This window comes from Acidovorax sp. BLS4, from assembly GCF_032929295.1.
GTDB lineage: Bacteria > Pseudomonadota > Gammaproteobacteria > Burkholderiales > Burkholderiaceae_C > Paracidovorax.
Window position 1 is genome coordinate 3,643,357 of the sequence record NZ_CP136797.1, and the last position, 56,025, is coordinate 3,699,381.

General features: G+C 67.3%; 52 protein-coding genes and 1 riboswitch (1 of these 53 only partly in view). Of the genes, 17 read left to right on the forward strand and 35 right to left on the reverse strand.

Annotated features, from left to right (window positions below):
* On the reverse strand, window positions 1–330 hold the 5' portion of the coding sequence (locus R1Z03_RS16775) for a DUF2917 domain-containing protein (RefSeq protein WP_284429763.1). Its footprint begins 198 nt before the window's first position; 330 of the gene's 528 nt are visible here — the first part of the coding sequence; the start codon lies at window positions 328–330; the stop codon falls past the left edge of the window.
* A 118-nt stretch (window positions 331–448) separates the two neighbouring features.
* Here R1Z03_RS16775 and R1Z03_RS16780 point away from each other — a divergent pair, with 118 nt between their 5' ends.
* Window positions 449–1,441: a LysR substrate-binding domain-containing protein gene (locus R1Z03_RS16780; protein WP_317353028.1), complete on the forward strand. Its 993-nt coding sequence runs from the start codon at window positions 449–451 to the stop codon at window positions 1,439–1,441.
* Window positions 1,442–1,464: 23 nt separating this feature from the next.
* Here the strand turns inward: R1Z03_RS16780 and tyrS are convergent, their stop codons facing one another.
* On the reverse strand, window positions 1,465–2,700 hold the full coding sequence (gene tyrS, locus R1Z03_RS16785) for a tyrosine--tRNA ligase (RefSeq protein ID WP_284398336.1): 1,236 nt from the start codon (window positions 2,698–2,700) through the stop codon (window positions 1,465–1,467).
* A gap of 179 nt (window positions 2,701–2,879) precedes the next feature.
* On the opposite strand from tyrS, the gene R1Z03_RS16790 reads away from it, so the two are divergent.
* Together R1Z03_RS16790 and R1Z03_RS16795 are read left to right on the forward strand one after the other, a co-directional pair.
* Window positions 2,880–4,241 (forward strand): M23 family metallopeptidase, encoded by a 1,362-nt coding sequence (locus R1Z03_RS16790; protein WP_284398334.1) that lies wholly within the window; start codon window positions 2,880–2,882, stop codon window positions 4,239–4,241.
* A 22-nt stretch (window positions 4,242–4,263) separates the two neighbouring features.
* Window positions 4,264–5,373 carry an anhydro-N-acetylmuramic acid kinase gene (locus R1Z03_RS16795; RefSeq protein WP_317353034.1) on the forward strand — a complete coding sequence of 370 codons (1,110 nt, stop codon included), beginning with the start codon at window positions 4,264–4,266 and terminating at the stop codon, window positions 5,371–5,373.
* Window positions 5,374–5,377: 4 nt separating this feature from the next.
* Here R1Z03_RS16795 and mdtD read toward each other — a convergent pair whose 3' ends face one another.
* The 7 genes from mdtD to R1Z03_RS16830 all read right to left on the reverse strand — a co-directional run bounded on the left by mdtD (window position 5,378) and on the right by R1Z03_RS16830 (window position 11,575).
* Window positions 5,378–6,802, reverse strand: a complete 1,425-nt coding sequence (gene mdtD, locus R1Z03_RS16800; RefSeq protein WP_317353037.1) for a multidrug transporter subunit MdtD — start codon at window positions 6,800–6,802, stop codon at window positions 5,378–5,380.
* 95 nt (window positions 6,803–6,897) lie between these two features.
* On the reverse strand, window positions 6,898–7,263 hold the full coding sequence (gene erpA / locus R1Z03_RS16805) for an iron-sulfur cluster insertion protein ErpA (protein ID WP_008907234.1): 366 nt from the start codon (window positions 7,261–7,263) through the stop codon (window positions 6,898–6,900).
* A gap of 59 nt (window positions 7,264–7,322) precedes the next feature.
* On the reverse strand, window positions 7,323–7,721 hold the full coding sequence (locus R1Z03_RS16810; RefSeq protein WP_272565112.1) for a polymer-forming cytoskeletal protein: 399 nt from the start codon (window positions 7,719–7,721) through the stop codon (window positions 7,323–7,325).
* Between the two features lie 61 nt (window positions 7,722–7,782).
* A complete protein-coding gene (locus R1Z03_RS16815; protein WP_317353055.1) occupies window positions 7,783–8,496 on the reverse strand; it encodes a DUF6776 family protein in 714 nt (237 codons plus the stop codon).
* A gap of 165 nt (window positions 8,497–8,661) precedes the next feature.
* Complete coding sequence (gene rpsI, locus R1Z03_RS16820; RefSeq protein WP_092745279.1) at window positions 8,662–9,054, reverse strand: 30S ribosomal protein S9; 393 nt, start codon at window positions 9,052–9,054, stop codon at window positions 8,662–8,664.
* Window positions 9,055–9,065: 11 nt separating this feature from the next.
* Window positions 9,066–9,494 (reverse strand): 50S ribosomal protein L13, encoded by a 429-nt coding sequence (gene rplM, locus R1Z03_RS16825; protein WP_092745280.1) that lies wholly within the window; start codon window positions 9,492–9,494, stop codon window positions 9,066–9,068.
* Between the two features lie 161 nt (window positions 9,495–9,655).
* Entirely contained in the window at window positions 9,656–11,575 is a 1,920-nt protein-coding gene (locus R1Z03_RS16830) for a serine/threonine-protein kinase (RefSeq protein ID WP_317353059.1), read from the reverse strand.
* Window positions 11,576–11,824: 249 nt separating this feature from the next.
* Between R1Z03_RS16830 and R1Z03_RS16835 the strand changes: the two genes are divergently transcribed.
* Window positions 11,825–12,718 carry a 23S rRNA (adenine(2030)-N(6))-methyltransferase RlmJ gene (locus R1Z03_RS16835; protein ID WP_272565115.1) on the forward strand — a complete coding sequence of 298 codons (894 nt, stop codon included), beginning with the start codon at window positions 11,825–11,827 and terminating at the stop codon, window positions 12,716–12,718.
* A 10-nt stretch (window positions 12,719–12,728) separates the two neighbouring features.
* On the opposite strand, the gene R1Z03_RS16840 is transcribed toward R1Z03_RS16835, so the two are convergent.
* From R1Z03_RS16840 to ahcY, 5 genes are all read right to left on the reverse strand, one after another.
* Window positions 12,729–13,385: a septal ring lytic transglycosylase RlpA family protein gene (locus R1Z03_RS16840; protein ID WP_317353064.1), complete on the reverse strand. Its 657-nt coding sequence runs from the start codon at window positions 13,383–13,385 to the stop codon at window positions 12,729–12,731.
* A complete protein-coding gene (locus R1Z03_RS16845; protein ID WP_317353067.1) occupies window positions 13,351–13,953 on the reverse strand; it encodes a hypothetical protein in 603 nt (200 codons plus the stop codon). The genes R1Z03_RS16840 and R1Z03_RS16845 overlap by 35 nt, the downstream gene beginning before the upstream one ends.
* A gap of 50 nt (window positions 13,954–14,003) precedes the next feature.
* Window positions 14,004–14,846, reverse strand: coding sequence for a methylenetetrahydrofolate reductase [NAD(P)H] (gene metF / locus R1Z03_RS16850; RefSeq protein WP_317353070.1), 843 nt, complete (start codon window positions 14,844–14,846; stop codon window positions 14,004–14,006).
* Window positions 14,843–15,844: a TlyA family RNA methyltransferase gene (locus R1Z03_RS16855; protein ID WP_317353073.1), complete on the reverse strand. Its 1,002-nt coding sequence runs from the start codon at window positions 15,842–15,844 to the stop codon at window positions 14,843–14,845. The genes metF and R1Z03_RS16855 overlap by 4 nt, the downstream gene beginning before the upstream one ends.
* A gap of 135 nt (window positions 15,845–15,979) precedes the next feature.
* Window positions 15,980–17,410, reverse strand: a complete 1,431-nt coding sequence (gene ahcY, locus R1Z03_RS16860) for an adenosylhomocysteinase (protein ID WP_317353075.1) — start codon at window positions 17,408–17,410, stop codon at window positions 15,980–15,982.
* Between the two features lie 69 nt (window positions 17,411–17,479).
* Window positions 17,480–17,576: riboswitch (S-adenosyl-L-homocysteine riboswitch) on the reverse strand.
* A gap of 151 nt (window positions 17,577–17,727) precedes the next feature.
* Here ahcY and R1Z03_RS16865 point away from each other — a divergent pair.
* The 8 genes from R1Z03_RS16865 to R1Z03_RS16900 all read left to right on the forward strand — a co-directional run bounded on the left by R1Z03_RS16865 (window position 17,728) and on the right by R1Z03_RS16900 (window position 28,104).
* On the forward strand, window positions 17,728–18,765 hold the full coding sequence (locus R1Z03_RS16865; protein ID WP_317353078.1) for an acyltransferase: 1,038 nt from the start codon (window positions 17,728–17,730) through the stop codon (window positions 18,763–18,765).
* 189 nt (window positions 18,766–18,954) lie between these two features.
* Window positions 18,955–20,583, forward strand: a complete 1,629-nt coding sequence (locus R1Z03_RS16870; RefSeq protein ID WP_284429751.1) for a peptide chain release factor 3 — start codon at window positions 18,955–18,957, stop codon at window positions 20,581–20,583.
* Window positions 20,580–22,046, forward strand: a complete 1,467-nt coding sequence (locus R1Z03_RS16875) for a hypothetical protein (protein ID WP_317353082.1) — start codon at window positions 20,580–20,582, stop codon at window positions 22,044–22,046. Before R1Z03_RS16870 ends, R1Z03_RS16875 begins: the two co-directional genes overlap by 4 nt.
* Before the next feature lie 21 nt (window positions 22,047–22,067).
* On the forward strand, window positions 22,068–22,421 hold the full coding sequence (locus R1Z03_RS16880) for an EamA family transporter (RefSeq protein ID WP_272565124.1): 354 nt from the start codon (window positions 22,068–22,070) through the stop codon (window positions 22,419–22,421).
* Window positions 22,418–23,431, forward strand: coding sequence for a glycosyltransferase family 2 protein (locus R1Z03_RS16885; protein ID WP_317353087.1), 1,014 nt, complete (start codon window positions 22,418–22,420; stop codon window positions 23,429–23,431). The genes R1Z03_RS16880 and R1Z03_RS16885 overlap by 4 nt, the downstream gene beginning before the upstream one ends.
* A complete protein-coding gene (locus R1Z03_RS16890) occupies window positions 23,428–25,230 on the forward strand; it encodes a hypothetical protein (protein WP_317353090.1) in 1,803 nt (600 codons plus the stop codon). Before R1Z03_RS16885 ends, R1Z03_RS16890 begins: the two co-directional genes overlap by 4 nt.
* A gap of 87 nt (window positions 25,231–25,317) precedes the next feature.
* Window positions 25,318–27,162: a hypothetical protein gene (locus R1Z03_RS16895; RefSeq protein WP_317353092.1), complete on the forward strand. Its 1,845-nt coding sequence runs from the start codon at window positions 25,318–25,320 to the stop codon at window positions 27,160–27,162.
* A 114-nt stretch (window positions 27,163–27,276) separates the two neighbouring features.
* Window positions 27,277–28,104: an HAD-IIB family hydrolase gene (locus R1Z03_RS16900; protein WP_372588279.1), complete on the forward strand. Its 828-nt coding sequence runs from the start codon at window positions 27,277–27,279 to the stop codon at window positions 28,102–28,104.
* Between the two features lie 78 nt (window positions 28,105–28,182).
* On the opposite strand, the gene R1Z03_RS16905 is transcribed toward R1Z03_RS16900, so the two are convergent.
* Window positions 28,183–29,145 (reverse strand): tripartite tricarboxylate transporter substrate binding protein, encoded by a 963-nt coding sequence (locus R1Z03_RS16905; RefSeq protein WP_284404963.1) that lies wholly within the window; start codon window positions 29,143–29,145, stop codon window positions 28,183–28,185.
* A gap of 302 nt (window positions 29,146–29,447) precedes the next feature.
* Here R1Z03_RS16905 and R1Z03_RS16910 point away from each other — a divergent pair, with 302 nt between their 5' ends.
* Entirely contained in the window at window positions 29,448–31,943 is a 2,496-nt protein-coding gene (locus R1Z03_RS16910; RefSeq protein ID WP_317353097.1) for a glucose/quinate/shikimate family membrane-bound PQQ-dependent dehydrogenase, read from the forward strand.
* A 61-nt stretch (window positions 31,944–32,004) separates the two neighbouring features.
* On the opposite strand, the gene R1Z03_RS16915 is transcribed toward R1Z03_RS16910, so the two are convergent.
* The 7 genes from R1Z03_RS16915 to R1Z03_RS16945 form a co-directional block, all read right to left on the reverse strand.
* Window positions 32,005–32,412, reverse strand: a complete 408-nt coding sequence (locus R1Z03_RS16915; RefSeq protein ID WP_317360405.1) for a hypothetical protein — start codon at window positions 32,410–32,412, stop codon at window positions 32,005–32,007.
* Between the two features lie 295 nt (window positions 32,413–32,707).
* The gene (locus tag R1Z03_RS16920; RefSeq protein ID WP_092745297.1) at window positions 32,708–33,445 is read right to left on the reverse strand and encodes an amino acid ABC transporter ATP-binding protein; all 738 of its coding nucleotides are present in this window, start codon (window positions 33,443–33,445) and stop codon (window positions 32,708–32,710) included.
* Window positions 33,446–33,468: 23 nt separating this feature from the next.
* On the reverse strand, window positions 33,469–34,161 hold the full coding sequence (locus R1Z03_RS16925; RefSeq protein WP_272565133.1) for an amino acid ABC transporter permease: 693 nt from the start codon (window positions 34,159–34,161) through the stop codon (window positions 33,469–33,471).
* Between the two features lies 1 nt (window position 34,162).
* On the reverse strand, window positions 34,163–34,894 hold the full coding sequence (locus tag R1Z03_RS16930) for an amino acid ABC transporter permease (protein WP_272565134.1): 732 nt from the start codon (window positions 34,892–34,894) through the stop codon (window positions 34,163–34,165).
* 122 nt (window positions 34,895–35,016) lie between these two features.
* Window positions 35,017–35,919: an amino acid ABC transporter substrate-binding protein gene (locus tag R1Z03_RS16935; RefSeq protein WP_284429742.1), complete on the reverse strand. Its 903-nt coding sequence runs from the start codon at window positions 35,917–35,919 to the stop codon at window positions 35,017–35,019.
* A gap of 122 nt (window positions 35,920–36,041) precedes the next feature.
* Window positions 36,042–36,929, reverse strand: a complete 888-nt coding sequence (locus R1Z03_RS16940; RefSeq protein WP_317353104.1) for an amino acid ABC transporter substrate-binding protein — start codon at window positions 36,927–36,929, stop codon at window positions 36,042–36,044.
* Between the two features lie 185 nt (window positions 36,930–37,114).
* A complete protein-coding gene (locus R1Z03_RS16945) occupies window positions 37,115–38,053 on the reverse strand; it encodes a LysR substrate-binding domain-containing protein (protein ID WP_272565137.1) in 939 nt (312 codons plus the stop codon).
* A gap of 198 nt (window positions 38,054–38,251) precedes the next feature.
* On the opposite strand from R1Z03_RS16945, the gene R1Z03_RS16950 reads away from it, so the two are divergent.
* The 3 genes from R1Z03_RS16950 to R1Z03_RS16960 are packed head-to-tail and all read left to right on the forward strand — an operon-like array spanning window position 38,252 to window position 41,187.
* Window positions 38,252–38,809, forward strand: a complete 558-nt coding sequence (locus R1Z03_RS16950; protein WP_317353110.1) for a TRAP transporter small permease — start codon at window positions 38,252–38,254, stop codon at window positions 38,807–38,809.
* Window positions 38,806–40,104 carry a TRAP transporter large permease gene (locus tag R1Z03_RS16955; protein WP_317353112.1) on the forward strand — a complete coding sequence of 433 codons (1,299 nt, stop codon included), beginning with the start codon at window positions 38,806–38,808 and terminating at the stop codon, window positions 40,102–40,104. The genes R1Z03_RS16950 and R1Z03_RS16955 overlap by 4 nt, the downstream gene beginning before the upstream one ends.
* Window positions 40,105–40,155: 51 nt before the next feature.
* Complete coding sequence (locus R1Z03_RS16960; RefSeq protein ID WP_272565140.1) at window positions 40,156–41,187, forward strand: DctP family TRAP transporter solute-binding subunit; 1,032 nt, start codon at window positions 40,156–40,158, stop codon at window positions 41,185–41,187.
* A 58-nt stretch (window positions 41,188–41,245) separates the two neighbouring features.
* On the opposite strand, the gene R1Z03_RS16965 is transcribed toward R1Z03_RS16960, so the two are convergent.
* A complete protein-coding gene (locus R1Z03_RS16965; protein WP_317353117.1) occupies window positions 41,246–43,075 on the reverse strand; it encodes an ABC transporter ATP-binding protein/permease in 1,830 nt (609 codons plus the stop codon).
* Window positions 43,076–43,115: 40 nt separating this feature from the next.
* Here R1Z03_RS16965 and R1Z03_RS16970 point away from each other — a divergent pair, with 40 nt between their 5' ends.
* A complete protein-coding gene (locus R1Z03_RS16970; RefSeq protein WP_317353120.1) occupies window positions 43,116–43,553 on the forward strand; it encodes an acyl-CoA thioesterase in 438 nt (145 codons plus the stop codon).
* Window positions 43,554–43,669: 116 nt separating this feature from the next.
* On the opposite strand, the gene R1Z03_RS16975 is transcribed toward R1Z03_RS16970, so the two are convergent.
* The 12 genes from R1Z03_RS16975 to slmA all read right to left on the reverse strand — a co-directional run bounded on the left by R1Z03_RS16975 (window position 43,670) and on the right by slmA (window position 56,025).
* A complete protein-coding gene (locus R1Z03_RS16975; RefSeq protein WP_284429736.1) occupies window positions 43,670–44,254 on the reverse strand; it encodes a polymer-forming cytoskeletal protein in 585 nt (194 codons plus the stop codon).
* 150 nt (window positions 44,255–44,404) lie between these two features.
* Entirely contained in the window at window positions 44,405–44,893 is a 489-nt protein-coding gene (locus tag R1Z03_RS16980; protein ID WP_284398167.1) for a thioesterase family protein, read from the reverse strand.
* A gap of 18 nt (window positions 44,894–44,911) precedes the next feature.
* Complete coding sequence (locus R1Z03_RS16985) at window positions 44,912–45,808, reverse strand: tripartite tricarboxylate transporter substrate-binding protein (RefSeq protein WP_284429735.1); 897 nt, start codon at window positions 45,806–45,808, stop codon at window positions 44,912–44,914.
* A 264-nt stretch (window positions 45,809–46,072) separates the two neighbouring features.
* Window positions 46,073–46,852, reverse strand: a complete 780-nt coding sequence (locus R1Z03_RS16990; RefSeq protein ID WP_317353124.1) for an enoyl-CoA hydratase — start codon at window positions 46,850–46,852, stop codon at window positions 46,073–46,075.
* Between the two features lie 62 nt (window positions 46,853–46,914).
* The gene (locus R1Z03_RS16995) at window positions 46,915–47,742 is read right to left on the reverse strand and encodes a thioesterase family protein (RefSeq protein ID WP_317353127.1); all 828 of its coding nucleotides are present in this window, start codon (window positions 47,740–47,742) and stop codon (window positions 46,915–46,917) included.
* A 91-nt stretch (window positions 47,743–47,833) separates the two neighbouring features.
* Window positions 47,834–49,033 carry an acetyl-CoA C-acyltransferase gene (locus R1Z03_RS17000; RefSeq protein WP_317353130.1) on the reverse strand — a complete coding sequence of 400 codons (1,200 nt, stop codon included), beginning with the start codon at window positions 49,031–49,033 and terminating at the stop codon, window positions 47,834–47,836.
* Between the two features lie 49 nt (window positions 49,034–49,082).
* Complete coding sequence (locus R1Z03_RS17005; protein WP_317353132.1) at window positions 49,083–49,601, reverse strand: DUF4442 domain-containing protein; 519 nt, start codon at window positions 49,599–49,601, stop codon at window positions 49,083–49,085.
* A 19-nt stretch (window positions 49,602–49,620) separates the two neighbouring features.
* A complete protein-coding gene (locus R1Z03_RS17010; protein ID WP_317353135.1) occupies window positions 49,621–52,062 on the reverse strand; it encodes a 3-hydroxyacyl-CoA dehydrogenase/enoyl-CoA hydratase family protein in 2,442 nt (813 codons plus the stop codon).
* A 21-nt stretch (window positions 52,063–52,083) separates the two neighbouring features.
* A complete protein-coding gene (locus R1Z03_RS17015) occupies window positions 52,084–52,518 on the reverse strand; it encodes a DUF2147 domain-containing protein (protein WP_284429730.1) in 435 nt (144 codons plus the stop codon).
* 47 nt (window positions 52,519–52,565) lie between these two features.
* A complete protein-coding gene (locus tag R1Z03_RS17020; RefSeq protein WP_284429729.1) occupies window positions 52,566–54,371 on the reverse strand; it encodes an acyl-CoA dehydrogenase C-terminal domain-containing protein in 1,806 nt (601 codons plus the stop codon).
* A gap of 70 nt (window positions 54,372–54,441) precedes the next feature.
* Window positions 54,442–55,110: a TetR/AcrR family transcriptional regulator gene (locus tag R1Z03_RS17025; RefSeq protein WP_272569803.1), complete on the reverse strand. Its 669-nt coding sequence runs from the start codon at window positions 55,108–55,110 to the stop codon at window positions 54,442–54,444.
* Window positions 55,111–55,371: 261 nt separating this feature from the next.
* A complete protein-coding gene (gene slmA, locus R1Z03_RS17030; protein WP_317353145.1) occupies window positions 55,372–56,025 on the reverse strand; it encodes a nucleoid occlusion factor SlmA in 654 nt (217 codons plus the stop codon).

Sequence of the window (56,025 nt, forward strand, 5' to 3'; positions counted from 1 at the left end):
GACCGGATCCCAGCGAAATTGCACGCCTTCGGCCAGCGCGCCACCCGAAAGCGCGGCCCGACCGCCGTGCCACGGCTCGATGACGGCATGGACGCCGGGCTCGAGCACCTGCTCATCGCCTTCGCCGAGGAACCAGTCGCCGGGCAATGCGCCCTTGCCGCCTGTCACCGTGAGCCAGACACCGCCGCGCTCGATGCGCAGCCGCGACCGCTGGGTGGGATACAAACCCAAGGCGCGGCGTGGGGGCAAAATCCAGCAACCCGCCATGGTCCGGGCCGACGCAGCGCCCACCCGGGATTGTTGCGATTCCAGAACGGAAGGGTTTGACATGGAGTGCTCCTTGCATGAATTTCGGTGTTGACAGGACTGGATATTCGACTCACCACCCCCATCCGGTCCAATGAAAAGCCGGAGATAATTTGATTCCCAAGCCTCATCAATCCCAGCCATGAATCTGCCTGCCCCCATCACCCACTTGCGCACCCGGCCAGTGGCGGTCGGCCACTGGCGCGCCTTTCTCGCGGTGGCCCGCCACCTGAACTTCCGGGCGGCCGCGGAAGAGATGTCGCTCACCCAGTCGGCGGTCAGCCGCCAGATCCAGGCGCTGGAAGAAGAAGTGGGCGTGCCGCTGTTTCTGCGCCACACCCGGGCGGTGGAGCTGACCAGCGCCGGCGCGCAGTTGCAGCGGGCCGTCGCCCCGGCTCTTGAACGCATGGATGCCTGCGTGCGGCTGGTGCGGCAGACCGCGGGCCGCAAAAGCGTGGCCATCACCACCTGGGCCAGCTTCGCCTCGATGTGGCTCATTCCCCGCATGGAGGAGTTCCAGCGCGAAAACCCCGACATCGACATCCGCATCGACGCGAGCGATGTGGCCGTGGACCTGGAAACCGCCGACGTGGACCTGGCCCTGCGCTACAGCCTGCCCAGCGCCAACATGAGCGGCTCGCAGCGCCTGTTCGGCGAGCAGCTGGCCGTGGTGGCGAGCCCCTGGCTCATCAAGAGCAATCCGCCCATCCGCGGGCCCGCGGACGTGGCGCGCTTCACGCTCATCGAAGCGGGCGATGCGCACCGCACCATGCACCTTGAATGGCTCACCTGGCGCCGCTGGTTCGAACTCAACGGGCAGGAAAAGCTGCAGCCCAAGCGCTGGCTGTACTTCAACTACGCCCATCAGATCGTGCAGGCCACGCTCACCGGCCAGGGCCTGGCCCTGGCGCGCATGCCGCTCATCGCCGACGCGCTGGCGTCGGGCGATCTGGTGGAAGTGCTGCCGGGCTACCGGCTCGATTCACCGCTGGCGTACTGGCTGCTGGTGGGGCCGCGCAGCGGGCAGCGGCCGGAAATCCGGGCGTTCTGCGCCTGGCTCACCCTGCAGGCACAGGCCACGCGCGAGGCCATCGGCGACGTGCCTGACCCCGACCTGAGCGACAACCTGGACTGACGCGCGTGCGGCGCGTGCCGCGTTCAGGCGCTGAGAGTGACCCGCGCGAACTTGCGCTTGCCCACCTGGAGCACGTAAGTGCCCGCTTCCAGCTTGAGCCCCTTGTCGCTGACGACACCGCCGTCCACCCGCACGCCACCACCATCGATCAGGCGGCTGGCCTCGCTGCCGGAAGGCGCCAGATTGGCCTGGCGCAGCAACGCGCCGATGCCCAGCGGCGCCCCGGCCAGGGCCACCTCGGGAATCTCGTCGGGCACCCCGCCCTTGCTGCGGTTGATGAAGTCCGCCTCGGCCGCATCGGCGGCCGCCGCGCTGTGAAAGCGCGCGGTGATCTCCTTGGCGAGCATCACCTTGGCGTCCTTGGGGTTGCGGCCAGCCTCCACCTCGGCCTTGAGCGCGGCGATCTCGGCGAGGGACTTGAACGACAGCAGCGTGTACCAGTCCCACATCAGCGTGTCGGAGATGGACAGCACCTTGGCGAACATAGTGTTGGCGTCTTCCGCAATGCCGATGTAGTTGTTCTTGGATTTCGACATCTTGTCGACGCCGTCCAGACCCACCAGCAGCGGCATGGTGAGCACGCACTGCGGTTCCTGGCCGTACTCCTGCTGGAGATGGCGACCCATCAGCAGGTTGAACTTCTGGTCGGTACCGCCCAGTTCCAGGTCGCTCTTCAGTGCCACCGAGTCGTAGCCCTGCATGAGCGGGTAGAGGAATTCGTGCACGCTGATCGACTGCCCGGTCGAAAAGCGCTTGTGGAAATCGTCGCGCTCCATCATGCGCGCGACCGTGTACTTGGCAGCGAGCTGGATCATGCCGGTCGCGCCCAGCGGCTCGCTCCATTCGCTGTTGTAGCGGATCTCCGTTTTGGCCGGGTCCAGCACCATGCTGGCCTGGCGGTAGTAGGTCTCGGCATTGGCCTTGATCTGCTCGGGGGTGAGGGGCGGCCGGGTGCTGTTGCGGCCGGAGGGGTCGCCGATCAGGCTGGTGAAGTCGCCGATCAGGAAGATCACCTGATGTCCCAGGTCCTGCAGCTGGCGCATCTTGTTGAGCACCACGGTGTGGCCGATGTGGATGTCCGGCGCCGTCGGATCCAGCCCCAGCTTGATGCGCAGCGGCACGCCGGTCGCCTCGGAGCGCGCCAGCTTCTTCGTCCATTCGTCACGGGGCAGCAATTCGTCAGCGCCCCGAAGCGATACCTCAAGCGCCCGTCCTACACCATCGGTGATTGGGAATGTTGTAACAGCAGATTGATTCATAAGGGTTTTTTTGGGGGTTTCCGGGGCGCTCGTCGTTATACTCCGGCCCACATTTGCAGTGGCGGATTCTAGTGGTCCTGCCGGTTCGGACCCTTGCACCGAATGGCTGCAGCCTGACCTAAGCTCGTGCGTTCCGCCCCCACCCGGCCCGAACGCACCTCACCCTGGGGTAAGACACTTTGAACAATGGCTTGACATCCGCCAGCCTCGCACTGCTGGACCGGCTATCGCGCATCGCCCAGACCCATCCCAAACGCATCACCGCCGCCATCGCAACGCTGTTGCTGACGGGCGGCGGCGGCGCTTTCGCCGTCGCCTCCTTCGCGCCGGACCCCGCCGACCTGCCCCGCAGCACGGTCGAATACGCGGTGGATTCGCTGGCCAGCGACCAGTCCCTGCCAGCGCTGGTGGACATTCCCAACTATTCCCTCTACCGCTCGGACCAGACCCGCAGCAGCGACACCGCCGAGGCCATCCTGCAGCGCCTGGGTGTGGCGGACCCGGCGGCCGCCGCCTTCCTTCGCAGCGACGGCCAGGTGCGCCAGACCCTGCTGGGCCGCTCGGGCCGGTCCGTATCGGCAGAAACCACGGACGATCACCGCCTCATCAGCCTCACAGCGCGCTGGGTCCAGGACGACAGCGGCAATTTCCGCCGGCTGGTCGTGCAGCGCAAGGGCAACGAATTCACCTCGCGCGTCGAGACGGCGCCGCTCACCGTGGGCACGCGGCTGGCCGGCGGCATCATCCGCAGCTCGCTGTTCGCCGCGACCGACGCTTCCAACATTCCCGATGCCGTGGCGACGCAGATCGCCGAAGTGTTCGCCAGCAACATCGATTTCCACCGCGCCCTGCGCAAGGACGACCGGTTCTCGGTGGTCTACGAAACGCTCGAAGCCGATGGCGAGCCGCTGCGCAGCGGCCGCGTGCTGAGCGCGGAGTTCCACAACAACGGCAAGACGCATGACGCCGTCTGGTTCCAGGACACGCCCGCCTCCAAGGGCGCCTACTACACGCTGGACGGCGAGAGCATGCGCCGCGCCTACCTCACCTCGCCGGTGGAGTTCTCGCGCATCTCGAGCGGCTTCAAGATGCGCTTTCATCCCATCCTGCAAAAATGGCGCGCCCACCTGGGCACTGACTTCGCAGCGCCCACCGGCACGGCCGTGCGCACCGTGGGCGATGGCACGGTCGATTTCGCCGGGGTGCAGAACGGCTATGGCAATGTCATTTACGTCAAGCACCGCAACCAGCACGTCACCGTGTATGCCCACCTGAGCCGCATCGACGTGCGCAAGGGCCAGAGCGTGGAGCAGGGACAGACCATCGGCGCCGTCGGTGCAACGGGATGGGCCACCGGCCCCCACCTGCACTTCGAATTCCGCGTGGATGGCCAGCACCAGGACCCCATGGTGATCGCGCAGCAAAGCGAAGCTGCCACGCCGGTGTCCAGTGCCTCGCGCGCCGCCTTCAACCGCCTGGCATCGAACATGCGCATCCAGTTGTCGGCCGCCGCCCAGGTGCAGCAAGCCAGCGCCCAGTAAGCGCGTTGCGCGTTCCGGTCCCATGCCAGCGTTGTACATCGGACTCATGTCGGGCACCTCGCTCGATGGAGTCGATGGGGTGCTGGCAGATTTCTCCGAGCAAAAATGCAAGGTCGCGCAATATACATGCGCGCCTTTTGCTCCTGACTTAAGAGCAGCGCTGCTCGCGCTCAACACACCCGGTGCCGACGAACTGCACCGCGCTGCGCTGGCCGGAAACGCATTGGCGCGCGCCTATGCCGGCGTGGTGCACACGCTTTTGAGCCAGGCCGGCCTGCCACCCTCCGCCGTTCGCGCCATCGGCGCCCACGGGCAGACGGTGCGCCATCGCCCCCAGGCCTTCGACGGCACCGGATACACGCTGCAACTGGGCAATGCCGCCTTGCTGGCCGAATCGACGGGCATCGACGTGGTGGCCGACTTCCGCAGCCGCGACGTGGCGGCGGGCGGCCAGGGTGCGCCGCTGGTACCGGCGTTTCACCAGGGGGTGTTCGGCCAGTCCGGCCGGACAGTCTGCGTGTTGAACATCGGCGGCATCTCCAACCTCAGCGTGCTGGGTTCGCAGGGTGCGGTGCTGGGATTCGATTGCGGGCCAGGCAACGCACTGATGGACCACTGGTGCCAGCAGCATACGGGCCAGCCGTTCGACCGCGACGGCGCCTGGGCTTCCAGCGGGCAGGTCCTGCCCGCGCTGCTCGGTGCGTTGCGGTCCGAGCCGTATCTGTCGCAGCCACCACCCAAAAGCACAGGGCGTGACCTTTTCAACCCCGCCTGGCTGGAAGGGCACCTGCCGGCGTTCGCATCGGCCGCTCCGGCCGATGTCCAGGCCACCCTGACCGAATTCACGGCCAGCGTCTGCGCCGATGGCGTGCGCCGTTTCGGCGACGGCGGCAACCCGTTGATCGTGTGCGGCGGCGGCGCCCTCAACGGCCACCTCATGCACCGATTGCAGGCACTTCTGCCCGGTGTCGCCGTATCGGCCTCCGACGAGCACGGCATGCCGGCCCTGCAGGTGGAAGCCGCCGCCTTCGCATGGCTGGCCCACCGAGCCGTGGAGCGACAAAGCGGCAACCTCTCCAGCGTCACCGGCGCGGCGGGGCCGCGCATCCTGGGCGCAATATACCCCGCCTGACGGCTCAGACGTGCTCCGGCACGTCGGGCACGTCGTCCGCAGCCGCGCCGCGTTCGGAGTCGCGTGGAGACAACTGCCAGAAGATGCCTGCCGAGGCGATGGTCACCAGCCCCATGCAGGCGAAGGTGCCTTGGAAGGCCCACAGCGTCTGCTGCGCGCCCCCGCTCCCGAAGTGGCCCGTGAATGCCGAGAGCACCCCGCCCGCGGCGGCCACCCCCATGCCCATGGCCACCATCTGCACCATCGACAGCAGGCTGTTGCCGCTGCTGGCCATGCCCTGGTTCAAGTCCTTGAGCGTGACCGTGTTCATGGCCGTGAACTGAAGCGAATTCACCGCCCCGAAGATCGCCAGCTGCACGATGTGCCACCACAGCGGCTGCGAGGGGGTCGAGAGGGCAAAACTCGCCATCGTGATCCCCACCATCAGCGTGTTGCCCACCAGCACGCGGCGGTAGCCGAACCGCGTGATCAATGGCGTCGTGAAACGCTTCATCGACATGCCGGCCAACGCCACCGGCAGCATCATCAATCCGGCATGCAGGGGGGTGTAGCCCATCGTCACCTGCAGCATCAGGGGGATCAGGAAGGGCATGCACGAGCTGCCCAGGCGCGAAAACAGGTTGCCCAGCAGCCCGATGCGCAGCGTGGCCACCGAGAACAGCCGGGGCGAGAACAGCGGGTTCGGCTTGCGTGCCGCATGCAGCCAGTACGCCACCAGGCTCGCCAACCCGAAAATCAGCAGCACGAGCACACTCGCCTGCCGCAGCCCCAGGCTCGACAGTCCATCGAGCGCCAGAGACAGCGCCGCCATGCCGAAGGCCAGCATGAGATAGCCCGCCAGGTCGAAGCGGGCCACCGGGGCGCCGGGCACGGCCGGCATGTACCGCAGCGTCGCCAGGCACCCGATCAGGCCGACCGGCACATTGATCAGGAAGATCCAGTGCCACGATGCCACCTCCACCAGCCAGCCACCCAGCGTGGGGCCGATCAGCGGCCCGATGAGGCCGGGGATCGCCACGAAGCTCATGGCCTGCAGAAACTTCTCGCGCGGAAAGGTGCGCAGCACCACCAGCCGTCCCACCGGCAGCAGCAGCGCTCCGCCCAGGCCCTGCACCACCCGCGCCGCCACCAATTGGTCCAGCCGGCTCGACACAGCGCAAAGCACCGATCCCACGACGAACAGCACGATGGCGCTCAGATACACCCGCCGTGCGCCGAAGCGGTCGGCCACCCAGCCCGATGCTGGGATCAGCAGCGCCATGGACAGCGAATACGCCACCACGACCGATTGCATGCGCAGCGGACTTTCCCCCAGGCTGCTCGCCATGGTGGGCAGGGCCGTGTTGACGATGGTGGCGTCCAGCGTCTGCATGAAAAAGCCGACGGCCACCAGCCATAGCAGGATTTGAAGGGAGCGCTCTTGTTGCATGCCGTTCCGATCAACGGCGGTAATGGATTCCGCCGCACGTGCCCAGCAAAAAGCCGCCCGAAGGCGGCTTTTGAGTCAGGCGAAAAATCGCGCCATCAGGCGGAGAAACTCGATCCGCAGCCACAGGTGGTGGTCGCATTCGGGTTCTTGATGACGAACTGGGCGCCCTGCAAGTCTTCCTTGTAGTCGATTTCGGCACCGACCAGGTACTGGTAGCTCATGGCATCAATGAGCAGCGACACACCGTTCTTGGTCATGGTGGTGTCGTCTTCGTTCGTGATTTCATCGAACGTGAAACCGTACTGGAAGCCCGAGCATCCGCCGCCCTGGACGAACACACGCAATTTCAGGTCGGGGTTGCCTTCTTCGGCAATCAGGTCAGCCACCTTGGCCGCCGCGCTGTCGGTGAACAGAATCGGGGCGGGCATTTCGGTCTGGATGTTTTCGGCTACGGCGCTCATGGAGTGCTCCTTCGGGAGGGTTTGCCGTCGATGGTACTGCAACACCCCTCAAATGTGGGTCAGCTGGCGTTTGACGCCAACTTCAGTGTGGGTTTTTCCTCGACCAGCACGGTCGATGGGCTCATCTGTCCCGATATCGTGGCTCCTTGGTGCATTTCAAGCGATTTGTAGTGCACGTTTCCGGTGATGCGGGCCTTGGGCTGCAGCTCCAGCAGTTCCGCGGCATGCACCGGTCCGAGAACCGTGCCATTGACGATCACGTGGGCTGCATGCACCGCGCCTTCAACCCGGGCGGACTCCGATATCACCAGGATACTGGGCTGCTCGTCGCTGGCCCGCACGTCCCCCGCCACCTCGCCATCAATCCGCAGGCCCTCGGAAAACCGCACTTCGCCGTTGATGCGGGTGCCATGAGCGATCAGGCTCTTGATCGGGGGCTGCTTCTTGCGAGAGAACATGGAACACTCCAGTCGGTTGGCACGGGAGGGAATGGGCCCATTGCTGACGCCGCCACCGCCGCTATTCTTCGATGCTCAGGGTCTGGGTGGCACGCACCGCACTGCCCTCCAAGACCCGCGCGGTCACGGTTTTTACCACGGCATTGCCGGGCAACGGCCACAACCCTTCCACCCGGCGGTACTGCTGGAACTGAAGGGGTTGCCCATCCGCGGGAATCGCCTGTGTCCAGGGGCGTCCATCGCGCGTACCTGCCAGCATCAACTCCAGCCGCCCACGGAATTCGGGCGCGTTGCGCACCGGCTGAATCACCAGCACCTGCCAGCGCAACTGGCTGCCCCCCACCACGTCGGCTTGCAGTCCACGGATGCTGACCCCTTCGGTCTTGCCCGCCGGGATGAGCTTTTCGAAAAAGCCCAGGTCGTCCCGGAGGGCGCGGTTGTCCGCCTCCAGCTGGCGCATCTGGGCCATCAGGCGATCCATCGTGGTGCGCTCGGCGGTCAGCAGCGTGCCGGTAGAACTCGACGTGTCCTTTTGCAGCCGCTGCTCCTCGCGCAACTGGGCTACCTCTTTGCGCAAGCGCACCAGTTCTGCCCGGGAGCGGGAATCCAGCCCTGCGATGCTCTTGCCGAACTCGAAGGCCCAGAGCGCCAGCGCGGCGCACAGGCCGAAGAAAATGGCCAGCAGCACCCAGCGGACAGGCCATGGCATCGCGCTTCGGACCGACACCCGCGGCGCACTGATGGTCAAACGGCGACGTAGCAGCTTGAGTCGCATGTTTCCCTATTCAACAAATGGAGGAGCAGAAATGAAAAAACCGCCGGACAGGCGGTTTTTTGAAGCCGGAAAGCACCCGAGAGTGCTTTCGGCCGACTGACACGTCGCTCTTGCAGCCTTTGTAAAGGCCCAGCACGGCATGGCAGTCCTTTGCAGCGGCGAAGCTTAACGCTTGGAGAACTGCTTGGCGCGGCGTGCAGAACGCAGGCCGACCTTCTTCCGTTCGACTTCACGTGCATCGCGGGTCACGAAGCCGGCTTGGCTCAGTGCGGGCTTCAGCGTTGCGTCGTAGTCGATCAGGGCGCGGGTGATGCCGTGGCGGGTGGCACCGGCTTGGCCGGATTCACCGCCGCCGTGTACGTTGACCTGGATGTCGAAGGTTTCGACATGGTTGGTCAGCGCGAGCGGCTGCTTGGCGATCATGATCGAGGTTTCGCGGCCGAAATACTGCTGAATGTCTTTGCCATTCACAGTGATCTTGCCGGAACCCTTCTTGAGAAACACGCGGGCGACGCTGGACTTGCGACGGCCGGTGCCATTGTTCCATTCACCAATCATCTCAAGGCTCCTTAGATTTCCAGCGCCTTGGGCTGCTGGGCGGTGTGGGGATGCTCAGCACCGCCATACACCTTGAGTTTCTTGATCATCGCGTAGCCCAGGGGACCCTTGGGCAGCATGCCTTTGACCGCCTTTTCCAGCGCGCGGCCGGGGTGCTTGGCTTGCATGTCGCGGAAGTTCGTGGCCGTGATACCGCCGGGATAGCCCGAATGGCGGTAGTACACCTTGTCCAGGGACTTGGTGCCGGTGACCTTGAGTTGAGCGGCGTTGATGATGACGATGAAGTCACCGGTATCGACGTGAGGCGTGTAAATGGCCTTGTGTTTGCCGCGCAAACGGAGAGCAACTTCGCTGGCTACTCGTCCGAGGACCTTGTCGGTCGCGTCAATCACAAACCACTCGTGCACGACCTCAGCGGGCTTTGCGCTGAAAGTAGACATGAGTTTCTCTTTTCAAAGAACGGGGGTTTGTCGGTCCTTTTCCACGGTCGGTGCATCTCTGAAGGAAGCCTCTTAGGTGGTGTGAATGCTCCGCCGCGGGACCAAAAAAGCGCTGCGAAGCCCGCCATTATACGAAGCGGCGGGAAAATGCCAAGGCAGGGCTATTGGGACAGCATCGTGCGGCGGCGTTCTTCGGCTTCCAGCCGGCGGCGGTTCTCGACGCACAGCGGGTGGTTGGCCACCGCCGCGTTCTGGCATTGCTGGTGGATGCACATCGGTCGGGCGATGAATCCGGCGTTGGCGCACGCTTCGTCCGGCCCTGCCACGCGTGCGACCGCCGGTTTGGGCGTGGCGGCTGGAACCGGCGCAGGCTCGGGCGATGCAGGCGCTTCCGCAGCCACGGCCGCAGGCGTGGGCTCGGCCACCTTGCGAGGAACAGGCTTGGGCCGTGGTGCCGATGCAACGACGAATGCGGGCGCTGCGGCCACCGAGGCTGCGGATGCGGCCGGCAGAGCCGGTGCGGTGGCCGCTTCATCGACCACGGAGATCAATTCGGCGGGTGCAGAGGCCACCGGCGCTGGCGGCTCGGCCAGTTCCGTGATGATCTGGTCTTCTGGGGTGTACTTGGTGGGATGGGGCGTGTCGCGCGAGGCGTTCCACCACAGTCCGGCAGCGACCACAGCCACAGCCACTAGGCCGGCGCTCGCCCAAAGCAAGGGACGGTGGCGCACGCCAGCGACTGCCGATGCCGGTGCCTCCTCGCCCGCAGCCTGGCTGCGGCGGGTCTTCGGACGCCCCAGCCTTTCTGGATGCTGAGGACGGCGCTCCTCGAAAACCGTATCGCCACCTGTCACGGTATCTGCCACCTCTTGTCCTCCATCCATGAAAACCGTGTCCTGCCCATCGGACACCACGGTGTCGCCAGCCTCCTGCCGATCGATGTGCAACTGCGCACCCGTGTCCACCGTCGGCGCCTCCACCGCAGCGGCCAGAGGCGCAGGCAAGGGTACGCCCACCGCCGGCAGAGGCACGGAGGTGATGTCGATCATGGGCACCGCCACGCCCGTACCACGCCGGTCGGCCGGCTCCACCCAGATATCGCCCAGCTCGGCGCGAAAATCGAACTGGTCGATGCCCTCCGGCGGAGCGACCATGTCCATGGTGCGCAGGAATTCGTCGATGCTCTGGGGACGCTCATCCGGCCGCAGGGCCAACGCCTGCGAAATCGCGGCCACGAAGGGCGTGGAATATTCCACACCGAACTGTCGCCGCACGGTCTTGGCCACCCGTGAGAACGGCACCATTCGGTCGCGGATCGACCGCAGCGTGGCCGGCAGCGGCGTGTCGTTGCACAGGCTGCCATGCACCACGGCACCGAGGGCATACAGATCGCTCCAGGGCCCCTGGCGTAGATCGCTCTCGCCGTCGTTGTACTGCTCGATGGGCGCGTAATTGACCTTCAGGACCGCCGTGTGCTGGTGCCCGTGGTCGCTGATCGCATGGCGTGCAGCCCCTAGGTCCAGCAGCACGGGAGGGCCGCTGTCCTGCAGGAAGATGTTGTCGGGCGAAATGTCGCGGTGCAGCGTCTGGCCGTCGTGCAGCACGCGCAGCGCGCTCAGCACCGACCACAGCATCTTGCGCAGCCAGGCCTCGGGCGGCGGCGTGCGCATGTGCGCGCGGGCCTGCTTGAGCGTCATGCCCGTGTAGAGCGGCATGACCATATAGGCGGTGTGATTGGCTTCCCAGAAGCGAAAGACCTTCACCAGCGAGGGATGGTCGAACTGGGCAAGCAGCCTGGCCTCGCTCACGAACGAGGCCAGCCCCGCCTGGAAGGATTGCTCCTGGGTCGAAGACCGCACCCACAGCGACTGCCCCTGCGCGCGCGCCGCCAGCGCCGACGGCATGTATTCCTTGATGGCCACGAAGCGCAGGAGCGAATGGTCGAATGCCTTGTAGACCATGCCGAACCCGCCCACCCCCAGCAGCGAAAGCACCTCGAACTCTCCCAGACGCGTCCCGGCCGGCAGGGCGTCGACGTGGTGGACGTCGGTCGGGGGTTCGGTGCTGGTGATGGCGGACATGGTGACGGGTGGGCTTTCGGGCGGCAATGGTGCACCAGCAACGGCGCACCCGGCAACGGACAAGTGGATGGATTGCAACACATTGGCCGAAGCCGCCATCATGCAGCAAGCCCGCTCCCTGGCGGCAACAAGGCGCCCGGCGACTGCTCCAAGCCATCGCACCGGCAGCGCCCCGGCCCCCACTGCGCCATGACGAAGCGGGCACGATCACGCGGCACCGGGCGGTGCGTGGTTACCATTGGCCCCATCATGTTCAGTTACCGCCACGCCTTCCATGCGGGCAACCACGCCGATGTGCTCAAGCACACGGTGCTGATTGCCACTTTGCAACACCTTACGCAGAAAGACGCAGCGCTCACCGTGCTGGACACCCATGCCGGCGCCGGCCTGTTCCGCCTGGACGGCGACTACGCCGCCACGAGCGGAGAGGCGGGGGACGGCATCCTTCGCCTGGTACCGCCTGCCGTGCTCAAAGAGCCCCTGGCGCCCGCGCTGCAAGCCTATGTCGACATGGTCGGCGCCTTCAACCAGGGCAACGTGACGCGGGTCTATCCAGGCTCGCCCTTCATCACGCAGCGCCTGCTGCGCGACCGCGACAAGCTCAAGGTGTTCGAATTGCACCCGACCGACCTGCGCGCGCTGGCCGGCAACGTGGCCCAGCTGGAGGCCGGCCGCCAGGTGGCGGTGCTGCATGAGGACGGCTTCGAAGGCATCAAGAAATTCCTGCCCCCACCGGCCCGCCGCGCTCTCGTGCTGTGCGATCCCAGCTATGAAATCAAGAGCGATTACGGGCGCGTCCTGGACATGGCCGCAGACTCGCTCAAGCGCTTTGCGACAGGCACCTATGCCGTCTGGTACCCGATCATTCCCCGGCCCGAAGCCCATGACCTGCCGCGGCGGCTCAAGACGCTGGCCACCAAGGCCGGCAAGTCGTGGCTGCATGCCACGCTCACCGTGAAATCGAGCAAGGTGACGGGCGCCGCGGACGGACAGGCCCGCCGCCCGGGGCTGCCGGCCAGCGGCATGTTCCTGATCAATCCGCCGTTCACGCTGAAAGCGGCGCTCAAGCCCGCGCTGCCGCAGATGGCCGAGCTGCTGGCGCAGGACCACCACGCCTCGCACACGCTCGAGTCGGGCGGCTGAGCCCGCCCGCCTATTCGCCAGAGGCTGGCAGCGGGCTGGCCTGCGACAGGCCGGAAACCGAGGCATCAGGGCACTGCGCCGCGGCGTCTTCCGGCGCCTGGGAGACCACGACCGGCTTGGTGCCCAGCCCCAGCAACCCCAGCGCCCCGGCGGCGGCGCGGCTCACATCGATGATGCGGCCGGGCGAGTGGGGCCCGCGGTCGTTGATGCGCACCTGCACGGCGCGGCCGGTCACCAGGCTGCGCACGCACACGCGCGTGCCGAAGGGCAAGGTGCGGTGGGCAGCAGTGAATTCGTTCATGTCGAAGCGCTCCCCGCTGGCCGTGCGGCGGCGGTGGAACCGGGCCCCGTACCAGGAGGCCAAGCCTTCCTGCACGAACGCATCGGCGGCATCGCTCTCGGAGGACGCATCCGTGTCCGACGGTTTGGAGGGTGCCTCACCCGCGATGGCCGGCGGGGGCTTCACAGGGGCCGATGCGCGGGGCGGCTGGGCTGGCGCCGGCAGGGGAATCAATGGCTTTTGCGTCGCCGCAATGGTGTCGTCGCCAGGCGCGGGCGCCTTGACCGCGCAGGCCACCAGGGCGCACGACAGCAGCGCGCCAGACAACAGCGCACCGAGGCGGCGGGGCAGTTCAGCGCTGGCAGCGCGTTTCGTAGGCGTCTTCAAAACGCTTCAGGTCCTTTCTTTCGCCTTCGGTCAGGTCCGTGCGGGCCCGCTTGGCGGTGAGAATGCGGCGCGACTCCCGGCATTGCTCGGCGTGGCGCGTGGCCTCTTCGCGGGAGGCCTGGGCTGCCACGCGCAGTTGCTGCTCCTGCTCCTGCCGCTGCTTGCGCGCCTCGCTCTGCTCCCTGAAATAGCGGGAGGAAGCGTCGGATTCCTCGTCGTGGCAGTCGCGCTGGTACTCCCGGCGCATGCCAGCATAGGCGTCGGGCTGAATGCCGGAGGAGCCTCCGCGCAGCGTGTCGCTCAGGGAGCGGCAACGGGCGCTCATGTAGCGCTGGTACGCCGGCCCTTCGGGCACGGAGCGCACCGGGGGCTCATATCGCCACGCCGGAGGTGGTGCGACAGGCCCCGTGGCCGCCACCGACGTCGTCGTGCCGGAGGGACAGGGGCGCGACATCGTGAAGCTGTTGCCCGCTGCATCCCGGCAGACGTACCGCGTCTGGGCCCACGACGGGGCAGACGCCACGCAGCACAGGGTGGCGACCAACAGGGGAGCGAAGGCGGACGTCATGGATGGGCAGAAAAACGAAGGGGCGATATTAACGGAGTGGCCGCCGGCGTCTAAAGGCCCAGCCGGCGGCAGATCTCCAGCGTGGTGGCGCTCTGGTTCATCGTGTAGAAGTGCAGGCCCGGCACGCCACGGTCGCGCAGTTGCTCGCACAAGCCGGTGACCACGTCCAGGCCGAAGGCCTTGATGCTGGCCGTGTCGTCGCCAAAACCCTGCAGCCGCATGCGGATCCACCGTGGGATTTCGGCGCCGCAGGCGTCGGAGAAACGCATGAGCTGCGTGGAGCCCAGGATGGGCATGATGCCCGGCACCACGGGCACATCCAGCCCCAGCCGCCGCGTGTCGTCCACGAAGCGGAAGTAGGCGTCGGCATTGAAGAAGTACTGCGTGATGGCCGAGTGCGCGCCGGCTCGCACCTTGAGCGCGAAGGCCTGCAGATCGGCTTCGGGCGAACGGGCCTGGGGGTGCACTTCCGGGTAGGCGGCCACTTCCACGTGAAAGTCATCGCCCGTCTCCGCGCGGATGAAGGCCACCAGATCGCTGGCGTAGTGGAACTCGCCGCCCGCGCCGTAGCCGCTCGGCAGGTCGCCGCGCAGGGCCACCAGGCGCTTCACGCCCATGGCCTTGAGCGTGGCCAGCTGGCTGCGCACCGTCTCGCGCGTGGCGCCGATGCACGAGAAGTGCGAGGCCGCGCTCACGCCCTCCGCCAGAATCTCGCGCACGGTGGTGAAGGTGCCCTCCTGCGTCGAGCCGCCCGCACCGTAGGTGACGGAACAGAACTCGGGCCGCCGGGCATACAGCGCCTGCCGCACGGCACGCAGCTTTTCGGCCCCTTCGGGCGTCTTGGGGGGGAAAAATTCGAAACTGACGGGTAAGGGTGGATTGGAGGCAGTCATGCCGCCCTCCTTGCATGGACGAAGAATTCACGGTTGCCGTCGCCGCCATCGATGGAACTGTCCATCCAGGCGGCCACGGTCAGGCCCAGTTCCGCGCAGCAGCCGCGGATGCGCTGCTCGACCACGGCGTAGAGCGCCACATCGCGCACGATGCCGCCCTTGCCCACCTGGCCGGGCTGCAGTTCGAACTGCGGCTTGACCAGCATGAGCAGGTCGCCACCGGCCTTGAGCAGCGGCGCCACCGCCGGCAGGATGAGTGTGAGCGAGATGAACGACACGTCGCCCGTCACCAGATCGAACACCGGGGTGATGTCCACCTGCTCCAGCCCTGCCCGGCGCCGGCGCACGGTGGGCAGGGCGCACTCCGCGCGGGCCCGCGCCCGGGCCGAGCGCTCGGCCTTGAAGGCTTCGACGTCGTGTTCCTTGGCATCGTCGCTGTCGTCGTACTCGTCGTCGATCAGGCCGCCGTTGCGCATCCAGCCGTAGGGCGCTTCGGGCTGGGTCTCGTTGTCGTCGGGGTCTTGCTCGACCTGCTCGGACAGGGCGTCCTCGCAGGCTTCCTGCAGCGATGCGGCCGTCAGGGACCGGGCGTTGACGCCTTCCACGGCCACCACGCGCGGATCCTGGCGCAGGCGGTCGTGCAGTTGGCTGTGGCCCACGTCCACGCCGATCACCTGGGCCGCGCCGCGCTGCAGCAGGCAGTCGGTGAAGCCCCCGGTGCTCTGGCCCACGTCCAGGCAGCGCCAGCCCGCCACGTCCAGGCCCGTGGACACGAGCGCGCCTTCCAGCTTGAGGCCACCGCGCGAGAGGTAGCGCGCCTCGGATTGGTCGAGCAACTGCACTTCGGCGATGTCCGGAATCTCGTCACCGTTCTTGGCCACCTTGTGCCAGGGCAGGCTGGGTGCCAGCCGCCATTGCACGCCGGCCGCGATCAGGCGCTGCGCCTGCGACCGGGTCGCGGCGTGGCCCTTGTCCACCAGATACACGTCTGCGCGCATGCGCCCGTCCTTCTCAGAGTCAAAAAGGCCTCCAGCGCATATTCATCTAGCGCAGGAAGCTATTATTTTTATAGCAAACAGGGCAAACAGGCCGGAGTCACCGGCCGCCGCCCCAGGGCGCGAAGCCCCGCCCGATCAGTAGCGGTAGGTGTCGGGCTTGTAGGGGCCGCTCTTGCTCACGCCGATGTAGGCGGCCTGCGAGTCCGTCAGTTCGGTCAGCATGGCGCCGACCTTCTTCAGGTGCAGGCGCGCGACCTTCTCGTCCAGCAGCTTGGGCAGCACGTAGACCTTGCCGGCCTCGTAGGCATCGGGCTTGGTGAAGAGCTCGATCTGCGCGATGGTCTGGTTGGCGAACGACGACGACATCACGAAGCTCGGGTGGCCCGTGCCGCAGCCCAGGTTCACCAGGCGGCCCTTGGCCAGCAGGATGATCTTCTTGCCGTCCGGGAAGGTGATGTGGTCCACCTGGGGCTTGATCTCTTCCCATTCGTACTTCTCGATCGACGCGACGTCGATCTCGTTGTCGAAGTGGCCGATGTTGCAGACGATGGCCTGGTCCTTCATCTTCACCATGGTGTCGTGGGTGATGATGTCCTTGTTGCCCGTCGTCGTCACGAAGATGTCGGCCTTGTCGGCGGCGTAGTCCATGGTCACCACGCGATAGCCTTCCATGGCGGCCTGCAGGGCGTTGATGGGATCGATCTCGGTGACCCACACCTGGGCCGACAGCGCGCGCAGCGCCTGGGCGGAGCCCTTGCCCACGTCGCCGTAGCCGGCCACCACGGCGACCTTGCCGGCGATCATGACGTCGGTGGCGCGCTTGATGCCGTCCACCAGCGATTCGCGGCAGCCGTACAGGTTGTCGAACTTGGACTTGGTGACCGAGTCGTTCACGTTGATCGCGCGGAACAGCAGCGTGCCCTTGGCGGACATCTCATTCAGGCGGTGCACGCCGGTGGTGGTTTCTTCCGTCACGCCGATGATCTCGGCCGACTTGCGGGTGTACCAGGTCGCGTCTTCCGACAGTTTCTTGCGGATGGCGGCGAACAGGATGCGCTCTTCCTCGCTGGCACCGTTGCCGGCGACCAGGGAGGCATCCTTCTCGGCGCGCTGGCCCAGGTGCATCAGCAGCGTGGCATCGCCGCCGTCGTCCAGGATCATGTTGGGGCCTTCGCCCGCGCTGCCCTTGGGACCGAAGTCGAAAATGCGGTGGGTGTAGTCCCAGTAGTCTTCCAGCGACTCGCCCTTGATGGCGAACACCGGCGTGCCCGTGGCGGCGATGGCGGCAGCGGCGTGGTCCTGGGTGGAGAAGATGTTGCACGAAGCCCAGCGCACGTCGGCGCCCAGGGCTTTGAGCGTTTCGATCAGCACGGCGGTCTGGATCGTCATGTGCAGCGAGCCGGTGATGCGCGCGCCCTTGAGCGGCTGGCTGGCGGCGAACTCGTCGCGGATGGCCATCAGGCCGGGCATTTCGGTCTCGGCGATGCGGATTTCCTTGCGGCCCCACGCGGCAAGGGAAAGGTCGGCGATGGCCTGGTCGGCCTGGGGCTTGAGAACTGCGCTCATGGTTTTCTCCGGTAAAGAAGGTAAAAAACCACGCATCGGAGGGGAATGGCTCACTCACCGCACAAGAAGCGTGGGCGAGCGTCGTTGCAAAATGATGATCCGAGCCTCGCGTCCCTGCCGCACACCGGGCACCGGGGGTAAAGACGCTGCAACGCTCCTCGGAAAGCGGCGATTATAAGGACATCGCGCTTCGCGCCCATGCCAGCGCGCCGACCGTGGCACGCTACAGAGCAGAGACCGGCATGGATTCGAGGTGCCGGCCTGACAACAAGACAACCAGCGATACGCCCGCAAAGGGCCAGAAGAACCCAGAGACAATGTCCACACAGCACCGGGGCAACCTGTTCGATCTGATGCGCATCTGCGCGGCGAGCGCGGTGATCTTCAGCCACCACTTCCACATCACGCACACCGCGTCGCCCACCTGGCTGCATTCCGACATGGTGGGTGGCGTGGCGGTGATGACGTTCTTCACGATCAGCGGCTACCTCGTCACCCAGAGCTGGCTGCGCCAGCCCAAGGCGCTGGCGTTCCTGTCCAAGCGGTTCCTGCGGATCTGGCCCGGGGTGCTGTTCGCCGTGCTCACCAACGTCTTTCTGTTCGGAATCTTCTTCAACTCGATGCCGGCCGCGGACTTTCTGGCCCACCCCGATACGCTCGGCTACTTTCGCAACCTGCTGCTGATCAGGGACTACCCCTACCTGCCGGGCGTGTTCGAAAACAACCCGATCAAGCACCTGATGAACGGGCCCTTGTGGACCATCCCGATAGAAAGCCTGTGCTACCTGGTGCTGGCAGGCGCAGGGTTGCTAGGCGTGTTCCGGTCTCGCTGGCTCGCCGGCCTCGCCGCTGTGGCCTATCTCGCGTTCTTTCTCACCGCGCGCAATGCCGACCTGACCGGCGAGATGCAGCACTGGTTCGAATACCCCGCCTACTTCACCTATGGCGCGCTCATCGCCGTCTTCCGCGATGCATTCCAGGCCCGCTCCGGCCGGCTGCTGCTCCTGCTGACGCCGCTGGCCGCCATGCTGTTCTTCGGATTGCAGATGGAGCACACAGCGGGCCTGCTCCTGCTGCCGCCGCTGCTGATCCATATCGGCTCGCTGAACGTGCCCGCGCTGGCCTTCCTGCAGCGCGGCGGGGACCCGTCGTACGGCATCTATCTGTACGGCTGTCCGGTGCAGCAGTCGGTGTATGCGCTCTGGCCCGATCTGGCGTTCATTCCGAGCCTGCTGCTGTCGGTGGCGCTGGCCGCCGTGGCAGGCTATGCCTCCTGGCATCTGGTGGAATCGCCGGCGCTGCGGTTCAAGCGGTGGTTCCGGCGGGCGCCCGTGACGCCCCAAGCGGCTCCCTGACCCCTTCGAGGGGCCAAGGCGGCGGCCCTGGGGCCGGGCCGGGGCGGTCCCACCGAGGTCCGGCATGGGGGCCGCCATTAGAATACGGCCACTTTTCCGCGGGCGCCCTCCGCGGCGGCGCGCCAGCGCGCCGACCCTGGCGCCCGTACTTCGGCCCACCGCTGCGCCGCGCCCTCACCAAAAAACTCTGTGTCCTACGTCTCCGAAACACGGCGCCGCCGCACCTTCGCCATCATCTCCCACCCGGACGCGGGCAAGACAACGCTCACGGAAAAGCTGCTGCTCTTCTCGGGCGCGATCCAGATCGCGGGCGCGGTCAAGGGCCGCAAGGCCAGCCGCCACGCCACCAGCGACTGGATGGAGATTGAAAAGCAGCGCGGCATCTCGGTGGCCAGCTCGGTCATGCAGATGGCCTATCGCGACCACGTGGTGAACCTGCTGGACACGCCGGGCCACAAGGACTTCTCGGAAGACACCTACCGCGTGCTCACCGCCGTCGATTCGGCCCTGATGGTGATCGACGCGGCCAACGGCGTGGAGGCGCAGACGCGCCGGCTGATCGAGGTCTGCCGCCAGCGCGACACGCCCATCATCACCTTCGTGAACAAGATGGACCGCGAAGTGCGCGAACCGCTGGACATCCTGGACGAGGTCGAGCGCGAGCTGGGCATGCCTTGCGTGCCCATGACCTGGCCCGTGGGCCAGGGCAAGGGTTTCGGCGGCATCATCAACCTGCGCACGCAGGCCATGACGGTGTTCGAGTCGGGCAGCGAGCGCCGCCCGCAGGACTTCGAGACCATTCCCCTGTCGGACGCCGCCAACCTGCGCGCGCGTTTCGGCAGCGAATTCGACGCCGCCATCGAGAGCATGGAACTCGCCGTGGGCGCCTCGCCCACCTGGGACCACGAGGCCTTCCTCGCCGGCAAGCAGACGCCGGTGTTCTTCGGCTCCGGCGTGAACAACTTCGGGGTCATGGAAGTGCTGGATGCGCTGGTGGACCTGGCCCCCTCGCCGCGTCCCCGCCTGAGCAGCCTGCAGGTGAACAAGCAGCCGGTCGAGAAAACCGTGCAGCCCGAAGACCAGAATTTCTCGGGCGTGGTGTTCAAGGTGCAGGCCAACATGGACGCCAACCACCGCGACCGCATCGCCTTCGTGCGCGTGGCCTCGGGCCGGTACACGCCGGGCATGAAGCTCAAGGTGCAGCGCACCGCCAAGGAACTGCGCCCCACCAGCGTGGTGACCTTCATGTCGCAACGCCGCGAGGCGGTGGAAGAGGCCTATGCCGGCGACATCATCGGCTTCACCACCCATGGCGGCGTGCAGCTGGGCGACACCATCACCGACGGCGCCAGCCTGCAGTTCACCGGCCTGCCGTTCTTCGCGCCCGAACTGTTCATGACGGTCATCCTGAAGAACCCGCTGCGCACCAAGCAATTGCAGCAGGGCCTGGCCCAGCTCGGTGAGGAGGGCGCGATCCAGGTCTTCAAGCCCGACGCCGGCGGCGCCATGCTGCTCGGCGCGGTGGGCCAGCTGCAGTTCGAAGTGGTGCAGCACCGGCTCAAGACCGAATACGACGCCGACGTGCGGCTGGAGGGCTGCCAGTACACCGGCGCCCGCTGGATCACCGCCGACAGCCCGGCCGACCTGCGGGCGTTCACCGACGCCTACCCGCTGCGGCTCGCGCACGACGCGGCGGACACGCTGGCCTACCTGTGCACGTCGCCCTACGACGTGCGCCTGGCCCAGGAGCGGTTTCCCAAGATCCATTTCCACCCGTTGCGCGAGCACGCCGGCCTGGCGCTGCAGGCCGCCGGTTGAGCGCAGACCATCGCCCGGCCGTGGGAGCGACGCTGCCATCTCCGTCCATTGCCCGCGCGGTCCGCGCCCCGCGGGATGGCTGGCGGGCAGCCACCCCGTTCCTGGTGATCTGGAGCGCCCTGATGGCGCTGTACGGCACCTGGCTGATGGCCTTCTGGCCCGGCATCCTGGGGGAGGACTCGGTCTCCATCCTGCTGGAGGTGGAGCGCGGAGGCGACTTCCGCTCCGGCAAGACCGTCTTCTGGTACTACTTCGTGCGCCTGTTCTACGAGGGCACGCGGCGGGTGGAAGTGCCCGTGGCGGTGCTGCTGTGCCTGTGCGCGCGGATCTTCGCCCGCATGCTGGCGTGGTACTGGCGGCAGGGCCTGAGAAAGAGCTTCGCGGTGGTGCTGGTGCTGGTGTGCCTGGCACCGCACATGGTTTACTTCATGGGCACGCTGTACCCGGACGGCATCTTCGCCGTGGCGTCCTGCGGCCTGCTGTTCGAGCTGTGGCTGGCCGCCCGCCAGCGCACGATGGGCGCGGCCTCGCTGGCCATGGTGGCCGTGGCGCTGCCCTTCGCGGCCTTCGCCCGGCCGAACGGCATCGTCTTTCTGCTGCCGGCGGTCGCCGTGCTGCTGCTCCTGGACCGCCGCAGCCGCTGGACGCTGGCGGCGGTCATCGGCGCGGTGGGCGCGGCGATGTTCGCGGGCCACCAGCTGCATCCGTCCAGGACACAGGAAGCCGTCTATCCCATGGTGGTCTTCGAGACCGTAAACTTTCTCAAGCCCCGGGCCATGAACCGCCTGTGGGACCAGTACCCCCACATGAACGATCCCTGGGTGCTGGACCGGCCCAAGGTGTCGCCCGCCACGATCGAGATGCTCGGGCGCTACCGCCCCCTGCCGCAACTGCAGGCCTATGCAGACCCGGCGTACTGGGACATGCTCGTCTTCCATCCCGAAGGCCCGCAGATGCAAGGGCTGCCGCAGCCCGACCAGAAGGCCCTCGTGCGTGAATTCTTCACCTACAACCTCTGGCAGAACCTGCCCGACTTCATCGCCAGCCGGGTCAACGTCTTCCTGGCCGCCGCGCTCGCGCAGGGCGGCTTTCCCTCCGTGACCTACGCCACCTACGTGCTGCAGCGCACGCAGGGGGTGTCGGTCTTTCGCCAGTTCGACCTGCGCGGCGTGGAGCGCCGCTTCATCGCCCTGCAAAAGGCCAGCCATGCATGGCGGTGGCTGCTGTGGACCCCTTGGCTCGGCATGCTTTTGCTGGCGTGGGCCCTGTGCCGTGGCATCGCCCGGCGCGACCTGACCCTGCTGATCGTGGCGTTGCCCATGGCCGTGCAACTGGTGGCCATCTTCCTGCTGTCCACCGCGGGCGAATACCGTTATCTCCTGCCGTTTTTCACCCTGCCCCTGGCCCTGCTTCCCGCTTTCGCCTTGCGGCGCCCCACCCCGGCCCGCCCCGTGTCGGCATGACACGCCCCCTGCCTTCTCACCATGTCCCTTTTACTCACGTCCCTGACCCTGTTGTGCGTGCTCGGCATCTCGCTCGGGCAACTGCTGTTCAAGAAGGCCGCCATGATGCTGCCGGCCCAGCCGGTGCTGACCGACTGGATCTTCAACGGCTGGCTCATCGTGGCCCTGGCGCTCTACGGCGTGACCACGCTGCTGTGGATCTGGGTGCTGCGCAGCGCACCGCTGCACCTGGCCTATCCGTTCATGGGCCTGGCCTTCCTGATCGTGCCGGCGCTGGGGTGGCTGTTCCTCGATGAGCCGCTGCATCTGCAGACCTTCATCGGGGGGGCGCTGATCCTGGCAGGCATCGCCGTGGCGGGGAGGGCTTCGGCATGACGAAGCACACCATGAGCGTCGCGGTCGCCATCCCCTGCTACAAGGTCACCCAGCATGTGCTGGAGGTGATCCGCACGATTCCGGCCAGCGTGTCCCGCATCTACGCGGTGGACGACGCCTGCCCCGACGGCAGCGGCGCCTTCATCCAGCAGCACTGCACCGACCCGCGCGTGCAGGTGCTGTTCAACCCCGAGAACCAGGGCGTGGGCGGGGCCGTGGTCACGGCCTACCGCCAGGCCGTCGCGGACGGCATCGACATCGTGGTCAAGATCGACGGCGACGGCCAGATGAACCCCCGCCTGCTGCCGCTGTTCGTGCGCCCCATCCAGGACGGCCGGGCCGACTACACCAAGGGCAACCGCTTCTTCCGGCCCGAATCGGTGCGCGGCATGCCCGGGATGCGCCTGTTCGGCAATGCCGTGCTGTCGTTCATGACCAAGCTCAGCTGCGGCTACTGGTCCATCATGGACCCGACGAACGGCTACACCGCCATCCACACCAGCGTGCTGCGCGAGCTTCCGCTGGACAAGCTGGAGCGCCGCTATTTCTTCGAAACCGACATGCTGTTCCGCTTGAACACGCTGCGGGCGGTGGTGCGCGACGTGCCCATGGACGCCGTGTACGCGGACGAAGAATCGAACCTCAAGATCGGCAAGGTCCTGCCCGAATTCCTGAAAAAGCACGCCTCGCGCCTGGCCCGGCGCTACGTGTACAGCTACCTGGTGCGCGACTTCAACGTGGGCTCGATCTACAGCCTCTTCGGCATGCTTTTGCTGCTGGCCGGGGGCCTGTTCGGGGCGCTGCACTGGATCAACAGCGCCTACGGCACCCATCCGGCCACGAGCGGCACCGTGATGCTGGCGGCGCTGCCGGTCCTCATCGGCATCCAGTTCCTGGTGGCGTTCCTGCACTACGACGTGGGCAGCGTGCCCACGGAGCCCCTGAGCACCTACCTGCATCCGGACGACCTCGATGCCGCCGCCGATCCAGCCGGGAAGGCCGCGCCATGAGCGTCTCCCCGGGCCACATCGCTCCCAACGACAGCCACACCCTCGCACCGTCCGAGCGCGCCACACTGCACTGGATGCTGTGGGGACTGGTCGTGCCCCTCATCTTCTACGCGGCGCGCACGGTGGAAGTGCTCACGCGGGTGGAAATCCCGTTCGACTCGCTGCACACCTACCTGCCGCTGGCGCGCCAGTTGCTGGAGGACGCAGCGCAGCTGTTCAGCGATCCGAAGATGCTCAAGGTGGCGCCCGGCGCAGTCGTCTACATGGCGCTTTCGGGGGCGGACCCGGTGGCCGTGAAGGCGGCGAATCTCGCGATCTCGCTCGTGGCGCTGGTGCTCACGTTCGATGCCGCACGCAAGATCGGCGGCCGCGTGGCCGCCGCCGCCGCGGCCTGGCTGTTCGTGCTGCCCCACATGCTGGTGGAGGCCGGCGCGGTCCTCATGGGCGAAGCGCCCTTCGTGTTCCTGGTTGCCGTGTGGCTCTGGGCCACCACCTATGCGGTAGACACCACGGCCGGTACGCGCGCAGCGCGCTGGCGGATCGGCGCCGTGGTCCTGGCGGGCCTGGCCCTCGCCGCGGCCACCCTGACCCGCGGAACTTACATGTACTGGCTGCCGTTCGCCGTGGTGGCGTTCTTCGCCGCATCGCGCAAGCTGCAGGGCGCGCAACGAGGCGCGGCCGTGCGCATCGCGGCGGTGCACCTGATCGCCCTCGCGCTGGTGGGCGCCTACATGGCGCGGCAAAACGAGGAATTCGGCCGGCCCATTGTCGCCACGGGCACAGGCGCGGCGCTGTACTTCGGCAGCAACCCCGTGCTGTCCGGCTACGAGCCGCCGTACTTCGGACTGGTCCATGATGAGTCCACCATCACGGACGGCCAGGGGCACCTTTCGATCGAGGGCGACCGCCGCCTGATGGCCGTGGCCAAGACCATGCTGCGCGAAACGCCCTTCCCGGTGCTGGCGCAGATGTACGTGCAAAAGCTCGGTGCCGTGCTGTTCTTCAGCCGCGCGCACCTGGACCGCCATGTCATGAACGACCGGTCCTGGCGCGTGGTGCTGGTGATCCTGGCGTGCCTGGGTGCATGGGGCGGGCGCCGGCACCTGATGGTGTGGATGGCCACCGGCGCCGCGGCCTACCAGTGCGCGGTGCACGTGCCGGTGCTCTACAACCCGCGCTACAGCATCAGCGCGCTCGACATCCTGTTCGTGCTGCTGGCCGCACAAGGCGTGGCGATGCTGTGGCGCCAGCCACGCCGGGGCATGGCCCTGGGCGGCGCCCTGGCCACCATCGTGGCGGGCATCGGGCTGGGCTACTACCACCTGCGCGCCAGCGCGCCGCTCATGCCCGACCTGAGCCTCGGGCACCCCGTGCTGCTGCAGATGGCCGAGCCTGGCACGGTCCAGACCCAGGGGTGGGAGGGCGACCCGTTCGCGGCCGAGGTGCCCATGGCGTCCGGGAAAGCCCTGGTCGAGTGGCGCGCGAAGGCCTTCAAGATGGATGGCATCTCCATCCTGCGGCTGCCGCTGGAGCGCCTGGAAGGCCAGTGCCAGCGCCTGTGGGTGGGCTACACCCGGCCCGACGGTGCCGCACGCGCCAGCCTCGTGCGCCTGGACGGACTGAAGGCCGGACAGGACATCACCTGGGGCACGATGCCGCTGGTGATGCCCGGCCCGCCAGGGCGCCTGACGATGGAGTTCCACTGCAAGCCGGGCACCCGCATGCAGTTCGGCGATCTGGGCCTGTACGAGGCCAGCGAAGGACGTTTCTACCGGGAAAAAGCGCTCAGCCCGCCCTGAGGCTCCGCTTTTTCCCAGCCCCCACCGGGGCCCTTCTGCACGGCCGGACATGGCCTTGCAGTTCTTTTCCTTGACGGACACTCTGCCATGCGCTTTTTCAACGCTCACCGGATTCTGGCGGCGGCACTGTCCCTGCTGGGAGCCGCTGCGCACGCGGACACCGCCCCCCGCCCGGCGCGCGCGCCGTTCATCGTCGCCCCGACCATCGTCGGCACGATGGTGTGCGACGAGGCCGCCAACGATCCGCGGATCAAGACCTACGAAGCCGCCATCGATCTGTGCCGCGCGCGCAAGCGCACGGGCGCGGCAGCGATCAACCGCCTGCTCGACACGCTGGAGCCCGGCGGCCCGCGCGGTCAGGTGCAGATCGGCTTCACGTCCACGCTCCAGTTGCTGGCGCTGTACCGCAGGACCGCCACGGGCTGGGAGATCGACACGGCGCGGGTCGATGAATTCCTGCAGCTCGTCGCCGATGTGAAACGCCCCGTCGTGCTGTACCTGGCCGGGGACCATTTTGACTCCGCCGGCCCCCTGACCGACGAGCTGGAGAAAGACCCGCGCAACCTCATGCAACTGCCCGGGGGCAAGCCGCTGGAGCTGGGCTATTTCGGCTACCGCATCGCGCCCTACACGCTGGAGACGGATGCGAGCATTCCGGTCAACCGCTACCGCTACGAGGCCCTGCGCTACGTCGCCCGGCGCATCAAGGCCCTGCCTGCGGAGCAGCAGCAGCGCATCGTCGCCATCACGCTCGCGGGCGAACTGCACCACCTGTTCCCTGATTTCGAACACGGCATGGGCGAGTACCAGAACATCCGCACCACCGACTACAGCCCGGCCTCGGTGGCGGGCTTCCAGGCCTACCTGGCCAAGCAGTACGGCAGCATCGCGGCGCTGAACCGGCAGGCCGGGACGGCCTACGCCGCGTTCAACACCGTTCCCGCCCCGTCGCACGATGTGAGCCGCGAGCCGGCCAGCAGCCTGGGCGAGCACTACGACGCCTTTGCCGACGGCACCCTGCCGCTCTCCGGCTGGCTGTGGGACCCCGCAGGCCGCGTGACCGGCCTCGACCTGTACCTGGATGCGCGCTACATCGGCCCGGTGGCGCGCGGCTACAACCGGCTGGACGTGTACCGCGCGCTGGACGAGGTCACCACGCCGAACGTGGGCTTTCGCACCGACGTGGACTTCAGCGCCCTGCGCCCCGGCAAGCACATGGCGCAGATCGTGGCGCGCGTGGGCGGAGCGCGCTTCGAGGTGGCGCAGACCGAATTCACGGTGATGCCGCGCGACCGCCGCGTGGCACCGCCCAACCGCCGCCCGCCGGAGGTCTTCGGCATGAAGGCCGCGAGCGAGTTGCCCGGCGTGCGCTCGTGGCTCGACCTGCCCAAGCCGCAGCAGGGCGTGCTCTTCAATCCGCTGGCGCGGGACTGGAACCGTTACCGCGAGCAGCAGGTGGCGCGGCTGCTGGGCGAGTTCCACCGCATCCCCTCGAGCGAAGGGTTGCCGGCCGACAAGCTGTACTCCCACCAGATCGTGCCCAACGTGAACTCCTCCTGGAACCCGCAGCTCTTCGCGGCGGACCAGACCCTGCACGGCTCGCTGCCCTGGAAGCACGGCATCAACCTGTATGGCGGCGCCACCGACAGCGACTGGGTGCGTGGGTTCCTGGCCGAACGCAAGATCGCCGACTACGGCGTGCCCGAATTCAATCCACAGCAGTGGAAGCGCGACGGCGCCCACCTGGCGGCCATGCAGTCGCACTACGCCGGCGGCGCGCGGTTCATCAGCCCGTACTACTTTTCCGTCATTCCGAACCGGTTCAAGGGCAGCGCCGAAAACGGCGTGAACCGCATGGAGCTGGGCCCGGACAACACGAAGGACGGCTCCGACCGCTTCTACCGGGCCATCATCGAGTTCGCCAAGCGCTGAGGGCCTGGGGACGCCCCCGCGGGCGGCCCAGGCCCTGATCGCGCGTCCCCCTACTTTCCGGCCACGCCTTTCCCTGCCACCGCCATGCCTTCGCCCTCCCCCCTCCCCGCCACCTTGCAGCCTCTGGCCGCTTGGCAGCCGCCGGCCACCCTCGCCGGGGTGTTCACCGACATCGACGACACCCTCACCACCGATGGCGCCATCACTGCCGATGCGCTGGCCGCCATCGCGGACCTGAAAGCGGCGGGCCTGCATGTGATCCCGATCACCGGGCGCCCCGTGGGCTGGAGCGAGCCCTTCGCGGCCGCGTGGCCCGTGGGCGCCATCGTGGCGGAGAACGGCGCGGTGGCGCTGGTGGCGGAGCGGAACCAGAATGCCCTCGAGCGCAATGAAAACGCCGGCATCGTGCTATCGAAATGGTATCAACAGGATGCGCCGACGCGGGCGGCCAACTACGCGCGGATGCAGGCCGTGCTGGCGCAGATCGAGCGCGAGGTGCCGGGCGCGCGCCGCGCCACCGATTCCGCCGGGCGCGAGTGCGACATCGCCATCGACCACAGCGAGTTCGTGCACCTGCCGCAGGCCGCCATCGACCAGGTGGTGGACCGCCTGCACGCGGCGGGCATGCATGCCACGGTGAGCAGCATCCACGTCAACGGCTGGTTCGGGGCGCACAACAAGCTGGAGGGCGCCCGCTGGATCGTGCGCGAGCGCCTGGGGCGCGACCTGGACGCCGAGATCGACCGATGGGTCTACGTGGGCGACTCCACCAACGACCAGCTGATGTTCGAGCGCTTCGCCCACAGCGTGGGCGTGGCGAACGTGGCGCGCTTCGTGCCGCAGCTGCGCCACCGGCCGCGCTACGTCACCCGGGGCGAGCGCGGCGCGGGCTTTGCCGAGGTCGCGCAGGCCATTTTGGGTGCGATGGGCCGCATGCCCTAGAAAATATTGCCCTTGTAGCTATTATTTCATAGCAAATCGATCCATCGCAAGCGGCGCTCCATCCCGGTGCGCGAGGGATTACAGCGGCTTGCCCAGGCCCAGCTTTTCCACCAGTGCCTTCTCGCGCGTGAAGGTGTCCTGCGCGAACTGGCGGTAGCGCGCGCTGTCCATGTAGATCGGCACCATGTCGTATCGCGCCAGCGCGGTGCGGTAGGACTCCTGGTCCATCGCCTGCTTGAACGCATCGTGCAGGCGCTTGACCACGTCCGGCGGCGTGCCCTTGGGCGCGCCGATGCCGAAGGGCGAGTTCTGCACCACGTCGATGCCCAGCTCCTTGAGCGTGGGCGCATCGGGGAATTTCGCAAGGCGCTCGGCGCCCCAGGTGTTCAGCACGCGCAGCTTGCCCGCCTCGACCTGCGGCGCGAAGCCGGTGGAGTCGGCCGCGGCCATGATCTGCCCACCCAGGATGGACTGCATCAGGTCGGCGCTGCCCTTGTACGGCACGTGCAGCAGTTGCAGGCCCAGTTGCTGCGCGGCCAGCTCCATGGTGAGGTGCGGGCTGGTCAGCGTGCCGGTGGAGCCGTAGCTGAGTTTGCCGGGGTTGGCCTTGGCATAGGCCACGAAGTCCGCCCAGGTCTTGAACGGCGAGTCGGCCGGCACCACCACGCCGAAGGCGTAGCCCGTGACGTTCAGCACATAGGTGATGTCCTTGACCGGGTCCCAGTTGATCTTGGTGGTGTAGGGCATGCGGAACACGCCCAGCGGGATCTGCGCCACGGTGTAGCCGTCGGCCGCCGAGGACTGCAGCAGCTGCGCGGGCAGCGTGCCGCCGGCGCCGGGCTTGTTGTCCACGATGACCGGCTGGCCCAGCGCCTTGCCGGCGCTGTCGGCCAGCACGCGCATGGTGATGTCGGTGGGCCCGCCGGCCGGGAAGGCGATCACCAGCTTGATGGGCCGGGCGGGAAAGGATTGGGCACGGGCGGTGAGGGCGGGGGCGGCCAGGGCCGCGGCCCCGAGCTGCATGAGATGGCGGCGCTGCATGGTCGGTCGGTTCTCGCAAAGTAAGCAACCACCATTGCAGCGCAGGGCAGCCCCATCCCTGCAGGCCGGAAACCCTGAGGCCCTGTCGCGCACGCGTCATGCAAGGCTCCAAAGCACCGGTGCCGGGGCCCGGTGCGTTCGTCCTACATGGGGCGACGGGCGGAACCGACACGGCGGCGCGGGGTGCCCGCTTAACGTCACCCCCGGCGCACGCGACTTCCAGCGTGCCGCTTCCCAGCCCCAACCCCCGCACATCCGGCCGCAGGCCATGCCCGGGAACTGCCTATTCAAGAGGAATGGTCATGCCCAACCAACGCCACGCGCCTGTTTTCCTGGGGGTGCTTCTCGTCGTGATCGGCCTGGCCATCGGCGTCGGCGGGGTCTGGCTCATCGCCCTGGGCGGCTCGTGGTACTACCTGCCCGCGGGCCTGGCCACCCTGCTCGCCGGCTGGATGCTGGCCCAGCGCAACCCCGCCGCCCTGTGGGTTTATGCCGGGCTGGTGCTGGTGACGCTGCTGTGGTCACTGTGGGAGGCCGGGCTGGACTGGTGGCCGCTTGCTGCACGGGGCGACGTGTTCTTCGTGCTGGGGGTGCTGCTGCTCACGCCCTGGGTGTCCCGCGGCCTGGTCTCGCCATCGCAGCGCGGCCCGCGCCGCGCGCTGGGCGTGACGCTGGCGGCCTTTCTGGCCGTGGCCGTGGCCTCGTGGTTCCATGACGCGCACGACGTACCCGGCGCCTTCGCCGCGCATGCCGCCCCCACCCCCACCACGGCGGTGCCCGCCGCGGCTGGCAGCCCTGGCGACAACGGCACCATCCCGCCCGGCGAATGGCATGCCTACGGCCGCACCGGCGAGGGCCAGCGCTACTCCCCGCTGGGCCAGATCACCCCCGACAACGTGCGCGGCCTGGAGGTCGCCTGGCAGTACCGCACCGGCGACGTGCGCGGCGAGCCCGGCGATCCGCAGGAGACGACCTTCGAGGTCACGCCGCTGAAGGTCGGCAACCGCCTGTACCTGTGCACCCCGCACCAGTCGGTCATTGCGCTCGACGCGACCACCGGCGCGCAGGTCTGGCGCTACGACACCCAGGTGCAGGGCAAAGGCGAACTGGCGCTGCAGCACCTGACCTGCCGCGGCCTGTCGTACCAGCCGCCCGAGCCGGCCACCGCCGGCGCCGCGGCCGTTCCGACGGCCGCGCCAGCGCCCTCTTCCCCACCCGCAGCCAAGCCGGCCACACCCGTGCCGGCCTCGGCACCCGCCCTGCCCACGGCGTCCTGCGAAGGGCGTTTGTTCATGCCCACAGCCGATGGCCGGCTGCTCGCGCTGGACCCGCGCACCGGCGGCCTGTGCACCGACTTCGGCAACGGCACCGGGCAGATCGACCTGTGGACCGGCATGCCCAACCGCCGCCCCGGCGCCTACTACTCCACCTCGCCCGCCGTGGTCACGCGCGATCTCGTCATCATTGGCGGCACCGTGCTGGACAACGCCTCCACCAAGGAGCAGTCCGGCGTGATCCGCGCCTACGACGTGCACACCGGCGCGCTGGTGTGGAACTGGGATTCGGCCAAGCCCGAGGCCACCGCGCCCATCGGCCCCGGCGAGACCTACACCGCCAATTCGCCCAACAGCTGGTCGATCTCCAGCGTGGACGAAACCCTGGGCCTGGTCTACGTGCCCATGGGCAACCAGCCGCCCGACCAGTGGGGCGGCCGCCGCAGCCCCGAGGTGGAGCGCTATTCGTCCTCCGTCGTGGCGCTCGAACTGGCCACCGGCCGCGTGCGCTGGCACTTCCAGACCGTGCACCACGACCTGTGGGACTACGACGTGCCCGCGCAGCCCAGCCTGGTGGACCTGACCGTCAAGGGCGAGCGCGTGCCCGCGCTGGTGCAGCCCACCAAGCAGGGCGAGGTCTTCGTACTCGACCGTCGCACCGGCACCCCCATCCTGCCAGTCACCGAGGTGCCCGCCCCCCAGGGCGCCGCCGAGGGCGACCGCACCGCGCCCACGCAGCCCAAATCGGCCCTGTCATTCGACCCCGCACCGCTCACCGGCGCGGACATGTGGGGCGTGACCCTCTTTGACCAGCTCATGTGCCGCATCGCGTTCGAGAAGCTGCGCTTCGAAGGCCGCTTCACCCCGCCCTCCACCCGCGGCACCCTGGTCTATCCCGGCAACTTCGGCGTGTTCAACTGGGGCGGCGTGGCCGTGGACCCGCAGCGCGAGATGGCGTTCACCACGCCCACCTACCTGGCCTTCACCTCGCAGCTGATCCCGCGCACCGACGACACCACCTTGCTGGTCCAGCCCGGCGGCGCGCCGCCGCACGGCATGCTGCCCGCGCTGAACGAGAACGTGGGCGCGCCGTTCGCCGTGCGCCTGAAGCCCTTCGTCTCGGTGCTGGGCATTCCCTGCCAGGCGCCGCCCTGGGGCTACGTGGCCGGCGCGGACCTGACCACCGGCAAGATCGTCTGGAAGCACAAGAACGGCACCGTGCGCGACCTGGCTCCCGTGCCCGTGCCGTTCAAGATGGGCGTGCCCAACCTGGGCGGCCCGGTGACCACGGCCGGCGGCGTGGCCTTCCTGTCCGGCACGCTCGACTACTACGTGCGGGCCTACGACGTCTCCAATGGCAACGAGCTGTGGAAGAGCCGCCTGCCCGCAGGCGGCCAGGCCACCCCGATGACCTATACCGGGGCCGATGGCCGGCAGTACATCGTGGTGGCGGCGGGCGGGCACGGCTCGCTCGGCACGCGCACGGGGGACTGGCTGATCGCCTACGCCCTGCCGCGCACCTGACGAGGCTTTGAGACAAAAAGGCCTCCAGCGCAATCGATACTAGGGCATATCGCTATTATTTTTATAGCAAATTGCCCGGGTCCTTTGGGGGATGGACCGCCCCCTCAGGCACTCGCAGCGGCGGCGCATCGCAGCCGATGCCGGCCGCGATCCAGCGCCGGGCCAGCGCGCGCATCAGCCGCACGGCCCAGGCGCTGCGCCAGCCCGTGACCTCGCCGGGGTCCGCGACCATGCCGCAGACATAGCGGCCCGGTGCGGCATCGCCGCCAGCGCCTTCTTCGCGCCAGCGCAGCGCCGCACACGGGCCATGCCGGCGGCGCGACACCAGCATGCCCAGCGGGCAGGGCTCTGCCAGGCAGCACAGGCCGCAGCCGTTGCACGGCGCGCCTTGCGCCGGCTGCGGCGGGGCCGAGGGGTGCAGGTGCACGACCTGCCAATCCGGGCCATGCGCTCCCGCACGGGCATCCACTCCCCGACCCGCACCAGCGCCTGCACGCGCGCCGCCCGCGGCTGCATCGTCGGCCTGAACGTCATCGGGCAGTGGCATGGGCAATGGGAATCCAGGAAAGGCGGGCAACGCGCACGCAGGGGAAAAGGGAAGCGGACGGTCGCGAACCACCGCCCCATCCGCCAGGGCGCCCCATTGTTGCGCCGCCCCGCCTTCCCTGCCTGGATGCCCATGAAAAAAGCGCCCTGGGGGGCGCTTCTCGTTGGTGCCCTGCTGCCGCCGACAGGGGCGCAGGGGCGCAGGGGCTCGCAGCGGATCAGTGCTGCAGGATCTTGTTGAGGAAGTCCTTGGTGCGTGGCTGGCGGGCATCCGGGTTGTTGAAGAAATCGTCCTTGGAGCAGTCCTCCAGGATCTTTCCGCCCACGTCCATGAAGATCACGCGGTTGCTGACCTTGCGCGCGAAGCCCATTTCGTGGGTCACGCACATCATGGTCATGCCTTCGTTGGCCAGGCCCACCATCACGTCCAGCACTTCGCCCACCATTTCGGGGTCGAGGGCGGACGTGGGTTCGTCGAACAGCATCACGATGGGGTCCATCGACAGCGCACGGGCAATCGCCACGCGCTGCTGCTGGCCGCCCGACAGCTGGCCGGGGAACTTGTCCTTGTGCGCCGACAGGCCCACGCGGTCCAGCATCTTGAGGCCGCGCTTCTTGGCCTCGTCCGCGCCGCGGCCCAGCACCTTGACCTGCGCGATCGTCAGGTTCTCGGTCACCGACAGGTGGGGGAACAGTTCGAAGTGCTGGAACACCATGCCCACGCGGCTGCGCAGCTTGGGCAGGTTGGTCTTGGGATCGTGCACGGCGATGCCGTCCACGAAGATCTCGCCCTTCTGGAAGGGCTCGAGCGCGTTGATGGTCTTGATCAGCGTGGACTTGCCGGAGCCCGAAGGGCCGCACACCACCACGACTTCGCCCTTCTGGATGGAAGTGGAGCAGTCGGTCAGCACCTGGAAGCTGCCGTACCACTTCGAGACATTCTTCATTTCAATCATTGCTATTTCCTCACTCTTTCCGCTCAGCGGATGATGGCGATTTTCCGGTGCAGGCGCTTGACGACCCAGGACAGTGCGAAGCACATCGCGAAGTACACGACGGCTGCCAGCAGGTAGGCCTCGATCGGCCGCCCGTAGTTCTTGCCCGCCGTCTCGAAGCCCTTGAGCATGTCGTAGGCGCCGATGGCGTAGACCAGCGAAGTGTCCTGGAACAGGATGATGGTCTGCGTGAGCAGCACGGGCAGCATGTTGCGGAACGCCTGCGGCAGGATCACGAGCTTCATGTTCTGGCCGTAGGTCATCCCGAGCGCCTGGCCCGCGAACACCTGTCCGCGGGAGATCGACTGGATGCCGGCCCGCATGATCTCGCTGAAGTACGCGGCCTCGAAGGCGATGAAGGTGATGATGGCCGACAGCTCCGAGCGGTAGCTCGTGCCGATTCCGCCGGGCAGGGCCGCGTAGAACGAGGCCGGCACCAGCAGGAAGAACCACAGGATCACCATCACCAGCGGGATGCTGCGCATGCCGTTGACGTAGAACGTGGCCGGCGCGTCCAGCCACTTCTTGCCCGACAGGCGCATCAGCGCCAGCACGGTGCCCAGCAGGATGCCGCCGACCGTGGCGATCAGCGTCAGCATGATGCTGAAGTAAAAGCCCTTGACGACGAACTTGCTGATGATGTCCCAGCTGTAGAAGGAAAGGTCGAGATTCATCATGTCAGTGGCCTCCCCCCGTGCCGCCGGACACGATCAGGCCGGGAACGCGCGTGCGCTTTTCGATGAAGGCCATGATGCGGTTGATGGCGAAGGCCGAGATCACGTACAGGCCCGTCACGGCCAGGTAGATTTCGATGCCGCGCGAGGTCTCTTCCTGCGCCTGCATCGCGAACATCGTCAGTTCGGCCACCGACACGGCGAAGGCCACGGACGAGTTCTTGAAGATGTTCATCGTCTCGCTCGTGAGCGGCGGAATGATGATGCGAAATGCCATCGGCAGCAGCACGTAGCGGTAGTACTGCACCGTGGTGAAGCCCATGGCCATGCCCGCGTAGCGCTGGCCGCGCGGCAGGGCCTGGATGCCCGCCCTCACCTGTTCGGCGATCCGCGCCGAAGTGAAGAAGCCCAGCGCCAGCACCACGAGGATGAAGCCCGAGACGCCCTTGAGCACCGGAAAGATCGCCGGCAGCACGTGGTACCACAGAAAAATCTGCACCAGCAGCGGAATGTTGCGGAACAGCTCGACCCAGGCATTGCCGAAGCCGACCAGCACCTTGTTGTCGGGCAGCGTGCGCAGCGTGCCGACGATCGATCCCATCACCAGCGCGATGACCAGGGCCAGCAGGGCCACCGACACCGTCCAGCCCCAGGCAGAGAGCATCCACTGGAGGTAGGTCGGGTATTCACCCCCTGGGTCCTGCAGGAAGACTTGCCAATCCCAATTTGATCCCATGGGAAATCCTTCTCAAATCTCGTTGTCTTCAAACTTGGCGCCCCATCCCGGGCATCCCTGCCGGGGAAACAAACAAACGCCCACCGTCAGGTGGGCGTTTGCCGCATGCGAGCGCCGGGCGCTCAGTCCTTGGTGGCGTACTCTTCCATGGGCTTGTCGTTGGGGTTCGCCCAGGCGGCCTTCGTCGCTTCGCTCACCGGCAGGCCGATCTTCACGTTGTTCGGAGGCACGGGCTGCATGAACCACTTGTCGTACAGCTTGGCCATGTCGCCGGACTTGATCTGCGCCTTGATGCTGTCGTCCACGGCCTTCTTGAAGGCGGGGTCGTCCTTGCGGATCATGATCGCGATGGGTTCCACGCTCAGCACTTCGCCGACGATCTTGAAATCGTTGGGGCTCTTGGACTTGGCGATGTTGGAAGCCAGGATCGAGCCGTCCATGATGAAGGCGTCGGCGCGGCCGGATTCCAGCAGCAGGAAGCTGTCGGAATGGTCCTTGCCGAACACTTCCTTGAACGTCAGGCCTTCGGCGCGCTTGTTCTTGCGCAGCGTCTGCACCGAGGTGGTGCCCGTGGTGGTGGCGATGTTCTTGCCGTTCAGGTCCTTGATGCCGGTGATGCCCGAATCGGCCTTGACGGCGATGCGCACTTCTTCGACATAGGTCGTGACCGCGAAGGCGACGTCCTTCTGGCGGGCCGCGTTGTTGGTGGTGGAGCCGCACTCGATGTCCACGGTGCCGTTTTGCACCAGGGGGATGCGGTTTTGCGACGTGACGGGCTGGTACTTGACGTCCAGCTTGGCCAGGCCGAGCTGCTTTTGCACGTCGGCGATCACCTTGGCGCACACGTCGTAGTGGAAGCCCGTGTACTTGCCGTCACCCAGGGTGTACGACAGGCCGGAGGATTCGCGCACACCTTCGGTGATCGTGCCGGAGGCCTTGATCTTGGCCAGCGTGTCATTGGCTTGCGCGAATGCGCTCCCTGCAGCCAGGGCGGTGATGGCGACTGCCAGCAAATGCTTCTTCATCAGGATCTCCTTAGAACTTACGGATACAACGGAAACAATCATTCTAGATATTGGCACGGAGTGGAATTCGCCACCATGCCGAATACCCGGAACATCGGGTCAGCGCAGCTAAAAAACGGCGCTCAAAACGGAACCTGATCGGTGGGATAGCGCCAGAAATCCCGCAAGAGATAGCTCACCGGAAGATTGAGCGCGCGGTTGGACGGCGGTATGGGCTGGGCGAACCACTTGTCGTAGATGGGATAGATCTCGCGGCTGGTGATCAGCCGGCGCATCTCGTCGTCCACCACCTTCTTGAACGCAGGGTCGTTCTTGGGCAGCATGATCGCCAGGGGCTCGGTGGTGATGAACTTGCCGACCACCTTCAAGGCGGCCGGATTGGGGCGGTTGGACGCCAGGCCGTAGAGCAGCACGTCGTCCATCGCGAAGGCATCGGCCTCGCCCTTTTCCACCATCTCGACGGCCCGGGCGTGGTCCGGGGCTTCGACGATGTTGATCTGCAGGAGCCGCTCGCGGTTGATCTGCTGGACCGCCTTCAAGGGCGTGGTGCCCTTGGTGGACACGAGCTTCTTGCCGCTGAGGTCTTCGATGCGGTCCACGTTGCTCTGGGCCGGCACCAGCAGACGGGCGCCGGTGATGAAGTGGGGCACGGTGAACGCCACGACCTGGCGGCGTTCGGCATTGTTGGTGGTGGAGCCGCACTCCATGTCGGCGCGGCCTTTCTCGATGGTCTCCATGCGGTTGGCCGAGGTGACCGGCACGAATTCCACTTCCATGTCCTTGCGGCCGGTCTTCTTGCGCACGACCTCGGCGATCCGCTGGCACAGCTCCACCGCGTAGCCCAAGGGCTTGCCGGCGTCCACATAGGAAAAGGGCACCGAGGACTCCCGGTAGGCCAGCACCAGCTTGCCGCCGACGGTGACCCGCTCCAGTACCCCCTGCGCGGAGACAGCCATGCCCCAGCACAAGGCGGCAACGCCCCATACGGCCTTCCAATGGAATGTTTTCATGGCTTGTCTCAAAGTTCGTAAGTTCTAACCTGAGCAAACACCGTGCCAGGCCGGGCCTCTCTGTTGGGCAAAGGCTTGTGCACTTCGCTCCGGACGCCGGGACGGAATGTACGTCCCGTCACACGGTCTTTCCAATGCCAAATGCACGGTGGAATATGCATTTGACACATAACCTGACCCTGCGGTCAAAGGGGCTTGTCCGTACTGTGGGCCTGCAGGTAGGTCCACAACGACTGGGCGATGCCCTTGGAGGGTTCCTTGCCGGACGGCTTTTCGCGGTAGGCCCGCACTTCCATCGCCATCTGCAGGTCCTCCACGCCCGGGGGCGCCGCACTGACCAGGCGGCGCGAGCGCAGTTCCTTCTTGACCGCGCTGTGCGGCAGGAAGGCCACCCCGTGCCCCTCGACCGCCATCGCTTTCAGTCCCTCGGCCATGTCGGTTTCATAGACGCGGTCCAGGTGGATGGCCGTGCCCGACTGCTTGAGGATCAAATCCGTCACGCGGCCCAGATAGGCCCCGGGTGCATACCCCAGGTAGGGCAGCGGCTCGCCCGCGCGGCCCGGCAGGCTGAACAGCGGCTGGCCGTCGGCATTGGCGCGCGAATAGGGCGAGAGGATTTCCTGGCCCAGGGTCACCATTTCGTAGCGGTCGGCGTCGAGCTGGAAGGGCTGCGAGGGATGGTGGTAGGCGATCAGCAGGTCGCACCCCCCCTCTACCAGGCGCAGCACGGCATCGTGCACGTTGAGCGCGATGAGGCGGCTCTTGACCGGCCCGAAACGCTCGCGCAGGCTCGACAGCCAGGCGGGAAAGAACGTGAAGGCCAGCGTGTGCGGCACTGCGAATTCGATCATGTCCTTGCCGGCGCTGGTGTGGGCCCGCAGCATGGCGCGGGTGTTCTGCATGGCCTGCAGCATCTCCAGCGCTTCCTCGTAGAGCGTCTTGCCCGCGGGCGTGAGCCGGGTCGGGTAGGAGCTGCGGTCCACCAGATCGGTGCCGGCCCAGGCCTCCAGCGCCTGGATGCGGCGCGAGAACGCCGGCTGGGTCACGTGGCGCAATTGCGCTGAACGGCTGAAGCTGCGCGTTTCCGCGAGGCTGACGAAATCCTCGAGCCACTTGGTTTCCATGGCGCGCATTATCGGGGGCCGCGCGTGCCTGCGGCGCAAGGCCCCTTGGGGAAACCCTGCACCGGACCCTGCCACGTTTGCTTGCAAAATGGCTTCGGCGCTCCGAGCGCCGCCCCGTCCGGGCCCCTGGCGCACAAGGCCGGCGGGCAGAGTGACCCGCATCGCCACGTTGTCCGTTCTCTCGACCCTCTGCCTCCCATGTCCTCATTTCCCCCGTCCGGGCCCGCGCCCCACGACGCGGCACGGCCTGCCGCACCGCCCGACGACGCTCCCCGCTCCCTGCGCATCGAAGACTGGCTCACCGTCATCGTGATGGCGGCGCTGGCCCTCATCACCTTCGCCAATGTGCTGGTGCGCTACTTCACCAACTCCTCCTTCGCCTGGACCGAGGAGATCTCGGTCTTCCTCATGATCGTCCTGGCGCTGGTGGCGGGCTCCGCCGCGGTCGCGCGCGACCAGCACATCCGCATCGAATGGTTCGCCGAGGGCGGCTCGGCCGCGCGCCGTCACGTGCTGGCCCGCTTCGGTGCACTGATGGTGGCGCTGCTGTTCGGCGCGATCGCCGTGCTGAGCGTGCGGGTGGTGTGGGACGACTACCGCTTCGGCGAGACCTCCCCCGGCATCGGCGTGCCGCAGTGGTGGTACTCGGTGTGGCTGCCGCTGCTGTCCGCACTGATCACCTGGCGGGCGGTGGGGCTGTTCATCCGCCGGGGCCGCACGGCCTCCCCGGCGGGCCGGCAGGACACCTCCGCATGATCGCGACCCTGCTGTTCGTGGCGTTCCTCGCCATGATGTTCGTGGGCGTGCCCATCGGCGCCGCGCTGGGGCTGGCGGGGGTGGCGGCCATTGCCCTGGCCAATGCCGACAGCCAATGGTTCGGCCTGCTGGCCGTGCCCCAGAACTTCTATGCCGGCCTGGGCAAGTACCCGCTGCTGGCCATCCCCATGTTCGTGCTCGTGGGCTCGATCTTCGACCGCTCCGGCGTGGCGCTTCGGCTCGTGAACTTCGCCGTGTCCATCGTGGGCCGCGGCCCGGGCATGCTGCCCCTGGTGGCCATCGCCGTGGCGATGTTCCTGGGCGGCATCTCCGGCTCGGGCCCGGCCAATGCGGCCGCGGTGGGTGGCGTGATGATCGCGGCCATGTCGCGGGCGGGCTATCCGGGCTCGTTCTCCGCCAGCGTGGTGGGCGCCGCGGCGGCCACCGACATCCTGATCCCGCCCTCCGTCGCGTTCATCATCTATTCGGTGCTGGTGCCGGGCGCCTCCGTGCCCGCGCTGTTCGCGGCCGGCATGATTCCCGGCGTGCTCGCCGGCATCGCGCTGATCGTGCCCGCGGTATGGCTGGCCCGCCGGCACAAGATGGGCGCGCTCGAATCCTCCATGCCACGCCCGCCGTTCTGGCGCAGCCTGCGCGAAGCCTCCTGGGGCCTGGCCGCGCCGGTGCTGATCCTGGGCGGCATGCGGGCGGGTTGGTTCACCCCCACCGAGGCGGCCGTGGTGGCGGTGTTCTACGGCCTGTTCGTGGGCATGTGCATCCACCGGACCATCCGGGTGCGCGACCTGTTTCCCATCCTGCGCGAGGCGGGCGAGCTCTCGGCCGTGATCCTGCTGGTGGTGTCGCTGGCCGGCATCTTCGCGTTCTCGCTGTCCACGCTGGGCGTGATCGATCCGGTGGCCAAGGCCATCGTGAACTCGGGCCTGGGCGAATACGGCGTGATGGCGCTGCTGATCCTGCTGCTCATCACGGTGGGCATGTTCCTCGACGGCATCTCGATCTTCCTGATCTTCGTGCCGCTACTGCTGCCCATCATGCAGCACTACCAGTGGGACCCGGTGTGGTTCGGCGTCATCCTCACGCTCAAGGTCGCCCTGGGCCAGTTCACGCCGCCGCTGGCCGTGAACCTCATGGTGTCGTGCCGCATCGCCGGCGTGCGCATGGAGTCCACCGTGCGCTGGGTGGGGCCGATGCTGCTGGCGATGTTCATCGTCATGGTGCTGGTCATTGCCTTCCCGCAACTGGCGCTGTGGCTGCCCGCCCGCCTGGGCTACTGACCTCATCGACCCCACCGCCCCCTTTTCACCGAGAACCAGGAGACTGAAACCATGAAACTGCGCACCTTCCTCACCAGCGCCGTCGCTGCCGCCGCCGCACTGGCCTTCGCCACGCCGGCCCTGGCGCAAAACTACAAGAGCGAATACCGCATGTCGCTGGTGCTGGGCACCGCCTTCCCCTGGGGCAAGGGCGGCGAACTGTGGGCCAGCAAGGTCCGCGAACGCACGCAGGGCCGCATCAACATCAAGCTGTACCCCGGCGTTTCGCTGATCCAGGGCGACCAGACGCGCGAGTTCAGCGCGCTGCGCCAAGGCGTGATCGACATGGCCGTGGGCTCCACCATCAACTGGTCGCCCCAGGTCAAGCCGCTCAACCTGTTCTCGCTGCCCTTCCTGTTTCCAGACTACGCCGCCGTGGATGCGGTGACGCAAGGCGAGGTGGGCAAGAGCATCTTCCAGACGCTGGACAAGGCCGGCGTGGTGCCGCTGGCCTGGGGCGAGAACGGCTACCGTGAAATCTCCAACTCCAAGCGCCCCATCAAGAGCCCCGAGGACCTCAAGGGCCTGAAGATCCGCGTGGTCGGCTCGCCGCTGTTCCTGGACACCTTCTCCGCACTGGGCGCCAACCCCACCCAGATGAGCTGGGCCGACGCCCAGCCCGCCATGGCCAGCAGCGCCGTGGACGGGCAGGAGAACCCGGTGTCGGTCTACATGGCCGCCAAGCTCTACACCGTGGCGCAGAAATACATGACCCTGTGGGGCTACATGAACGACCCGCTGATCTTCGTGGTCAACAAGGACATCTGGAATTCCTGGACGCCTGCCGACCGCGAAATCGTCAAGCAGGCCGCCATCGACGCCGGCAAGGAACAGATCGCCATCGCGCGCAAGGGCATGGTCGAGGCCGACAAGCCCCTGCTCAAGGAAATCGCCAGCCACGGGGTGACGGTGACCCAGCTCAGCCCCGCCGAACGCACCGCCTTCGCCAAGGCCACGCGCCCGGTGTTCGACAAGTGGAAGGGCCAGATCGGCGCGGACCTGGTGGACCAGGCCGAGAAGGCGATCGCCGCGCGCAAGCCCTGAAGGGCCGGGTCGGCCTGCGGACCGGCGCCCGCGCACGAGGGTGCGTTGCGGCGCCCCGTCAGCCGGCCTCTCCGCTTTGCTGCAGCGCCCACATGCTGGCGTAGCGGCCGCCCTGCTCCAGGAGCGCGGCATGGGTGCCGCGCTCGATGATGCGGCCGGCTTCCATCACCAGAATCTCGTGCGCATCCACCACCGTGGAGAGGCGGTGCGCGATCACCAGGGCCGTCTTGTTGCGCGCCGCGCTTTTCAGTTCGGCCTGGATGGCCCGCTCATTGGCGGAATCGAGCGCGGAGGTGGCTTCGTCGAAGATCAGGATCGGCGGGTTCTTCAGCAGCGTGCGGGCGATCGCCACCCGCTGCTTCTCGCCGCCCGAGAGCTTGAGGCCGCGCTCGCCCACCTGCGTGGCGTAACCCAGCGGCGTGGCGGCGATGAAGCCGTGGATGCGCGCGGCCTGGGCGGCAGCTTCCACGGCATCCTGGCCCGCGCCCGGGTGGCCGTAGGCGATGTTGTAGGCGATGGTGTCGTTGAACAGCACGGTGTCCTGCGGCACGATGCCGATGGCGCGCCGCAGGCTGTCCTGTGTCACGGCCCGGATGTCCTGCCCGGCCACCGTGATGCGGCCCGACTGGATGTCGTAGAAGCGAAAGAGCAAACGCGCCAGCGTGGACTTGCCCGAGCCCGAGGGCCCCACCACCGCCACCGTCTTGCCGGCGGGAATCTCGAAGCTGATGCCGTGCAGGATGGGCCGCGCGCTGCCCGCACGGCTTTCGTAGGCGAAGTGCACGTCTTCGAAGCGCACAGCCGGGTGCTCCAGGTGGACCAGCGGCTGGGCGCCGGGCGCATCGGCCACCTCGCGCTCCTTGTCCATCAGGGTGAACATCTTGTCGAGATCGGTCAGGCTCTGCTTGATCTCGCGGTAGATCACGCCCAGAAAGTTGAGCGGGATGTAGAGCTGGATCATGAAGGCGTTCACCATGACCAGATCACCCAGCGTCATGCGGCCATCGGCCACGCCTTGCGCGGCGCGCCACAGCATGGCCACCAGGCCGGTGGCGATGATGAGCTGCTGCCCGGTGTTCAGCAGCGACAGCGAGGTCTGGCTCTTGAGGCGCGCATGGCGCAGCCGCTGCAGGCTTTCGTCGTAGCGCTGGGCTTCGAACGCCTCGTTGTTGAAGTACTTGACGGTCTCGTAGTTCAGCAGCGAGTCCACCGCCTTCGCGTGCGCGGCCGAGTCGAACTCGTTGGCCTGCCGGCGGAATTTCGTGCGCCATTCGGTCAGCAGCACGGTGAACGCGATGTACAGGCCCAGGGCGCCCAGCGTGATCCAGGCGAACCACGCGTCGAACTTGACGGCCAGCACGGAGAGCACCAGGAACACCTCGATCAGGGTGGCGCCGATGTTGAACAGCGTGAACGAGATCAGCGATTCGATGCCGCGCACGCCGCGTTCGATGTCGCGCGTCATGCCGCCCGTCTGCCGCTCCAGGTGAAAGCGCAGGCTCAAGGCATGCAGGTGCTCGAACGTCTGCAGCGCGATGCTGCGGGCGGCGCCCTGCGTGGCCTTGGCGAAGACCAGTTCCCGCAGTTCGGTCAGGATGGAGGTGGACAGGCGCAGCCCGCCATAGGCCAGCAGCAAGGCGATGGGCACGACCACCACCGCGGCAGGGTCGCCCGGGGCGATCGACATGGCATCGATCAACTGCTTGAGTAGCAGCGGCACCCCGACGTTGGCCACCTTGGCCCCCACGACGAAGACCAGCGCCGCGATCACCCGCCACTTGTATTGCCAGAGATAGGGAACGAGCCGGCCGAGCGTGGCCCAGTCGGTGCGGGAGCCGGCGCCGGAGCGCGAGGCGAGAGGGGATGGGGATTCGCCGTGGGGGCGCATGAAGGACAATTCCGGTTGTTGTTTTACCGAGATTGTGCCCATGACCGCCCTTACCAGCGCTGCGTTGACCGAACTGCCCACCGACAAGGAGCTGGTGCTCAAGGTGATTCCGATGCCGGCCGACTGCAACGCCAACGGCGACATCTTCGGCGGCTGGGTCATGGCCCAGGTCGACCTGGCGGGATCGGTGCTGCCGGCGCGCTACGTGCAGGGCCGCATGGCCACCGTGGCGGTGAACGAATTCGTGTTCAAGCAGCCCGTTCGCGTGGGGGACATCCTGTCGTTCTTCTCGGCGGTCACGCGCACTGGACGCACCTCGGTCACGGTGGAGGTCGAGGTGTATGCAGAGCGCTTTTCAGCGCAGGGCCGGTATGTGAAGGTCACGGAAGCGCGGCTGACCTATGTGGCCATCGATGCCGCAGGCAGGCCCCGCCCGCTGCCGGCCACTGCTATGCCCGAAAGCGGCACGGCAGGCTGAGAACATGCAGTGAGAACCCCGGCGCGAAACGCCTGGCCTGCCACGGGCCGTACGTGGCAGGTCTGTGACGTGCGCCCTCGGCGCACGCCGGGGTGGGTCGCAATGCCCGCCGAGGCTCAGGCCGCGGCGAGTGCAGGCGCTTCGTTGCGCGCGTTGGCGGTGTTGTTGTTCACCGCATTGGCACGGGGAGCGGGGCCCGATGTGCCGGCAAAGATTTCGCCGGCCAGCTGGCCGCCCTCTTCGATCACCACCTTGCCGTAGCGGATCTTGCCGGTCACCTTGCCGGTGCTGTAGATCACGAGCTTTTCGCGCACGGTGAGCGTGCCGTCGAACTCGCCGTGGATCTCGGCGATGTCGATTTCGGCGGAGCCGCGGAAGGCGCCCTGCTCAGCGATGTGGATCACGCGGGAGTCCATCGTGGCCTCCACCGTGCCTTCGACCACGAGCGTGTCGCAATCGGTGATCTCCACCCCTTTGAGCTTGATGTTCGGGCCCACCGTCAGCTTGCTGCCCACGCCGTCGGAAACGGCACTGCCAGGCGCCGTGCCGGTGGATACCGGCTTGGCGGAAGAAGGGGCCGTGGTCGTGGCACTGTTGCCACCGGGCACCACGGTGGTCGCACCACCGAGGACGGAAGAAGGTTGGCGAGGCTGGAATGCGTCGGGTTCACGCTTGCCGAAGAAGGGGTTTTGCACGGCCATCAGATCTCCTTGAAAAAGAGCCATGCTAGAAGCGACGTTCCGCGAAAACTCCCCGCGTTACGCAAGAACGGTAACCAAACCATTCGATCGTTGCATGCACTTGCATGCTTTGCAGCGACATACATCGCCGCGATCGCGCGCAGGCCGAGGCTACGAAACGATGTAGGCCGCAGCGCCTGCCGACATCAGGGTGCCATCGGGGCCGAAAAACTCCATGCGCGTGCTGGCCACGCGGGAGCCCAGCCGCAGCACTTCGGCCCGCAGGGTGAAGTGGCTCCCGATGCCTGGCCGCAGATAGTCGATGCGCAGGTCGATGGTGCCCAGCTTGCCGAAGCGGTGCAGGCGCTGCGCGGGCGGCTCGTCCATGTGGCGGGCGCCGATGGCCGCCATCACGGCGAGCCCCCCCATGGCATCCAGCCCCGCGCTGATGACGCCGCCGTGCACGCGGTTGTAGGCGTAGTGCCCCACCAGCTCGGGCTTCATCTCGATGCGCGCCTCGACATGTGCGGCTCCCAGGTGCGTCACCTTGAGACCGAGCAACTGGTTGAAGACGATGCGCTGCTCGAAGATGTCCTTCAAACCATCGATGAACTCGGCCTCGAACGGAGAGGGCTGGGCGGAATCAGGGGGTGGAGTCATCGAGGAAGGGGCAAGGGTTCAGGGCTGAAAGCCCGAATGGCGGACCACCGGCGCCCATTGCGCCTTGTAGGCCGTCAGCATTTTGGCGGTCTGGTCGCGCGAGCTGACCACGGGCACCATGTCGGCCGCCACGAAGCGGGCCTGCAGGGCCGGGTCCGCCATGACCTGGGTCACCGTGTCGGCGATGCGCCGGGCCCGGGCCGGCGGCAGCCACGCAGGCGCATAGAGCACGTTCCACCCGAGGGCGGACAGGCCCAGCCCCGCCTCCTTGAAGGTGGGCACCGTCGGCAGCGTGGGAGACCGCTGATCGCCCGACACCGCCAGAATGCGCAGTTTGCCGGCCTTGTGCAGGGGCTCCAGCGCATCCAGTGTGTCCACGGCGATGGGCACGTGGCCGCCCATCAGATCGTTGAGCAGCGGCGCGGAACCCCGATACCCCACGACGGGCAGTTGCAGGGAGAGCTTCTCGGCCAGCATCAGGGCAAAGAAATGCGGCAGACTGCCGGTGGCCGGCACGCCGGCGGCCAGCTTGTCCTGATTGGCCAGCATCCAGGCGTGCAGGTGGGCGAACTCCTTGACCGGCACGGCCGTGGACACGGCCAGGCCGAACTGGTAGCTCGTGATCTGGGACAGGGCCACATAGTCCTTGTCGGGGTCGTAGCCGTTGTCCTTGAAGACCAGCGGCGCCACCAGCATGGTGGCCGGGTTGGCCAGCACGACCTGGTTCTGGCCGGAGCTGTCGCGGTGCAACTGCTGGACGGCCAGCCGCCCCCCCGCGCCCACGCGGTTTTCCACCACCACCGGCACCGCCAGCCGGGGCCCGAGGGCATCGGCCAGCAGGCGCGCGGCCCGGTCGGATGCTCCACCGGCTGCATACGGCACCACGACCTTGAGGATGCCCCCTTCCAGTGGCACGGGCGCCGAAGCGGTCGTCCCCTGAGCCAGGGCCGACGCCCCCAGGGCCCCGCAGGCAAGCGATGCGCCCCATTGCACAAAGGCGCGGCGCGAAGGCGCACGGGGAGCAGCGAATGGCGACGGTGGTTTGGCAGCAGTCATGGCACGGTCCGGCAGGGGGTTGATGGATGAGCAGCAATGTACTGCCAGATTCATGCCACCGGCATCTATCGTTATGCCCGGTTTCCAGGCAAAACGCCAGGCCCACGCCCCCCGCAGATGCGGTCACACCGCGCTGAAATCCGGCCGGCGTTTCTCGACGAAAGCGCTGAACGCCTCGCGTGCAGCAGGCTCCTGCAGCATGCGGCCGAAGCTCGCGCCTTCCTCGGCCATGCGCTCCAGCACGGCGGCTGTCTGGCCCTGCTTCATGAGGCGCTTGGTCTCGATGAGCGCGGAAAGCGGCTTGGCCGCCAGCTTGCGCGCCTGGGTCTGGGCCACCATGTTGCACTCGGTGGGCGGCACCACGCGGTTGACCAACCCCACCTCCAGCGCCGCCTCGGCCAGGAAGGGCTCGCCCAGCAGCAGCGCCTCGGCCGCGCGGTGGTAGCCCATCATCTGAGGCACGAGCAGGCTGGACGCGGCCTCCGGGCACAGCCCCAGGTTGACGAACGGCATGGAGAACGCGGCGTTGTCACCCGCATAGACCAGATCGCAGTGAAAGAGCATGGTGGTGCCGATGCCCACGGCCGGGCCGCAGACCGCAGCCACCACCGGCTTCGGAAACGTGGCGATGCCGCGCAGGAAGCGGAACACCGGCGAATCCTGCGTGGATGGCGGCTTGTTCAGGAAGTCGCCGATGTCGTTGCCGGCGCTGAAAATGGCCACATCGCCCTGCAGCACGACCACGCGCACCGCGCTGTCGGCCGCGGCGGACTCCAGCGCATCCGCCAGCGCGGCGTACATCGCGGTGGTGATGGAGTTCTTTTTCTCCACGCGGTTGAAGGTGATGGTGGCCACGCCGGATTCGGTGTGAACGAGGATGTCCTGGGTCGGGGTATCGGTCATGGGAAAGCTCCTGCCATGGAAGGTCGTGGGCGGGGAAAGCGAACGGGGCGCCAGGGGGCGCCTCATTCCTTGTAATAAACGATCTGGTGGCTGCTGGCCAGCATGGTGCCGGCATCGTTCCACAACTGGGCCGTCTGGTCGAAAAAGCCGTTGCGGAATTCTTGCGCACGCGCCTGGCCCAGCAAAAAACCTGTGCCCGTGGCGGCCAGCTGCTCCCGCCCCGCATGGAAATACACCGTGAGGGACACCGTGCCTGCCGGCACCCGGTGCGCACGGCGCAGCCAGACCCGCGGAAAGAACACGTCGGCCAGCGCCGCCAGCGCGCAGAAGTCGAGCGGGCGGGCGGGCGCATCGCGCATCCACAGCTGCGAGAGGCTGCTGTCGCCGTTGCCGTCCCAGCGCTGCGGCAAGGCCCCGGCCACCGGCCGCAGGTCGTAGCGGTCGAGCCAGGCCACGCCCAGCCCTTTGGCCAGCGGCTCCAGGGTGTCGGGGCCGGGCGCTGTCGGCATGGGGGTGTCGGCCAGGCTCCAGGTTTCGCGGCGGGCGGCGGTCACGGCGGTGCCCGTGGTGGTCGTGACCCACTCGCCGTCGGCGCCGGGCTGCACGATGGACAGCGTCCAGTGCTGCGTGGACCGGTTGGTGCGCACCGGCGTGGCCTGCACCGTGAAGGGGCCCTGCGCCACCGCACCGGCGTAATTGACGGTGAGCGACAGCGGCTCGCCCAGGCGGTCGGGGTGCTGCAGCACGGCCTGCAGCAGCACCGCGGCCGTCGCGCCGCCGAAAGGGCCGACCATGTTCCAGTAGGCGGGCGTGGTCCGGCCGGTGTACCGGTGGGCGCCGGCCGGCTCCAGGGCCAGCGCGTCGTCCAGGGGATGGAGATCGAGGGTCATGGTGTGCGAGTGTGCCGTGATTGCTTTCTCCGTCCCGTCGTGCCGGCGACTGCCTGAACCCGGATGCCGGGGCGCGCAATGCGCCCCGACCTCAGACGCGCTCGAAAATGCCCGCAGCGCCCTGCCCCATGCCCACGCACATGGTCACCATGCCGTACTTGAGGTTCTTGCGGCGCAGCGCATGCACCACCGTGGCAGCGCGGATGGCGCCCGTGGCGCCCAGCGGGTGGCCCAGGGCGATGGCGCCACCCATGGGATTGACCTTGGAAGGGTCCAGGCCCAGTTGGCGCACGACCGCCAGCGACTGCGCGGCGAAGGCTTCGTTCAGCTCGAACCAGTCGATGTCTTCGTGCTTGAGGCCCGCATAGCGCAGCGCGGCCGGAATGGCCTCGATGGGGCCGATGCCCATGATGCTGGGTGGCACGCCCTTGCTGGCGAAGCTCACGAAGCGGGCCAACGGCGTGAGGCCGAAACGCTTCACGGCTGCCTCGCTCGCCAGGATCAGCGCGCCCGCGCCGTCGCTGGTCTGCGAGCTGTTGCCGGCGGTGACGGAGCCCCGCGCGGCGAACACCGTCTTGAGCTTGGCGAGGCCTTCCAGGCTGGTGTCGGGCCGTGCGCCTTCGTCCAGCGCCACGGTGCGGGTCTTGGCGATGCTCTCGCCCGTCTCCAGGTCCGCCGTGCGGTCGGTCACCTCGATGGGCGTGATCTCGTCGGTGAACTCGCCGGCCTGCTGCGCGGCCAGCGCCTTCTGGTGCGACTGCAGCGCGAAGGCGTCCTGGTCCTCGCGCGACACCTTCCACTGCTGCGCCACCTTCTCGGCCGTGAGGCCCATGCCGTAGGCGATGCCCACGTCGCCGTCCTTGGCGAAGATGCTGGGCGACAGCGAGGGCGTGTTGCCCATCATGGGCACCATGCTCATGCTTTCCACGCCGGCGGCGATCATCACGTCGGCCTCGCCCACGCGGATGCGGTCGGCCGCCATCTGCACGGCCGACAGGCCCGAGGCGCAGAAGCGGTTCACGGTGATGCCGCCCACGCTGGTGGGCAGCCCCGCCAGCACCGCGCCGATGCGCGCCACGTTCAGCCCCTGGGCGCCTTCCGGAATCGCGCAGCCGCAGATGATGTCTTCGATGGAGGCCGGGTCCAGCCCGGGCACCTGGGCCAGGGCCGCCTTGAGGGTGGTCGCCAGCAGATCGTCGGGGCGGGTGTTGCGGAAGAAGCCGCGGTGCGACTTGCCGATGGGCGTGCGCGTGGCGGCGACGATGTAGGCGTCCTGCATTTGTTTTGCCATGGAGAAGGCTCCTTCAATCGATCAATCGATCGGTCAGTCAATCAGTCAGTTACTTGGCGGGGCGGCTGGACGGAATCCAGGCCCACGTGAATTCGCATTCCACCGGCTCGATGCCGGCCTCGTCCGTCACGGTGACCTGCACCTGCATCTCGCCCTTGTCGCTGTCCTGCATGGCCTGGCGCTGCGCGTCGGTCAGCACCGCCACCGCGCGCAAGGCGCCCGTGGCGCGCTTGCGAAAGGCCATCTTCAGGTCCTTGGCCAGCGGCAGGCAGTCGTCGCGCACGTTCAGGCCCATCGCCATGCCCGTGGCCGTCTCGGCCAGCAGGTTCATGGCCGAGGCGTGGATGCTGCCGACGTGATTGCGCACGCGGTGCTCGTTGGGCAGGCGCACTTCCACGCGGTTCGGCGACATCTCGATGAACTCCACCCGCGCCGTGCGGGTGAACGGCACGGCGCGGCGCAGCACCAGGTTGCGCACCCAGGGGCGCAGGAACTTCGGGAACTCGTCCACCTGTTCCAGCTGGAGCTGCATGCAGTTGGGCGGGAATGCGCCGGTGGAGGTCGTCATGCGGTCGTCCGATGGCACATCAGTTGCGCAGGGGCTTGCCGGTGTTCAGCATGCCCAGGATGCGCTCCTGCGTCTTGGGGTGCTGGATGAGCGCGCAGAAAGCCTTGCGCTCCAGCGCCATCAGGTATTCCTCGCTCACCAGCGTGCCGGCATCCACGTCGCCGCCGCACACGATCTCGGCGATCAGGGTGGCGATGTGCTGGTCGTGGTCGCTGATGAAGCCGCCGTCGCGCATGTTCACCAGCGAGCCGCGGATGGTGGCGATGCCGCTGCGGCCGGCCACGGGGAACAGGCGCTTGTTGGGCGCACGCCAGCCGCTGGCCGCCATCGCCTTGGCCTCGTTCAGGGCGACGAACAGCACCTCGTCCTTGTGCGGCACGACGATGTCGCTGTCCAGCAGGTAGCCGAGCTTCTTCGATTCCAGCGCGCTGGTGCCCACCTTGGCCATGGCCGCGGCGGTGAAGCCTTCGGTCAGGAAGGGCAGGATGTCCTTGCCCGTGGAGGCGGCGGCGTTCTCGGCCGCACGGCGCGCGATGTAGGTCAGGCCGCCAGCGCCCGGCACCAGGCCCACGCCCACTTCGACGAGGCCGATGTAGCTTTCCATGTGCGCCACGCGGCGGGCCGAATACACGGCCAGCTCGCAGCCGCCACCCAGTGCCATGCCGTGGATGGCGGACACCACCGGCACCTGCGCGTAGCGCAGGCGCAGCATGAGGTTCTGCAGCTCCTGCTCGACGATCTCGATGGCCGAGATGCCGGCCACGACGAAGGCCGGCATGGTGGCGGCCAGATCGGCGCCCACGCTGAACGGCGCGTCGCCGGACCAGATCACCAGGCCGTCGTATTCGCGCTCGGCGATGTCGATGGCTTCGACGAGGCCCTCCATCACATCGGGGCTGATCGCATGCATCTTGCTCTGGATGCTGGCGATCAGGATCCGGCGACCGGAGGAGCCTCCATCCTTGTCCAGCGTCCAGGTGCGCAGCGCATCGGACTCGGACACCGTGGTGCCGGCCGTGCGCCAGTCGGGCAGCGCCTCGCCCAGCAGCTTCTCGGGGAAGTGCTGGCGCTCGTACACGGGCAGCTGGCGGCGCGGGACGAACTTGGCGCGCGAAGCGCTCCACGATCCTTCGGCCGTGTGCACGCCGCCGGCCTCGGCCACCGGGCCCTTGAACACCCAGTCGGGCAGCGGCGCCTTGCTGAGCGCCTTGCCGGCGTCGATATCCTCCTGGATCATCTTCGCCACCTCCAGCCAGCCGGCTTCCTGCCACAGCTCGAAGGGGCCCTGCTTCATGCCGAAGCCCCAGCGCATGGCCTGGTCCACGTCGCGCGCGTTGTCGGCGATGGTGCCCAGATGCACGGCGGCGTAATGGAAGCTGTTGCGCAGGATGGCCCAGAGGAAGCGGCCCTGCGCCCCCTCGGTATGGCGCAGCAGCTTCAGGCGCTCGCCGGCAGGCTTCTTCAGCATGCGGGCATACACCTCGTCGGCCTTCTGGCCACCGGGCACGTATTCGCCGCTTTCCAGGTCGAAGCGCAGGATGTCGCGGCCCACCTTCTTGTAGAAGCCCGCCTTGGCCTTCTGGCCCAGGTTCTTCATCTCGATGAGTTTGTTCAGCACCTCGGGCGTGCCGAAGCTGCCGTAGAACGGATCAAACTGCGCAGCCCCTTTGGTAGCGTCTTCGCTCAGGTTGTCCTGCAGCGTCTTGATGACGTGGGCCATGGTGTCCAAGCCCACCACATCGGCGGTGCGGAAGGTGCCGCTGCTGGCGCGGCCCAGCTTCTTGCCCGTGAGGTCGTCCACCACGTCGTAGGTCAGTCCGAAGTTCTCCACTTCCTTCATCGTCGCCAGCATGCCGGCGATGCCGACGCGATTGGCGATGAAGTTGGGCGTGTCGTGCGCGCGCACCACGCCCTTGCCGAGGCCACTGGTCACGAAGGCTTCCAGCTGGTCGAGCACCTCGGGCCGGGTCGTCGGCGTGTCGATCAGTTCCACCAGCGTCATGTAGCGCGGCGGGTTGAAGAAGTGGATGCCGCAAAAGCGCGGCTTGATGGCGTCGGGCAGCGCCTCGCTCAGGCGCGTGATCGACAGGCCGGAGGTGTTCGAGGCCACGATGGCGCCGGGTGCGACGAAGGGCGCGATCTTCTTGTAGAGATCGAGCTTCCAGTCCATGCGCTCGGCGATCGCCTCGATGATGAGATCGCACCCGCGCAGCTGCTCCAGGTGCTCTTCATAATTGGCCTGGCCGATCAGCGCGGCATCTTCCGCCACGCCCAGCGGCGCGGGCTTGAGCTTCTTGAGCCCCTCGATGGCCTTGGTGACGATGCCGTTCTTCGGGCCTTCCTTGGCGGGCAGGTCGAACAGGACGACCGGCACCTTCACGTTGGCGAGGTGGGCGGCGATCTGCGCACCCATCACGCCCGCGCCGAGCACGGCGACTTTCTTCACTTGGAATCGGGACATGGTTGGTTTCTTTGGAATGGGTTACTGCATGCGCTGCCAGACCTGCGTGCGCCAGAACGGGCCGAGGTAGCCGCGCACCTCCAGCTTGGCGCCGCCGTCGATGGGCGTGAAGCTGGCGCGGTATTCCTTGCCGTTTTCGGGGTCGAGGATCTTGCCGCCCTCCCACACGTCCTTGCCTTCGGCCTTCTTGCCGCCCCGGATGATCTCCAGGCCGGCGATGGGCTGGCCCTTGCGGTCGTCCTGGCATTCGACGCAGACCGCATCGGCGGGCGTGTCCTTCTTCAGCGACTTCTCGATGCGGCCGGTGAGCGCGCCGCCCGTTTCGGCGATGCGGATCTCGGCCTTGGCCTCGCCCGTCTTGTCGTCGATGCTGCGCCACCCGCCCACGGGCGACATCTGGGCCCACGCGGGGGCGGCCATGGCCACACACAACATCGTTGCTAGCGCTTTATTCATAACGGCTCCAGTGCAAAAAAAGGCGGGGAAGGGGGCGGCCGGTGCGGTCAGGCCAACGCGGCGTCGGTGTCCATCAGCGGCTTGGCGCCGGCACGCGCGGTGCGCATCAGCGTGGCCGTTTCGGGGAACAGCTTGGCGAAGTAAAAACGCGCCGTCTGCAGCTTGGCGACATAGAACGGGTCGGTGTTGCCGTTGGCGATCTCGCGCAGCGCCACCTGGGCCATGCGGGCGAACAGGTAGCCGAACACCAGGTGGCCGGCCACGCGCAGGTAGTCCACGGCGGCGGCGCCCACTTCGTCGGGGTTCTGGAAGCCCTTGAAGCCGATCTCGGTGGTGAACTTGGTCATCTGCTCGCCCAGGTAGGCGATGGGATTGATGAACTCGGCCATCTTCTCGTTCACGCCCTCTTCCTGCACCAGCTGGCCCACCAGCTTGCCGAACTTCTTGAGCGTGGCGCCGTTGTTGCCCAGCACCTTGCGGCCCAGCAGGTCCAGCGACTGGATGGTGTTGGTGCCTTCATAGATCATGTTGATCCGGTTGTCGCGCACGAACTGCTCCATGCCCCATTCCTTGATGAAGCCGTGGCCGCCGAAGACCTGCATGCAGGCGTTGGTGGCGATGTGCCCGTTGTCGGTGATGAAGGCCTTGACGATGGGCGTGAGCAGCGCCACCAGTTCGTCGGCCTCCTGGCGCACCTTCTCGTCGGGGTGGCTGTGCGCCTTGTCCAGCAGCAGCGTGCAGTAGATCTGCAGCGCGCGGGCGCCCTCGGCATAGGCCTTGGCGGTCAGCAGCATCTTGCGCACGTCGGGGTGCACGATGATCGGATCGGCATCCTTGTCCTTGGCTTTCGTGCCCGACAGGCTGCGCATCTGCGTGCGGTCCTTGGCGTAGGCCAGCGCGTTCTGGAACGCCACTTCGGTCAGGCCCAGCGACTGGTTGCCCACGCCCAGGCGCGCGGCATTCATCATCACGAACATGGCCTGCAGGCCCTTGTGCGGCTGGCCCACCAGCGTGCCGATGGCGCCGTCGATGGCGATCTGCGCCGTGGCATTGCCGTGGATGCCCATCTTGTGCTCCAGCCCGGCGCAGAAGATCGGGTTGCGCTCGCCCAGCGAGCCGTCGGCGTTCACGTGGTACTTGGGCACGATGAACAGGCTGATGCCCTTGCTGCCCTTGGGCGCATCGGGCAGGCGGGCCAACACGAGGTGGACGATGTTCTCGGTGAAATCGTGCTCGCCCGCGCTGATGAAGATCTTGTTGCCGGTGATCTTGTAGGTGCCCTCGGGCGCGCCGGCCACGGGCTCGGCCTTGGTGCGCAGCAGCCCCAGGTCCGTACCGCAATGGGGCTCGGTCAGGCACATGGTGCCGGTCCATTCGCCGCTGGTCAGCTTGGGCAGGTAGAGCTTCTTTTGCTCGGGCGTGCCGTGCGCATGCAGCGCCTCGTAGGCGCCGTGCGACAGGCCGGGGTACATCGTCCAGGCCTGGTTGGCGCTGTTGAGCATTTCATACAGGCACTGGTTCAGCACGAACGGCAGGCCCTGGCCGCCGTACTCGGTCTCGCAGCTCAGGGCCGCCCAGCCGCCTTCCACGTACTGCGCGTAGGCCTGCTTGAAACCCTTGGGCGTGGTCACCTCGTGCGTCGCCTTGTCGAGCGTGCAGCCTTCCTCGTCCCCGCTGATGTTGAGCGGGAACGCCACGCCCGTGGCGAACTTGCCCGCCTCTTCCAGCACGGCGTTGATGGTGTCCACGTCCACGTCGGCATGCTTGGGCAGGGCCTTCAGTTCTTCGGTCGCCTTGAACACCTCGTGCAGTACGAATTGCATGTCGCGAAGGGGCGGCGTGTAGGTCGGCATGGGGGGCTCCTTGGATGGAAAGGGTGGGAAATGAAAAGAAAGGGGGGGAGAGAAAAGCAAAACGGGTCGGTCAATCCTGCGCGGGCGGCGGTGCGCCATAGCGGGTGAGGATGCTGTCGAAGCCGGCATTGGCCCGGTCGATGGAGCCAGGTGTCTGCAGGAAGCGCGCCTCGTAGTGCAGCGCCAGGATGAGGCCGTGGATCTCGAACAGCATCTGCTCGGCATTCACGTCGCCGCGCAGTTCGCCCTGCTCCTTGCACTGGTCGATGGCGCGCTTCATGGCGGCCAGCCAGGTCAGCACCGAACTGGCCAGCGCATCGCGCACGGGGCCGGTGCGGTCGTCGAACTCCACGGCACCGCTGATGTAGATGCAGCCCGAATCGATTTCGATGGAGGTGCGCTTCATCCAGTTGCCGAACAGGGCCCGCAGCCGCGGCAGGCCCCGTGGGGCGGACACGGCCGGGTAGAACACTTCCTGCTCGAAGCGCGCGTGGTATTCGCGGATGACGGAGATCTGCAGCTCCTCGCGCGAACCAAAATGGGCGAACACGCCGGACTTGCTCATGCCCGTCACGTCCGCCAGCGCACCGATCGACAGGCCTTCCAGCCCGATGTGCGTGGCCAGGCCCAATGCGGCCTCGACGATCGCCGCCTTGGTCTGCTGGCCCTTTTGCAAGGCGCGGCCTTCGCGGGTGCTGGCGGAGCGAACGGAGCGGGATGGGAGGGGGGTGACCGGCATGGAAAAAATAAAACGAACGATCGTGCTATTTTGCATGAAAACGCCGGGCCTGCCCATCCCGCGGGGCGATGAGGGGCTCTGCACCGGGAAAACCCCTAGCCGCGCGCGCAACGCTGGAACGGTGGGACGAAGCAACGCAGTGCGACTGCACCAAGCGGCACCGCCAGCCCGGCCGGTCTGGCGCGCTTCGGGGAAGTAGAACGTCTGGAATGCCTGGCATCACCCAGGCAGCAGGACCCGCAGCCGGTCAGGGACAGCGGGTCAGAGCAGCAGCGCGAGCGTGGCCTCGAGGTGCTCGCTGGGCGCGCGCCGAAAGCCCGAGCGCGCATGCCGCTGCAGCCGCCCCCGCACCAGATCGCACAGCGCTGCGGCTCTTACCTGGGCATCCACCGTAGGGGCATCGGCCCCGGCGGCCTGCGCGGCGGGGCGCAAGCACTGCCGCAGGCTCGATTCGATCTTGTCGAAGAACTGGTTCATGCGCTGTTGCAGGCGCTCGTTCTCCAGCACCAGGGCATCGCCCACCATCACGCGCACCATGCCGGGGTTGCGCTCGCCGAACTGCAGCACCATGGCGACGATGCGCGCGGCCTGCTGCGTGCCCGAGGTGTCGGACTGCGCACCGCGCTCCATGATCTGGTTCACCAGCGTGAGGACCGATTGCTCGATGAAATCGATCAGGCCCTCGAACATCTGCGCCTTGCTCGCGAAGTGCCGGTACAGAGCCGCCTCGCTGACCGAAAGGCGCGCCGCCAGCGCGGCCGTGGTGATGCGCTCCGATCCGGGCTGCTCCAGCATGCCGGCCAGCGCCTGCAGGATCTGCACTCGCCGCTCCCCCGGCTTGGGACGTTTGCGGGCCGCAGGGACGTCTTGCGCCCCGGTGGCGACAGGTTCAGGCAGGGACTGGAGTTCGGACAT

Coding starts and splice junctions, on each gene's coding strand:
- R1Z03_RS16780 (WP_317353028.1), top strand. CDS start 449: ATGAATCTGCCTGCCCCCATCACCCACTTGCGCACCCGGCCAGTGGCG.
- tyrS (WP_284398336.1), bottom strand. CDS start 2,700: ATGAATCAATCTGCTGTTACAACATTCCCAATCACCGATGGTGTAGGA.
- R1Z03_RS16795 (WP_317353034.1), top strand. CDS start 4,264: ATGCCAGCGTTGTACATCGGACTCATGTCGGGCACCTCGCTCGATGGA.
- mdtD (WP_317353037.1), bottom strand. CDS start 6,802: ATGCAACAAGAGCGCTCCCTTCAAATCCTGCTATGGCTGGTGGCCGTC.
- erpA (WP_008907234.1), bottom strand. CDS start 7,263: ATGAGCGCCGTAGCCGAAAACATCCAGACCGAAATGCCCGCCCCGATT.
- R1Z03_RS16810 (WP_272565112.1), bottom strand. CDS start 7,721: ATGTTCTCTCGCAAGAAGCAGCCCCCGATCAAGAGCCTGATCGCTCAT.
- R1Z03_RS16815 (WP_317353055.1), bottom strand. CDS start 8,496: ATGCGACTCAAGCTGCTACGTCGCCGTTTGACCATCAGTGCGCCGCGG.
- rpsI (WP_092745279.1), bottom strand. CDS start 9,054: ATGATTGGTGAATGGAACAATGGCACCGGCCGTCGCAAGTCCAGCGTC.
- rplM (WP_092745280.1), bottom strand. CDS start 9,494: ATGTCTACTTTCAGCGCAAAGCCCGCTGAGGTCGTGCACGAGTGGTTT.
- R1Z03_RS16830 (WP_317353059.1), bottom strand. CDS start 11,575: ATGTCCGCCATCACCAGCACCGAACCCCCGACCGACGTCCACCACGTC.
- R1Z03_RS16835 (WP_272565115.1), top strand. CDS start 11,825: ATGTTCAGTTACCGCCACGCCTTCCATGCGGGCAACCACGCCGATGTG.
- R1Z03_RS16845 (WP_317353067.1), bottom strand. CDS start 13,953: ATGACGTCCGCCTTCGCTCCCCTGTTGGTCGCCACCCTGTGCTGCGTG.
- metF (WP_317353070.1), bottom strand. CDS start 14,846: ATGACTGCCTCCAATCCACCCTTACCCGTCAGTTTCGAATTTTTCCCC.
- R1Z03_RS16855 (WP_317353073.1), bottom strand. CDS start 15,844: ATGCGCGCAGACGTGTATCTGGTGGACAAGGGCCACGCCGCGACCCGG.
- ahcY (WP_317353075.1), bottom strand. CDS start 17,410: ATGAGCGCAGTTCTCAAGCCCCAGGCCGACCAGGCCATCGCCGACCTT.
- R1Z03_RS16865 (WP_317353078.1), top strand. CDS start 17,728: ATGTCCACACAGCACCGGGGCAACCTGTTCGATCTGATGCGCATCTGC.
- R1Z03_RS16880 (WP_272565124.1), top strand. CDS start 22,068: ATGTCCCTTTTACTCACGTCCCTGACCCTGTTGTGCGTGCTCGGCATC.
- R1Z03_RS16885 (WP_317353087.1), top strand. CDS start 22,418: ATGACGAAGCACACCATGAGCGTCGCGGTCGCCATCCCCTGCTACAAG.
- R1Z03_RS16890 (WP_317353090.1), top strand. CDS start 23,428: ATGAGCGTCTCCCCGGGCCACATCGCTCCCAACGACAGCCACACCCTC.
- R1Z03_RS16895 (WP_317353092.1), top strand. CDS start 25,318: ATGCGCTTTTTCAACGCTCACCGGATTCTGGCGGCGGCACTGTCCCTG.
- R1Z03_RS16905 (WP_284404963.1), bottom strand. CDS start 29,145: ATGCAGCGCCGCCATCTCATGCAGCTCGGGGCCGCGGCCCTGGCCGCC.
- R1Z03_RS16910 (WP_317353097.1), top strand. CDS start 29,448: ATGCCCAACCAACGCCACGCGCCTGTTTTCCTGGGGGTGCTTCTCGTC.
- R1Z03_RS16920 (WP_092745297.1), bottom strand. CDS start 33,445: ATGATTGAAATGAAGAATGTCTCGAAGTGGTACGGCAGCTTCCAGGTG.
- R1Z03_RS16925 (WP_272565133.1), bottom strand. CDS start 34,161: ATGATGAATCTCGACCTTTCCTTCTACAGCTGGGACATCATCAGCAAG.
- R1Z03_RS16930 (WP_272565134.1), bottom strand. CDS start 34,894: ATGGGATCAAATTGGGATTGGCAAGTCTTCCTGCAGGACCCAGGGGGT.
- R1Z03_RS16935 (WP_284429742.1), bottom strand. CDS start 35,919: ATGAAGAAGCATTTGCTGGCAGTCGCCATCACCGCCCTGGCTGCAGGG.
- R1Z03_RS16940 (WP_317353104.1), bottom strand. CDS start 36,929: ATGAAAACATTCCATTGGAAGGCCGTATGGGGCGTTGCCGCCTTGTGC.
- R1Z03_RS16945 (WP_272565137.1), bottom strand. CDS start 38,053: ATGGAAACCAAGTGGCTCGAGGATTTCGTCAGCCTCGCGGAAACGCGC.
- R1Z03_RS16950 (WP_317353110.1), top strand. CDS start 38,252: ATGTCCTCATTTCCCCCGTCCGGGCCCGCGCCCCACGACGCGGCACGG.
- R1Z03_RS16955 (WP_317353112.1), top strand. CDS start 38,806: ATGATCGCGACCCTGCTGTTCGTGGCGTTCCTCGCCATGATGTTCGTG.
- R1Z03_RS16960 (WP_272565140.1), top strand. CDS start 40,156: ATGAAACTGCGCACCTTCCTCACCAGCGCCGTCGCTGCCGCCGCCGCA.
- R1Z03_RS16965 (WP_317353117.1), bottom strand. CDS start 43,075: ATGCGCCCCCACGGCGAATCCCCATCCCCTCTCGCCTCGCGCTCCGGC.
- R1Z03_RS16970 (WP_317353120.1), top strand. CDS start 43,116: ATGACCGCCCTTACCAGCGCTGCGTTGACCGAACTGCCCACCGACAAG.
- R1Z03_RS16975 (WP_284429736.1), bottom strand. CDS start 44,254: ATGGCCGTGCAAAACCCCTTCTTCGGCAAGCGTGAACCCGACGCATTC.
- R1Z03_RS16980 (WP_284398167.1), bottom strand. CDS start 44,893: ATGACTCCACCCCCTGATTCCGCCCAGCCCTCTCCGTTCGAGGCCGAG.
- R1Z03_RS16990 (WP_317353124.1), bottom strand. CDS start 46,852: ATGACCGATACCCCGACCCAGGACATCCTCGTTCACACCGAATCCGGC.
- R1Z03_RS16995 (WP_317353127.1), bottom strand. CDS start 47,742: ATGACCCTCGATCTCCATCCCCTGGACGACGCGCTGGCCCTGGAGCCG.
- R1Z03_RS17000 (WP_317353130.1), bottom strand. CDS start 49,033: ATGGCAAAACAAATGCAGGACGCCTACATCGTCGCCGCCACGCGCACG.
- R1Z03_RS17005 (WP_317353132.1), bottom strand. CDS start 49,601: ATGACGACCTCCACCGGCGCATTCCCGCCCAACTGCATGCAGCTCCAG.
- R1Z03_RS17010 (WP_317353135.1), bottom strand. CDS start 52,062: ATGTCCCGATTCCAAGTGAAGAAAGTCGCCGTGCTCGGCGCGGGCGTG.
- R1Z03_RS17015 (WP_284429730.1), bottom strand. CDS start 52,518: ATGAATAAAGCGCTAGCAACGATGTTGTGTGTGGCCATGGCCGCCCCC.
- R1Z03_RS17020 (WP_284429729.1), bottom strand. CDS start 54,371: ATGCCGACCTACACGCCGCCCCTTCGCGACATGCAATTCGTACTGCAC.
- R1Z03_RS17025 (WP_272569803.1), bottom strand. CDS start 55,110: ATGCCGGTCACCCCCCTCCCATCCCGCTCCGTTCGCTCCGCCAGCACC.
- slmA (WP_317353145.1), bottom strand. CDS start 56,025: ATGTCCGAACTCCAGTCCCTGCCTGAACCTGTCGCCACCGGGGCGCAA.